48 protein-coding genes and 3 riboswitches (1 of these 51 cut by a window edge) are annotated in these 57,671 nt (G+C 31.4%); of the genes, 41 read left to right on the top strand and 7 right to left on the bottom strand.

The window, feature by feature from the left end:
- Positions 1 to 95 precede the first annotated feature (95 nt).
- Positions 96 to 671 carry a DUF1836 domain-containing protein gene (locus I6U51_RS14510; protein ID WP_211143314.1) on the top strand — a complete coding sequence of 192 codons (576 nt, stop codon included), beginning with the start codon at positions 96 to 98 and terminating at the stop codon, positions 669 to 671.
- Positions 672 to 740: 69 nt separating this feature from the next.
- On the opposite strand, the gene I6U51_RS14505 is transcribed toward I6U51_RS14510, so the two are convergent.
- Positions 741 to 1,370, bottom strand: coding sequence for a RusA family crossover junction endodeoxyribonuclease (locus I6U51_RS14505; RefSeq protein ID WP_211143313.1), 630 nt, complete (start codon positions 1,368 to 1,370; stop codon positions 741 to 743).
- A 136-nt stretch (positions 1,371 to 1,506) separates the two neighbouring features.
- Between I6U51_RS14505 and tsaD the strand changes: the two genes are divergently transcribed.
- The 8 genes from tsaD to I6U51_RS14465 all read left to right on the top strand — a co-directional run bounded on the left by tsaD (position 1,507) and on the right by I6U51_RS14465 (position 15,340).
- On the top strand, positions 1,507 to 2,532 hold the full coding sequence (gene tsaD / locus I6U51_RS14500) for a tRNA (adenosine(37)-N6)-threonylcarbamoyltransferase complex transferase subunit TsaD (RefSeq protein ID WP_211143312.1): 1,026 nt from the start codon (positions 1,507 to 1,509) through the stop codon (positions 2,530 to 2,532).
- Between the two features lie 26 nt (positions 2,533 to 2,558).
- Positions 2,559 to 2,753, top strand: a riboswitch (cobalamin riboswitch).
- A gap of 142 nt (positions 2,754 to 2,895) precedes the next feature.
- Positions 2,896 to 3,849 carry an ABC transporter substrate-binding protein gene (locus I6U51_RS14495; protein ID WP_211143311.1) on the top strand — a complete coding sequence of 318 codons (954 nt, stop codon included), beginning with the start codon at positions 2,896 to 2,898 and terminating at the stop codon, positions 3,847 to 3,849.
- Between the two features lie 20 nt (positions 3,850 to 3,869).
- Complete coding sequence (locus tag I6U51_RS14490) at positions 3,870 to 4,922, top strand: FecCD family ABC transporter permease (protein ID WP_211143310.1); 1,053 nt, start codon at positions 3,870 to 3,872, stop codon at positions 4,920 to 4,922.
- Positions 4,922 to 5,731 (top strand): heme ABC transporter ATP-binding protein, encoded by an 810-nt coding sequence (locus tag I6U51_RS14485; protein WP_211143309.1) that lies wholly within the window; start codon positions 4,922 to 4,924, stop codon positions 5,729 to 5,731. Before I6U51_RS14490 ends, I6U51_RS14485 begins: the two co-directional genes overlap by 1 nt.
- Positions 5,732 to 6,256: 525 nt before the next feature.
- Positions 6,257 to 9,694, top strand: a complete 3,438-nt coding sequence (locus I6U51_RS14480) for a pyruvate carboxylase (protein WP_211143308.1) — start codon at positions 6,257 to 6,259, stop codon at positions 9,692 to 9,694.
- A 412-nt stretch (positions 9,695 to 10,106) separates the two neighbouring features.
- Positions 10,107 to 11,231, top strand: a complete 1,125-nt coding sequence (locus I6U51_RS14475; protein WP_211143307.1) for a M20 metallopeptidase family protein — start codon at positions 10,107 to 10,109, stop codon at positions 11,229 to 11,231.
- A gap of 321 nt (positions 11,232 to 11,552) precedes the next feature.
- Entirely contained in the window at positions 11,553 to 12,365 is an 813-nt protein-coding gene (gene proC / locus I6U51_RS14470) for a pyrroline-5-carboxylate reductase (RefSeq protein ID WP_211143306.1), read from the top strand.
- A 47-nt stretch (positions 12,366 to 12,412) separates the two neighbouring features.
- Positions 12,413 to 15,340, top strand: coding sequence for an insulinase family protein (locus tag I6U51_RS14465; protein ID WP_211143305.1), 2,928 nt, complete (start codon positions 12,413 to 12,415; stop codon positions 15,338 to 15,340).
- Between the two features lie 58 nt (positions 15,341 to 15,398).
- Here I6U51_RS14465 and I6U51_RS14460 read toward each other — a convergent pair whose 3' ends face one another.
- Together I6U51_RS14460 and I6U51_RS14455 are read right to left on the bottom strand one after the other, a co-directional pair.
- Entirely contained in the window at positions 15,399 to 17,180 is a 1,782-nt protein-coding gene (locus tag I6U51_RS14460; protein WP_211143304.1) for a carbon starvation CstA family protein, read from the bottom strand.
- 222 nt (positions 17,181 to 17,402) lie between these two features.
- Complete coding sequence (locus I6U51_RS14455) at positions 17,403 to 19,193, bottom strand: carbon starvation CstA family protein (protein WP_211143303.1); 1,791 nt, start codon at positions 19,191 to 19,193, stop codon at positions 17,403 to 17,405.
- 292 nt (positions 19,194 to 19,485) lie between these two features.
- Between I6U51_RS14455 and I6U51_RS14450 the strand changes: the two genes are divergently transcribed.
- From I6U51_RS14450 to I6U51_RS14430, 5 genes are all read left to right on the top strand, one after another.
- Entirely contained in the window at positions 19,486 to 21,117 is a 1,632-nt protein-coding gene (locus I6U51_RS14450) for a LytS/YhcK type 5TM receptor domain-containing protein (protein WP_211143302.1), read from the top strand.
- Positions 21,118 to 21,124: 7 nt separating this feature from the next.
- Complete coding sequence (locus tag I6U51_RS14445) at positions 21,125 to 21,892, top strand: LytR/AlgR family response regulator transcription factor (RefSeq protein ID WP_211143301.1); 768 nt, start codon at positions 21,125 to 21,127, stop codon at positions 21,890 to 21,892.
- 60 nt (positions 21,893 to 21,952) lie between these two features.
- Positions 21,953 to 22,357 (top strand): bacteriohemerythrin, encoded by a 405-nt coding sequence (locus I6U51_RS14440; RefSeq protein WP_211143300.1) that lies wholly within the window; start codon positions 21,953 to 21,955, stop codon positions 22,355 to 22,357.
- Positions 22,358 to 22,379: 22 nt separating this feature from the next.
- On the top strand, positions 22,380 to 22,670 hold the full coding sequence (locus I6U51_RS14435) for an MTH1187 family thiamine-binding protein (RefSeq protein ID WP_211143299.1): 291 nt from the start codon (positions 22,380 to 22,382) through the stop codon (positions 22,668 to 22,670).
- A 178-nt stretch (positions 22,671 to 22,848) separates the two neighbouring features.
- Positions 22,849 to 23,418 (top strand): response regulator, encoded by a 570-nt coding sequence (locus I6U51_RS14430; protein WP_211143298.1) that lies wholly within the window; start codon positions 22,849 to 22,851, stop codon positions 23,416 to 23,418.
- A 70-nt stretch (positions 23,419 to 23,488) separates the two neighbouring features.
- Here I6U51_RS14430 and abc-f read toward each other — a convergent pair whose 3' ends face one another.
- A complete protein-coding gene (gene abc-f / locus I6U51_RS14425; RefSeq protein WP_211143297.1) occupies positions 23,489 to 25,402 on the bottom strand; it encodes a ribosomal protection-like ABC-F family protein in 1,914 nt (637 codons plus the stop codon).
- A 324-nt stretch (positions 25,403 to 25,726) separates the two neighbouring features.
- Between abc-f and I6U51_RS14420 the strand changes: the two genes are divergently transcribed.
- The 8 genes from I6U51_RS14420 to I6U51_RS14385 all read left to right on the top strand — a co-directional run bounded on the left by I6U51_RS14420 (position 25,727) and on the right by I6U51_RS14385 (position 33,810).
- Positions 25,727 to 26,359: a redox-sensing transcriptional repressor Rex gene (locus tag I6U51_RS14420; RefSeq protein ID WP_211143296.1), complete on the top strand. Its 633-nt coding sequence runs from the start codon at positions 25,727 to 25,729 to the stop codon at positions 26,357 to 26,359.
- 235 nt (positions 26,360 to 26,594) lie between these two features.
- The gene (locus I6U51_RS14415) at positions 26,595 to 27,059 is read left to right on the top strand and encodes an adenine nucleotide alpha hydrolase family protein (RefSeq protein WP_211143295.1); all 465 of its coding nucleotides are present in this window, start codon (positions 26,595 to 26,597) and stop codon (positions 27,057 to 27,059) included.
- A gap of 188 nt (positions 27,060 to 27,247) precedes the next feature.
- The gene (locus I6U51_RS14410) at positions 27,248 to 28,138 is read left to right on the top strand and encodes a sulfide/dihydroorotate dehydrogenase-like FAD/NAD-binding protein (RefSeq protein ID WP_211143294.1); all 891 of its coding nucleotides are present in this window, start codon (positions 27,248 to 27,250) and stop codon (positions 28,136 to 28,138) included.
- The gene (gene gltA, locus I6U51_RS14405) at positions 28,138 to 29,523 is read left to right on the top strand and encodes an NADPH-dependent glutamate synthase (RefSeq protein ID WP_211143293.1); all 1,386 of its coding nucleotides are present in this window, start codon (positions 28,138 to 28,140) and stop codon (positions 29,521 to 29,523) included. Before I6U51_RS14410 ends, gltA begins: the two co-directional genes overlap by 1 nt.
- 159 nt (positions 29,524 to 29,682) lie before the next feature.
- On the top strand, positions 29,683 to 30,090 hold the full coding sequence (locus I6U51_RS14400; protein WP_211143292.1) for a C-GCAxxG-C-C family (seleno)protein: 408 nt from the start codon (positions 29,683 to 29,685) through the stop codon (positions 30,088 to 30,090).
- Positions 30,091 to 30,115: 25 nt separating this feature from the next.
- Positions 30,116 to 31,024: a DNA-3-methyladenine glycosylase family protein gene (locus I6U51_RS14395; RefSeq protein WP_211143291.1), complete on the top strand. Its 909-nt coding sequence runs from the start codon at positions 30,116 to 30,118 to the stop codon at positions 31,022 to 31,024.
- Between the two features lie 443 nt (positions 31,025 to 31,467).
- Complete coding sequence (locus tag I6U51_RS14390) at positions 31,468 to 32,955, top strand: 4Fe-4S dicluster domain-containing protein (RefSeq protein WP_211143290.1); 1,488 nt, start codon at positions 31,468 to 31,470, stop codon at positions 32,953 to 32,955.
- A 132-nt stretch (positions 32,956 to 33,087) separates the two neighbouring features.
- On the top strand, positions 33,088 to 33,810 hold the full coding sequence (locus I6U51_RS14385) for a TVP38/TMEM64 family protein (protein ID WP_211143289.1): 723 nt from the start codon (positions 33,088 to 33,090) through the stop codon (positions 33,808 to 33,810).
- 7 nt (positions 33,811 to 33,817) lie between these two features.
- On the opposite strand, the gene I6U51_RS14380 is transcribed toward I6U51_RS14385, so the two are convergent.
- The gene (locus I6U51_RS14380) at positions 33,818 to 34,477 is read right to left on the bottom strand and encodes a TIGR01906 family membrane protein (protein ID WP_211143288.1); all 660 of its coding nucleotides are present in this window, start codon (positions 34,475 to 34,477) and stop codon (positions 33,818 to 33,820) included.
- Between the two features lie 327 nt (positions 34,478 to 34,804).
- Between I6U51_RS14380 and groES the strand changes: the two genes are divergently transcribed.
- From groES to I6U51_RS14285, 19 genes are all read left to right on the top strand, one after another.
- Complete coding sequence (gene groES, locus I6U51_RS14375; protein WP_178907313.1) at positions 34,805 to 35,089, top strand: co-chaperone GroES; 285 nt, start codon at positions 34,805 to 34,807, stop codon at positions 35,087 to 35,089.
- A gap of 61 nt (positions 35,090 to 35,150) precedes the next feature.
- Positions 35,151 to 36,779 (top strand): chaperonin GroEL, encoded by a 1,629-nt coding sequence (gene groL / locus I6U51_RS14370; protein WP_211143287.1) that lies wholly within the window; start codon positions 35,151 to 35,153, stop codon positions 36,777 to 36,779.
- A gap of 144 nt (positions 36,780 to 36,923) precedes the next feature.
- Positions 36,924 to 37,009: riboswitch (cyclic di-GMP riboswitch) on the top strand.
- A 152-nt stretch (positions 37,010 to 37,161) separates the two neighbouring features.
- Positions 37,162 to 37,917, top strand: coding sequence for a prepilin peptidase (locus tag I6U51_RS14365; RefSeq protein ID WP_211143286.1), 756 nt, complete (start codon positions 37,162 to 37,164; stop codon positions 37,915 to 37,917).
- 163 nt (positions 37,918 to 38,080) lie between these two features.
- Entirely contained in the window at positions 38,081 to 39,778 is a 1,698-nt protein-coding gene (locus I6U51_RS14360; protein ID WP_211143285.1) for a GspE/PulE family protein, read from the top strand.
- 34 nt (positions 39,779 to 39,812) lie between these two features.
- Entirely contained in the window at positions 39,813 to 41,018 is a 1,206-nt protein-coding gene (locus I6U51_RS14355) for a type II secretion system F family protein (RefSeq protein WP_211143284.1), read from the top strand.
- Between the two features lie 21 nt (positions 41,019 to 41,039).
- Positions 41,040 to 41,501: a prepilin-type N-terminal cleavage/methylation domain-containing protein gene (locus I6U51_RS14350; RefSeq protein WP_211143283.1), complete on the top strand. Its 462-nt coding sequence runs from the start codon at positions 41,040 to 41,042 to the stop codon at positions 41,499 to 41,501.
- Positions 41,502 to 41,655: 154 nt separating this feature from the next.
- A complete protein-coding gene (gene pilM / locus I6U51_RS25130; protein WP_211143282.1) occupies positions 41,656 to 42,246 on the top strand; it encodes a type IV pilus biogenesis protein PilM in 591 nt (196 codons plus the stop codon).
- A complete protein-coding gene (gene pilM, locus I6U51_RS25125; protein WP_343069666.1) occupies positions 42,234 to 42,788 on the top strand; it encodes a pilus assembly protein PilM in 555 nt (184 codons plus the stop codon). The genes pilM (I6U51_RS25130) and pilM (I6U51_RS25125) overlap by 13 nt, the downstream gene beginning before the upstream one ends.
- A 15-nt stretch (positions 42,789 to 42,803) precedes the next feature.
- On the top strand, positions 42,804 to 43,520 hold the full coding sequence (locus I6U51_RS14335) for a PilN domain-containing protein (protein ID WP_211143280.1): 717 nt from the start codon (positions 42,804 to 42,806) through the stop codon (positions 43,518 to 43,520).
- Complete coding sequence (locus I6U51_RS14330) at positions 43,507 to 44,742, top strand: GspMb/PilO family protein (RefSeq protein WP_211143279.1); 1,236 nt, start codon at positions 43,507 to 43,509, stop codon at positions 44,740 to 44,742. Before I6U51_RS14335 ends, I6U51_RS14330 begins: the two co-directional genes overlap by 14 nt.
- Positions 44,743 to 44,759: 17 nt before the next feature.
- Positions 44,760 to 45,635, top strand: coding sequence for a prepilin-type N-terminal cleavage/methylation domain-containing protein (locus tag I6U51_RS14325; protein ID WP_211143278.1), 876 nt, complete (start codon positions 44,760 to 44,762; stop codon positions 45,633 to 45,635).
- 13 nt (positions 45,636 to 45,648) lie between these two features.
- A complete protein-coding gene (locus I6U51_RS14320; RefSeq protein ID WP_211143277.1) occupies positions 45,649 to 47,892 on the top strand; it encodes a hypothetical protein in 2,244 nt (747 codons plus the stop codon).
- Between the two features lie 27 nt (positions 47,893 to 47,919).
- A complete protein-coding gene (locus I6U51_RS14315) occupies positions 47,920 to 48,498 on the top strand; it encodes a hypothetical protein (RefSeq protein WP_211143276.1) in 579 nt (192 codons plus the stop codon).
- Between the two features lie 20 nt (positions 48,499 to 48,518).
- On the top strand, positions 48,519 to 51,614 hold the full coding sequence (locus I6U51_RS14310; protein WP_211143275.1) for a VWA domain-containing protein: 3,096 nt from the start codon (positions 48,519 to 48,521) through the stop codon (positions 51,612 to 51,614).
- Positions 51,615 to 51,835: 221 nt separating this feature from the next.
- Positions 51,836 to 51,933, top strand: a riboswitch (purine riboswitch).
- On the top strand, positions 51,926 to 52,162 hold the full coding sequence (locus I6U51_RS14305; protein ID WP_211143274.1) for a hypothetical protein: 237 nt from the start codon (positions 51,926 to 51,928) through the stop codon (positions 52,160 to 52,162). (Overlaps the previous riboswitch by 8 nt.)
- Positions 52,163 to 53,617, top strand: coding sequence for an IMP dehydrogenase (gene guaB, locus I6U51_RS14300; RefSeq protein ID WP_211143273.1), 1,455 nt, complete (start codon positions 52,163 to 52,165; stop codon positions 53,615 to 53,617).
- 119 nt (positions 53,618 to 53,736) lie between these two features.
- Positions 53,737 to 55,269, top strand: a complete 1,533-nt coding sequence (gene guaA, locus I6U51_RS14295) for a glutamine-hydrolyzing GMP synthase (protein WP_211143272.1) — start codon at positions 53,737 to 53,739, stop codon at positions 55,267 to 55,269.
- Positions 55,270 to 55,447: 178 nt separating this feature from the next.
- A complete protein-coding gene (locus tag I6U51_RS14290) occupies positions 55,448 to 56,800 on the top strand; it encodes a glucose-6-phosphate isomerase (RefSeq protein WP_211143271.1) in 1,353 nt (450 codons plus the stop codon).
- A gap of 61 nt (positions 56,801 to 56,861) precedes the next feature.
- Entirely contained in the window at positions 56,862 to 57,311 is a 450-nt protein-coding gene (locus I6U51_RS14285; RefSeq protein ID WP_211143270.1) for a YaiI/YqxD family protein, read from the top strand.
- A 19-nt stretch (positions 57,312 to 57,330) separates the two neighbouring features.
- Here I6U51_RS14285 and I6U51_RS14280 read toward each other — a convergent pair whose 3' ends face one another.
- A complete protein-coding gene (locus tag I6U51_RS14280; RefSeq protein ID WP_178908352.1) occupies positions 57,331 to 57,501 on the bottom strand; it encodes a hypothetical protein in 171 nt (56 codons plus the stop codon).
- A 65-nt stretch (positions 57,502 to 57,566) separates the two neighbouring features.
- Positions 57,567 to 57,671: the final stretch of a type I pullulanase gene (gene pulA / locus I6U51_RS14275; RefSeq protein ID WP_211143269.1), read on the bottom strand. 2,001 nt of this gene lie beyond the right edge of the window; 105 of the gene's 2,106 nt are visible here — the last part of the coding sequence; its start codon lies beyond the right edge, outside the window — the gene reads right to left on this strand; it ends in the stop codon at positions 57,567 to 57,569.

Below are 57,671 nucleotides of genomic sequence, written 5' to 3'. Positions count from 1 at the left end.
GCATCGCATTATTTTTATATTGTATAGCCATATAATATAAGATTATAATATATAAAGATAAGTTTATACATAAATATGGAAAGAAGTGTGTTAGGATGGATGAAGAAAGAATATCGAGGCTATTAGATGAAATATGTTCCTTTGAACAGTTGAAGTATTCTAATATACCGGATATAGATTTATATATGGATCAAGTGACCACATTTATAGATGAAAAACTTTCTTATTTAAAAAGAAATGAAAAAGAAGTAACTTTAACTAAGACTATGATAAATAATTACACTAAAGCGGGTATTTTAATGCCTCCTAAAAAAAAGAAATATTCTAGACAGCATATGGTATTAATAATTCTTACATATCATCTAAAACAGATACTATCAATAAATGATATACAAACTCTTTTTTCACCATTGGTAGATATGGCAAAGTCGGGAGAAGATTGTGATGGTAATTTGGTTAGCATATATAATGAGTTTTTAGATATAGAGAAAAAGGAAATTGAAGATTTTAAAAGTACTTTTGATGACATGCTTAATGAAGAAGAAAAACTAGTAGATTGCAATGATAAGGATATAAACAGGCTAATTGTAACTGTATTATCTTTGGTTATTAAATCAACTATACAAAAAAGAATGGCAGAAAAGATAATAGATGAATTTTTTAAAGAATAGGAGTTTCTAAGTATAGATTTAACTTAGAAATCCTATTATATTTTACATATAAGATTATAATAATAGGGGCTAGAACAAATTCTTAAAACAGCTTTTACATATTAAAGTTTTACCTTTGTTAGCGGTAATGCAGTCAGATTTTTTTATAATTTTATTACATATTTCACAGTGAAATATATTATCGTCTGAATTAGATTTACAAGCCTTTGAAGATGAAGGCAATTTTAGTTTTTTGTTTGATGGAGGAGAGTACTCTATTGGATTATCCTTGTTTTCTTTAGGATTTATCTTATAATCAATAGAATAACTGCTTTCTCCAAAAAGTTCTAACTCAAATCTAGGATTTTCTCTATCATAAAATTCCTCTATTATAATTCTTCTTATTTGAGCATCATTTATAATCAGACCACTTTTTTCAATACCATCAAAAATACTTTTTGTAATATTATTAGTATCAGGGTGCCTTTTTTCGCTTTTATAATATACCTTTAATATTGCTATTAAAGATTCAGAAAGTACAACATTAGGATTCTGAGCTCTAGTAGCGTAGGCTATTTCCTCCTCATAAAGAGCATATCTATCATGATATTTTCCAGAGTTAAATGGAAGTATAGCTCTTCCGTTTACATTAAAAAGCTTGAAGTTTGACTTAGATATTGGAGAACCTTTTACTATAACCTTTGCATAATTGTGATTCATAACTTACTCCTTCTATACTGTATACAGCTTGGATTTAATAATAATTATATCATATGCATATAGCATTGATTATAATTTTTGTATAAAGTATAATAATTGTTGGAATTTGTAATAACTAAAAAGTGAGGTAAATTCAATGAGTGAAGATATAAAGATACTTGCTATAGAGACCAGCTGTGATGAAACTTCAGCAGCAGTAGTGGTTAACGGTAGAGAAGTTTTATCAAATATAATATCATCTCAGATAGATATACATACTAAATTTGGAGGAGTTGTGCCAGAAGTGGCTTCACGAAAGCATGTAGAGGCTATAGGATTTGTTGTTCAAGAGGCACTTGACAAGGCAGGAGTTACTTTAGATGAGATAGACGCTATTGGTGTAACTTATGGTCCAGGACTTGTAGGAGCGCTTTTAGTAGGATTACAATATGCTAAGGGATTAGCTTATGCATTAAAGAAACCATTAATAGGTGTTAATCATATAGAAGGGCACATAAGTGCAAACTTTATTCAATATAAAGAATTGAAGCCACCTTTTGTTTGTCTAGTAGTATCTGGAGGTCATACTTTTATAGTATATATGAAGGATTATGGTGAGTTTGAAGTACTAGGGCAAACAAGGGATGATGCTGCAGGAGAGGCTTATGATAAAGTTGCTAGAGCTATTGGACTTGGATATCCTGGAGGTCCTAAAATTGATAAACTATCTAAAGAAGGAAATCCACAGGCTATAAAGTTTCCAAGAGCTAATTTTCATGATGATAAATCTTTAGATTTTTCATTTAGTGGTGTTAAATCTGCGGTACTAAATTACTTAAATCAGATGGAAATGAAGAAAGAAGAGATAAATAAGGCAGATGTAGCTGCATCTTTTCAAAAAGCAGTAGTAGATTTTTTAGTTGATAACGCCATGAAAGCTTGTAAATTAAAAAAGGTCAATAAAATAGCAGTAGCTGGTGGTGTTGCTGCAAATAGCTGTCTTAGAGAGACCTTAATTAGTGCAGGAAGAAAAGATAACATAGATGTATTATTCCCAGAATTTGTACTTTGTACAGATAATGCAGCTATGATAGGAAGCGCTGCTTATTTTGAGTATATGAAGGGAAATGCAGCACCGCTCACTTTAAATGCAATACCAAACTTAAAGTTAGGTGAAAGATAGGCTAATAAGTGGTATACTTATATTAAAGTTAATAATAAATTTTAGGTACTTGTTATATGCTAAAAGCATTAACTAAGTTTAAAAGGGAAATGAGTGTAAATCTCATACGGTCCCGCCACTGTAATGAGGAGTGTATTGACATTTATGTCACTTGGTAACAGGGAAGGCGTCAATACATGATGAATCAGAGTCAGGAGACCTGCCTAAAACTTTTAAGCATTAATAGGCTTACGCGGATAGGCTGGTAGCAGTGGATATTTTTAATTCCAAAGCCGTTATCTGTTTGATAATGGTTTTTTATTTTGGTAAAAAATTTAGTTTTACCTAGACACTTGAATTCAATAAAAATAGGAGGGACATAAAATGTCAAATTTAAAGAAAAACTGTTTACTATTAACTCTCTTTATACTAATTTTCTCTTTAGTTGGTTGTAATAACAAAGATAACTCATTAACTTCAAAAGAAAATAAGGAACAGAATGAAATTGTAAGTAATACAACTTATCCACTTAAAATAAAAGACTCATTTAATAGAGAGGTAACTATAGAAAAAGAGCCTATAAAAATTATATCATTAGCACCTAATATTACAGAAACCATTTATGCACTTGATAAGCAAAAGCTACTTATCGGAAGAACTGACTTTTGTACATACCCAAAAGAGGTAAGTAAGATTCAATCTATAGGGAGCTTAATGGATCCCAATATAGAAAAAATTGTAGAATTAAAACCTGATCTAGTTATAGCTTCTAATCCCTTTACAAAAGAAGACTTAAAAAAACTAGAAGAGGTTAATATAAAGGTTATTGTATTATCAGGAAGCGAAAGTTTTGAAGGTACCTATGATATTATAAAAAACACTGGTAAAGTACTTAATGCAAATCAAAAGGCAGCTGATATTGTTTTAGGAATGAAACAAAAGGTAAAAGATGTACAAGAAAAAGTTAAAGGTAAAAATACCCCTTCAGTATATTATGTAGTAGGTTTTGGAAAAGGCGGAGACTTTACCGCTGGTAAAGATACTTTCATAGGAAAAATGATTGAAATGGCAGGAGGGAAAAATGCAGCAGCTGATACAAATGGTTGGAAATATAGTGTTGAAAAACTTATAGAAAAAAATCCTGAAATACTTATATGCTCAAATAAGTTTGACTCAAAAGAAGGAATTAAAAATACTGAGGGCTATAAGGAGTTAGATGCAGTAAAAAAGAATAAACTTTTTGGAATAGATGAAGATATTATTAACAGACAAGGTCCAAGATTGGCAGATGGTTTAGAAGCGTTGGCAAAAATAATCCACCCTGAAGCCTTTAAATAATGAATGGAAGGAACTTATTTATGAATTTTACTCAAAACAAAAAACATTTTAAGTTAATGTTTTGCGTTTTTATAATTATTTTATTTTTAATCATTATTACAGCAACTACTTTAGGTTCTGCTAATATACCGATTAAAGAGAGCTTATACATTATTTTAAATAAAGTGCCTATAATTAATAAGTTTATATCAATAATTGGGATACCAGAGAACCATAAATTGATTATATTAAAGATAAGATTACCTAGAATAATTTTAGCAGCTCTTGTAGGTATGGGATTATCTACAGTTGGACTATCTTTTCAAGCTATATTTAAAAATCCAATGGCAGACCCATATGTACTTGGTATATCCTCTGGAGCTGCTGTTGGAGCTGCTATTGGGTTTGTATTAGGTTTTGAATCAACTTTTTTAGGGGCATCTGCTATTACCATAACAGCATTTTTAGGATCAATTTTAACAACTGTCTTAGTATATAATATAGCAAGAGTTAAAAATAAAATCCCTACAAATACATTGCTGTTAGCTGGTATATCTGTTAATTTTTTGTTATCCTCATTGCTTTCTATAATTATGGTATTTAATAGGCAGGAAGTTGAAAGAATTGTATTTTGGACTATGGGCAGTGTTAGTTCTGCAAGCTATACTCAAATTCTAGTACTAGTACCATTTTTATTTATTGGTATACTTATAACGCTGTCCTTTTCAAAGGATTTAAATATAATTCTAACAGGTGATGAAACTGCAAAAAGTTTAGGTATAGAGGTTGAAACAATAAAGAAAATACTATTAATTAGTTCTTCCATGATTGTTGCTGCATGTGTATCTGTAAGCGGGATCATAGGATTTGTGGGATTAATTATTCCTCATATAGTAAGAATGCTTCTAGGACCAGACCACAGATCATTACTACCCTTCTCTGTCGTTGCTGGAGCTGCGTTTATGATTATATCAGATACACTCGCAAGAACACTGGCATCTCCTGCTGAAATTCCAGTAGGAGCTATAACTGCTCTGTTTGGTGCTCCTTACTTTATATATCTTTTAATTAAAAATAAAAAGAAGGTGTTATAATGAATGCTGCTAATTTTCCAGTAGTTAAGGTAAAGAATTTATGTTGTAGCTTTGGAGAAAAAGAAATATTGAATAATATTAATATAGACTTCTCTAAGGGTGGTTTTTACAGTATTATAGGCTCTAATGGTTCTGGGAAGACTACATTGTTAAAGAACATAGCTTCATCATTAGCTCCTGATAAGAATACAGTTTTTATAGAAGGTATGGATGTATTAAATTTTAAAAATAAAGCTCTAGCTAAAAAGCTTTCTGTAGTACCTCAAAATACTAGTTTGGATTTTGACTTCTCTGTTTTAGATATTGTTTTAATGGGAAGAAATCCTTACATATCCAGGTTTCAAGACGAATCAAAAGAAGATTATAACATAGCTAAAGAGGCTATGAAAATGACAAGTACTTGGGAGCTTAAAGATAAATGTATAAACCAATTAAGCGGTGGAGAGCAGCAGAGAGTTATTATAGCAAGAGCGCTAGCGCAGGATACAGATATTATATTATTGGATGAGCCAATATCTCATTTAGATATATATCACCAAGTTGAAATATTAGATACCATCAAATCCATAAATAAAAAAGTAACTGTTATTGCTGTACTTCATGATTTAAATTTAGCAGCACAATATAGTGATTATTTGGTACTTATAAACAAAGGTTCAATTGTAGCACTAGGTACCCCAGAAGAAGTGCTTACAGAAGAAAATATAAGGAAAGTTTACAACATAAACATATGTATAATAAATAATCCTGTAACTGGTAAGCCGCATATAATACCCATTACTAAGACAAGTGATAAAGTGTCACTATAAGAGACAGTTTGTTTATATTCTGTTTAATATTTTTGTAAGCTTTCTAGTCATATTCAAGTAAATAATAAGCCAGTATGATAGTCTATTTTGCGTCATACTGGCTTATTATTTATTTTCATGTAACTTAATTGAACTAGCATAATATTATACATTAAATGGCTAAAAAACACAGGTTATATAGAGTATGCTAAATAGTATATAATATACTCTATTTACAAAACAAAGAGTATGCTATATAATAATGAATATATTAATTTGCTTCCAGAAAAACGAAAAAATTTCATTCCTAATTTTACCTAAAATTTATCATTGCCTATTGAGTTTGATTTATCAACATGTTAAGATGATAAGGTGAATTTAAAAGAAAAGACATATCAAGACAAAATGCAAGTAAAAATATTTTGCAATTGCAATTGAAATAATCTTGATGCTTATATATAATATTATTATCGTGATAAATATTTATAATAAATATATTAATAAATATGCAACAATTATTATTATTATAAAAAGGGGCTGAGGTATTTGGTTAAAAAATTTAAGAGAGTTCTTGTGGCTAACAGAGGAGAAATTGCAATAAGAATCTTTAGAGCTTGTCAAGAACTTGGTATAAGAACAGTTGCTATTTATTCTGATGAGGACAAACGTTCTCTTTTCAGAACAAAGGCTGACGAAGCTTATTTAATAGGAAAGAACAGGGGGCCTGTTGAAGCCTACTTAAATATTGATGAAATAATAAACCTTGCACTAAAAAAGGGTGTTGATGCGATACATCCTGGATATGGATTCTTATCAGAAAATCCTGAGTTTGCAAGAAAATGTGAACAGGCTGGTATTGAGTTTATAGGACCAACTGCAGAAATGATGGAAAAACTTGGGGATAAAATTAAATCAAAAATTGTAGCTAAAAATGCAGGTGTTGCAACTATCCCAGGTGTAGAAAAGCCAATTCAATCTGAAGAAGAAGCTTTGGAGTTTGCAAAGGTATGTGGATATCCGGTTATGGTAAAAGCTGCTGCTGGCGGTGGCGGAAGAGGTATGAGAATTGTTGCTAAGGAAGAAGATCTTATTCAGTCATATAGAAGTGCTAAAAATGAAGCACAAAAAGCTTTTGGTATAGACGATATATTTATTGAAAAATATCTTGAAAAGCCAAAGCATATAGAGGTTCAAGTTCTTGGGGATAAGCATGGCAATATTGTTCATCTTTATGAAAGAGATTGTTCTATCCAAAGAAGACATCAAAAGGTTATAGAAATTACTCCTGCCATTTCTCTTTCAGATGAAAAAAGAAATGAAATATGTCAGGATGCATTAAAAATAGCTAAATCTGTTGGATACAGAAGTGCAGGAACACTAGAATTCCTTGTAGATAAAAAAGGAGATCATTATTTTATAGAAATGAATCCAAGAATACAGGTTGAACACACTGTAACAGAAATGACTACAGGCATAGATATTGTACAAAGTCAGATATTAGTAGCTCAAGGCTATGATTTAAGTTCGAAGGAGCTAGGAATTGGTACACAAGAAGATATAAAACCTAGAGGGTATGCTATTCAGTGTAGAATAACTACAGAAGATCCTTCAAACAGTTTTGCACCTGATACAGGAAGAATTGATGTATATAGAACTGGTTCAGGTTTTGGTATAAGATTAGACGGAGGTAATGGATTTACTGGAGCAGTTATAAGTCCTTACTATGATAGTCTTTTAGTTAAAACTACATCTTGGTCAAGAACTTTCCAAGATGCAATAAGAAAATCTATACGTTCTGTAAAGGAAACTACCATATCAGGAGTTAAAACAAATGTTGACTTCTTAATAAATGTTTTAAATCATGAAAAGTTTGCAAAGGGCGAATGTGATACTAACTTTATTGCTGATAACCCAGAGCTAGTTGATATATCACCAAAAGCAGATGAAGAGTTAAGAATTCTCAAGTTCATTGGAGAAAAAGTTGTCAATGAAACTCATGGACAGAAGACAGAATTTGATGTACCAGTAGTTCCAAAGATAACTGCTAATGAGCCATTAAGAGGTACAAAACAAATATTGGATGAGCAAGGTCCAGAAGGTCTTGTAAAATGGATTAAATCTCAAAATAAATTATTGTTAACTGATACAACAATGAGAGACGCTCATCAATCACTAATGGCTACTAGAATAAGAACAAGGGATATGGTTAAGATTGCGAAGGCTCAATCCGCTCTTGGGAAAGATTTGTTCTCCATGGAAATGTGGGGAGGAGCAACTTTTGACGTTGCATACAGATTCCTAAAAGAGTCACCGTGGGAAAGACTTCAGGAATTAAGAAACAGAGTACCTAATGTATTGTTCCAAATGCTTATAAGAGGAGCTAATGCAGTAGGATATAAAAATTATCCAGACAATGTAATAAGAGAATTTATAAAAGAATCAGCACAGTCTGGAATAGATGTATTTAGAATATTTGACTCATTAAACTGGTTAAAGGGAATGGAAGTAGCTATAGACGAAGTAATAAAACAAGGAAAAGTTGCAGAAGCTTGCATGTGCTATACAGGAGATATTTTAGATACTGACAGAGATAAATATACTTTAGAATACTATATAAATATGGCTAAAGAAATTGAAAAGACTGGTGCGCATATCCTTGGAATAAAAGATATGTCAGCTTTATTAAAGCCATATGCAGCGCTTAAGCTTATAAGAGCATTAAAGAATGAAATATCTATTCCGATACACCTTCATACTCATGATACAACAGGAAACGGTGTAGCAACAGTTCTCATGGCTGCACATGCTGGAGTAGATATTGTTGATACTGCATTCAATAGTATGTCAGGTTTAACAAGCCAACCTGCATTGAACTCTGTAGTAGCAGCTCTTGAAAATACAGAAAGAGATACAGGAATTAATGTAGATGACATACAAAAGTTATCAGATTACTGGAGTGCAGTGAGACCTGTTTATAGTGGATTTGAATCAGGATTAAAAACAGGCAGTGCAGAAATATATAAATATGAAATACCAGGTGGACAATATTCAAATCTTAAACAGCAAGTTGAAAGCTTTGGATTAGGACATAGATATGATGACATAAAAGATATGTATAGAAAGGTTAACTATATGGTTGGAGATATAGTTAAGGTTACTCCGTCTTCAAAGATGGTTGGAGACTTAGCTATATTCATGGTACAAAATGATTTAACTCCTGAAAATATATATGAAAAGGCGAAAAACATGACATTCCCAGATTCCATCGTGGCATATTTCAAAGGAATGATGGGTCAGCCTATGGGTGGATTCCCAGAAGAGCTTCAAAAATTAGTTTTAAAGGGAGAAGAACCTATTGTATGTAGACCAGGAGAATTACTTCCACCTGAAGACTTTGATAAGATAGAAAAACATTTAGTTGAGAAGTTAAAAATTACTCCTACTAAAAAGGATATAATAAGCCATGCGCTATATCCAGACGTATTTGAAGGATATTTAAAATATACTAAAGAATATGGTGACTTAAGCCGTATGGGAAGTGATATATTCTTCCATGGTCTATATGAAGGAGAAACTTGTGAAATAGAAATAGCAGATGGAAAAACATTTATTGTTCAAATGCTTGAAATAGGTAAGCTTGATTCACAAGGGTATAGAACAGTTGTATTTGAAGTTAACGGAAATAGAAGAGAAGTAAAAATAAAAGATAAGGTTAGTGCTTCTAGAGGTGCTATTTACGAAGAATCAGTAACTATGGCAGATCCTGATAATAATATGGAAATAGGAGCAAGTATCCCGGGAAATATAATAAAGGTGCTTGTAAAAGAAGGCGATACCGTAAAAGAAGGAGAAAGCCTAATCGTAATTGAAGCAATGAAGATGGAGACTAATATAGTAGCGACCGTTTCAGGAACAGTTGAAACTGTACTAGCGAAAGAAGGAAAACAGGCTAAGTCTGGAGAACTTTTAATTAAGCTAAAATAAAAAAATTTTTATTGGAAACTCTACCTTGTAATGAGGTAGAGTTTTTTAAAGTATAGGGTACTAGGCCGAAAGTTAAGTTATACTCCAGTCTATATTTCAAAGCTTCAGTCCGTTAAAAACTTTTAGTCAGTCTAAAGCTTGAGTTTTAGACGACCTAAGAACTTAGATAAACTCGCTCCGCTCAGTCGGACCAACTTATCAATTACCATTGATAAGTCGCTCGTGAAAAGCCATTTAGGCTTTTCACCAGTATCTAAGATTCTAAGGTTGTCTTAAAACCCTTCACTAAGACTGACACAAAGTTTTTAAATCTACCTTCAGCTTTTGAAACATAGCCTTTCGTATAACTTAACTTTCTAGTTAGGGTCCCTATAAGATTAAATAATTCTACTTACGATGAGGAGGATATTTTATGAAGCTAAAAGAGATTATTAGAAATAATATGGAAGATATAATAAAGCTAAGGGAAAAGCTTTCTGATAATGCTGAGTTATCATTTCAGGAGTTTAAGACTAGCAAAATAGTAAAAGATTATTTAGAAAAGTTGGATATACAGACGCAAACTGTATTCAATACTGGTGTAGTTGGAGTATTAAATAGTGGAGATAGTTGTATAGCTATAAGGGCAGATATGGATGGACTTCCAGTGAACGGAGTTAGTCACGCTTGTGGTCATGATTATCATATGGCTGTGGCATTAGGTTGTGCTTTGGTACTAAAAGAAATAGGTTTCAAAAAGTGCGTAAAATTCATATTTCAACCGGCGGAGGAGGATACTGGTGGAGCAGCACCTATGATTAAAGAAGGGGTACTCAAAAGTCCTGATGTAGCATATATTATAGGATTTCACATATGGCCTAATGTGGAAGTTGGGAAAATAGAAGTTACTTCGGGGCCATCAATGGGATCAGTAGATGATTTTTATATAACCTTTAATGGAAAAGGTGGGCATGCAGCTATGCCGAATTTGTGTAAAAATCCTATATATCCATCAATAGATTTTATTCAAAGTATGAATACAAAAATTCATACAGAAAATAACCCTTTAAATTCATGTGTCCTCACATTTTCATCAATGAATGTTGGAAATGCTCCTAATGTAATTGCAGATTGCGCTAACCTATCAGGAACCTTTAGAACCTTTGATAATGAACTAAGAGCTAAAATAAAAGAAGACATAAAAAGCCTATCATCTCTTTGCGCAAAGAAATATAATTGTGAGGTTGATGTGAGAATTAAAGATGGATACCCACCTGTAGTAAGTGATAAAGTACTTACAGATAAATTTATTAGTGCCTCTAAGTCAATACTTGGAGAAGAAAATGTTCTTGGTTTAGAAAAAACCTTTGCTGCAGAAGACTTTGCTTTCTTTGCAGAAAAAATACCTTCTGTGCACTTTAGATTAGGGATATATGATGGATGTAGAGGGAAAAGCCCTTTACATGCTACTGATTTCGATGCTTCAGATGAGGCTTTATATTATGGAATTTACACTACAGTAAACTTTATACTATCAATGGAAAATGAGCTTACTTAAATTTTATAATTAGTAATGGATAAGCAGTAAAATGTATTAATATTTTACTGCTTATTTATATTATTGAAGTAAAGAGAAGAAATCTTAATATATTAATTATCATTTTAATATATTATTAAAAGTTGGATTTTATAATTTAAGAGATATAAAGGATAAAATTTGTTATATAAATAATAATAACTATATATTAATTGAATAAATTTATGATATCTAAGTTAATAAATTCTATATTTTAAAATTAGTAATTGGATAAATATTGTACATATTGTAGAATTAATTAATAAGGAAATTGAATGCACAAATTTTTAAGGAGTGGTAAACTTGGACAAAAAAATAGGATTCATTGGTTCCGGAAATATGGCACAAGCTATAATAGGAGGAATATTAAATTCAAAATTAGTTTCTGAGAATAACATTATGGCCAGCAATACCTCAGAGGGACCTCTTCAAACAGTTAAAAATAAATATGGAATTTTAGTTACAGCTAATAATAAAGAAGTTGCGCAGTTTGCAGATATTCTTTTTCTATCTGTAAAACCAGATGCATATGAAGGGGTTATAAAGGAAATAAAAGATTATATAAAAGAAGGCGTTATTGTAGTTACAATAGCGGCAGGAATAAATTTAAAAACAGTAGAAGTAGCCTTTGATAAAAAAATAAAAATAATTAGAACAATGCCTAATACTCCTGCCTTAGTAGGTGAAGGAATGAGTGCTATATGTTATAACAGCATGGTTACAAAAGAAGAACTAGACATTGTAGTAAAAATATTTGAGAGCTTTGGAAAGGCAGAAGTTATAGAAGAAAAACTAATAGATGTAGTTTCTGCAGTAAGTGGCTCTTCACCAGCTTATGTATACATGTTTATTGAAGCATTAACTCAAGGTGCAGTTTTAAGAGGATTACCTTGGAATAAGGCATATAAATTTGCTACTCAAGCTGTTCTAGGTTCAGCTAAAATGGTTTTAGAGACTGGAGAGCATCCAGCTCTACTAAGAGATAGAGTTTGTTCACCAGGAGGAAGTACAATACAAGGAGTATATAGCTTAGAAAGAAATAATTTTGAGGGTATTATTATTGAGGCTATGGAAAAATGCACTGAAAAAGTAATACAAATGTCCAAAGGACAATAGACATTTTTTAGATGAGCTATCTATAATTGAAAGGAGAAATAAAAACTATGGAATTAGAATTAAATAAAAGCTATCATGGTTTTAAGTTGCTTGAAAAAAAAGATATTAATGAAATTAATTCAACAGGTATAATATTTGAGCATGAAAAAAGTGGTGCAAAGTTATTCTATTTAAAAAATGACGACGACAATAAGGTATTTGCAGTAAGTTTTAGAACACCACCTGAGGATAGTACAGGACTACCTCATATATTGGAACATTCAGTGCTATGTGGTTCAAGAAAGTTTCCTTTGAAGGAGCCTTTTGTAGAGTTAGTAAAAGGTTCTTTAAATACATTTTTAAATGCCTTTACTTTCCCAGATAAAACTATGTATCCAGTAGCAAGCACTAATGATAAGGATTTTTCAAATCTTATGGATGTGTATTTAGATGCAGTATTTTATCCTAACATTTATAAGTATCCAGAAATCATGATGCAAGAAGGATGGCACTATGATATGGAGAATAAAGATTCAGAAATCACATACAAGGGTGTCGTTTATAATGAAATGAAGGGAGTTTTTTCTTCCCCTGAATCTATACTTTTACGTAAAATTTCAGAATCTCTTTTTCCAGATACACAATATGGTGTTGAATCCGGTGGAGATCCAGATGTTATACCAAACTTAACCCAGGAACAGTTTTTAGCTTTTCATAAGAAGTATTATCATCCAACAAACAGCTACATTTGTTTGTATGGTGATATAGACATAAATGAAAAATTAAAGTTTATTGATGAAGAATACTTAAAAGATTTTGATAGAATAGATGTAGATTCTCGATTAGCTATGCAAAAGCCTTTTGATAAACAAAAGGAAATGTCCATTAATTATCCTATATCAGTGAATGAAAAAGAAGAAGATAAGACATTTCTAAGTATGAACTTTGCTGTAGGAAAGGCTACAGAAGATGAAATATACCTAGCATTTGATATCCTTGAGCATTTATTGTTAGAGACACCATCGTCGCCGCTTAAAAAGGCACTTATAGATGCTAATATAGGAAAAGATGTTTTCGGTGTATTTGAAGCTAGCATGCTTCAACCTATGTTTAGTATAGTTGTTAAGAACTCTAATGAAAGTGAGAAAGAAAGATTTAAAGATATAGTTATAAAAACGTTAAGTGACTTAGTTAAAAACGGAATCGATAAAAAGCTTATTGAAGCTTCAATTAATATAAAGGAATTTCAGTTGAGGGAGGCAGACTATCATGGATATCCTAAAGGATTAATATATGGTATGAAAGCTATGGATAGTTGGCTATATGATGAGAAACCTTGGGTTCACCTAACTTATGAAGATACTTTAAAAAAGATAAAAACAGCTTTAGAAACTAACTATTTCGAAAAGATAATAGATACTTACATTCTTAAAAATAGCCATAGTTCCATTCTTATAGTAAAGCCAGCTAAAGGATTAGCAGAGGAAAAGGAACTGGAAGTTAAGAAGAAACTTCAGGAATTTAAAGCAAAGCTTTCAGAAAGTGAGATAGAAAAGCTTGTAAAAGATACCGCTAAATTAAAGGAAAGACAAGTAACTGCCGATTCGCCAGAGGATCTAATGAAGATTCCTTTAATATCAATAAGTGATATTGACCCTAAAGCTAAAGATATTGCTTTAGAAGAAAAAGAAGAACAAGGAATTAAGGTATTATATCACCCTGAGTTTACAAATGGCATTTCATATGTAAATATGTATTTTGCTACAGAGGGAGTAAAGGAAGAACTTGTACCTTATATATCTCTTTTGACAACTATAATGGGTAAAGTAAGCACTAAGAACTTCAGTCATGAAGATTTGGCAAAAGAAATAAATATAAATACAGGTGGCATAAGAAATGGAGCACAGGCATATTCAGAGAAATGGAATGCTGAAAAGATTTACCCTAAGTTTGTAATAAAATCTAAAGTTATTGTGAGCAATATGACAAAGCTTATGGAACTATTAGGGGAAATAATAGGTTATACCAAATTTGATGATCATAAACGTTTAAAAGAAATAATACAAGAAACTAAATCACGTTTAGAAATGATTATTTTCGATAGAGGTCATGTCTTTGCTGCAAACCATCTTCTTTCATATTTCTCCCAAGTAGGAAAATATGAGGATATGTTAGGTGGATTATCATTCTACAAGTTTATAGTTGATTTGGAGAAAAATTTTGATAGCAAGGCGCAGGAAATTAGCGATAACTTGAAACGTGTATCTGAAGCTATTTTTAATACTAACAATTTATTAGTTAGTGTTACATTGGAAGAGAAGGACTACGATGAATTTAAAAAGAACTTTAATTTAGTTTATACAAAATTAAATAGTAATAGAATTAGTGCTGAAGAATATAGCTTTAAAGTTGAACAAAAGAATGAGGGGCTAATGACATCTGGTAAGGTACAATATGTTGCTAAGGCATATAATTTCATTAAGCTTGGATATTCATATAGTGGAAGTATGCAGGTACTAAAGACTATAGCAAATTATGATTACCTATGGAATAGAGTAAGAGTTCAGGGTGGAGCTTATGGAAGTTTCTCTTCCTTCCAAAGAAACGGAAACATGTTTTTTACGTCCTACCGTGATCCGAATTTAGCTGAGACACTAAAGGTTTATGATGGTGCAGGAGAATTCTTTAAGAACTTTAATACTGATGACAGGCAGATGACTAAATATATCATTGGAACTGTCTCAGATTTAGATTTTCCACTTACACCTTCAATGAAGGGCGATAGAGCTGCTGAAAATTATATTAAAAAGCTCACATATGAAGATATTCAAAAGGAAAGAGACGAAATTTTAAAAACAACAGTAGAAGATATAAGAAGCTTTGGTGACTTAATTTCCGATACTATGAAAGAGAACTTCATATGTGTATTAGGAAATGAAGAAAAGATAAAAGAAAATAAAAATATATTCAATGATACTATGAACGTATTTGAATAAAATAATCCACACTGTGAATATTCTAAGAATTCACAGTGTGGATTTAATATTTACTTTATTATGCTGTTTCGTTAGGAGATTGTTTTATATTATGCAAGTCTTTTATCCATACGCGCACGCTTTCAACTAATATTATTAATACAAGTATAACAAGGAGTAATGACATAGCTGCTAATAAAATTTTTCCTTGAGGTAAGTAGTTACCAAAAATATTTTGAAGAGCAGCATCTAAAGTTATAACTGCTATAATTACCATTGGTATAGCTGTAATTAGAGCGTATTTTGCTTTGCCCTTTTTAATTATTATTGTAGTACCTATTGCAAAGGCTATAGCGGCTAACATCTGATTTGCAGTACCAAATAAAGGCCATATTGTAGATACATTACCTGTGTATAATAGATAGCCCCAGCTAAATGATATTACAGCACTAAAGAATATCATATTGAACCAAGAATCCTTATCTTCAAAAGGTTTGTGGAATTTTCCACATAGGTCTTGAAGTAGATATCTGCCTATTCTTGTACCAGCATCTATTGTAGTTAAGATAAATAATGCTTCGAACATTATGCAGAAGTGATACCAGTAAGACATTAAATGTTCAAGTCCAGGTATTTTATAAAATACGTAAGACATACCTACCGCAAGTGATACAGAACCACCAGGTCTTCCCGCCAAGTTTTCGCCCACCATTTGTGAAAGCATTGGAAGTTCTTTTGGAATCATATGAAGTTTAGCAAATACTGCGGGAGCTGAGTTTATAGCAAAGTAATCTGCAGTTGGAAGGCAAGTAGCAGCTATTAATGCCATTATAGCAACAAAGCACTCTAAAAGCATAGCACCGAAGCCTATAGGAAGTATGTCTTTTTCACTAGCTATAAGTTTAGGGGTCGTACCTGAGCTTACAAGTGCGTGGAATCCGGATAGAGCACCACAAGCTATGGTGATAAATAGGAATGGGAATACTTTACCTGGAATTATAGGGCCACCACCGTGTATAAATTGGGTGATAGCTGGCATTTGTACAGTTGGTCTAACTATTATTATACCAACTGCAAGGGCACCTATGACACCAAGCTTCATGTACGTACTTAAGTAGTCTCTTGGAAGTAATAAAAGCCATACTGGAAGCGCAGCTGCACAGAATCCATAAATAGCAAGTATAAGTGACATTTGTTTTGCATTAAATGTTAAATAAGGAGCTAATGCTGTATGCTGGATAGTTGGTCCGAGCACAACACCTACTATTATAAGAGCCATACCAATTACAGTAGCTTCACCTATCTTACCAGGTCTTAAGAATTTTAAATATAAACCAATTAATATAGCAACTGGTATAGTAAATCCAACTGTAAAAGTTCCCCATGGACTGTTATAAAGTGAACTAACAACTGGCAATCCAAGTCCAGCCATAGCGATTATTAATATAAATAACACAGCTATAGAAGTAACGAATCCCATTCTAGTTCCAAGATTTGTTCTAGCAATTTCGGCAATAGATTGTCCGTCATGTCTAACAGAAGCAAAGAGCAATACCATGTCATGTACGGCGCCTGCAAATACCCCTCCGATTAGAATCCAAAGAGTACCAGGTAAATAGCCGTATTGAGCTGCAAGAACAGGTCCTATAAGTGGTCCAGCACCTGCAATGGCTGCAAAGTGATGTCCCATTAATACCCACTTGTTAGTAGGCACATAGTCATGTCCATCTTCATGGACTTTTGATGGAACTTCTCTAGTTTCATCAATGACTAAAACTTTTGCTGCTATAAAAGCGCCATAAAATCTGTAAGCTAAAATTAATACAAGTGCAGCAATGATAACAAGTACTATTGAGTTCATTAAAAAACCCCCTTATAAATTTATATTATTGCTTTTTATATTAAGTAAAGCTTTACTTAATATATTTTAATAATATTATGCGAATTGCGACAATTCTATATTTATCAACTGAATGGTAAAAATATAAGGGTGATAAGTAATTTATAGGGGGTGAATAACAAAATAAAAGGACAAGTGTAGTTATTATAACTACACTTGTCTAATATCATAAATTATTATTTTTTAAATGGCTTTTTTTGTTGCATAGTCTTTGTTGCTTGAATCATTCCAATATTTTTTCCAAACTTTAACGCTTTCAAATACTATAACCACAAGCATGATGATGAGAAGGGATGAAAGTGCTGCTAATAATATCTGATGGTGTGGTAAGTAGTTTGAGAATATATTAATTAGTATAGCGGTTAAAGTCGTTATAGCTACAAAAATCATTGGGATTATAGTTATAAGAGCATATTTTTGTTTACCCATTCTAATTATAACTGTTGTACCAATTGCAAAGGCTATAGTTGCAAGAGTTTGGTTTGCAGTACCAAATAGTGGCCATATTGTTGATATATTTCCTGTATATAGTAGGTACCCCCAAGTACAAGACATAAGTGCACTAAAGAATATTATATTAAACCAAGAATCTTTTTTTGCAAATGGTTTATAAGCTTGTCCAAACAAATCTTGAAGTAAGTATCTTCCTATTCTTGTACCAGCATCTATTGTAGTTAAAATAAAGAGTGCTTCGAACATTATACAGAAATGATACCAATAAGCCATTAAGCCTTTAAATCCTGGAATTTTATAAAATACATAGGACATACCTACAGCTAATGATACGGATCCACCTGGTCTTCCAGCAAGTTCTTCTCCAACCATTTGTGAAAGCATTGGAAGTTCTTTTGGAATCATATGAAGTTTAGCGAATACTGCAGGAGCTGAATTTATAGCAAAGTAGTCAGCTGTTGGTAGACAAGTAGCAGCTATTAATGCCATTAAAGCTATAAATGATTCTAATACCATTGAGCCATAGCCTATTGGTAGAATATCTTTTTCATTAGCTATAAGTTTAGGTGTTGTACCTGAACTTATTAATGCATGAAAACCTGATAAAGCACCGCAGGCAATTGTTATGAATAAGAACGGAAACACCTTACCTGGGATTATTGGTCCGCCACCATGGACAAATTGAGTTATAGCAGGCATTTGAACAACTGGTCTAACAATTATTATTCCTACTGCGAGACCACCAATTACTCCTAATTTCATATAGGTACTTAAATAATCTCTTGGTAATAATAATAGCCAAACCGGTAAAGCCGCTGCGCAAAAACCATAAATAGCAAGTATAAGTGACATCTGTTTAGCGCTAAAAGTTAAATAAGGAGCTAAAGCTGTATGTTGAATATATGGTCCAGCTATTACACCTACTAAAATAAGAGACATCCCTATTATAGTAGCTTCACCAATTTTTCCTGGTCTTATAAATTTAAGATATAAACCTATAAGCATAGCAACGGGGATAGTGAATCCAACAGTGAAAGTACCCCAAGGACTGTTATAAAGTGAGTTAACAACTGGTATTCCAAGACCAGCCATCGTTATAATTAGTATAAATATAACGGCTATAGAAGTAACAAGCCCCATTCTACCGCCTAAATTTGCCTTTGCAATTTCAGCAATAGATTGTCCGTCATGTCTGACAGAAGCAAATAGCAGTATCATATCATGTACAGCACCGGCAACTACACCACCAATTAAAATCCAAAGAGTGCCTGGCAGATAACCAAATTGTGCTGCAAGAACAGGCCCTATAAGTGGTCCTGCACCTGCAATTGCTGCAAAGTGATGACCCAATAGCACCCACTTGTTAGTAGGAACGTAGTCTCGTCCATCTTCGTGAACTTTTGAAGGAACCTCCTTACTTTCATCAAGAGCTAAAACTTTTGCTGCTATGAATGCACCGTAAATTCTATAACCTAAAGTTAATACAAGGGCAGCAATAATAACTAAAACGATAGAGTTCATGTTTATAAATCCTCCTTCTAAGTTATGCTAACTTTTTAACATAAATAAATTGTTAATAAATAATAAGTTGATTGGTAGTTTTAAATTTTATTAAATCGATTACATACATAATAATAATATTTACCATGAAATTAAAATATATAAATGCGCTGAAAGGATAAAAAACGACAATGAACAGCAAGAATTAAACCCTAACTGACAAAATATTGACACCAAATTCACATTATTATGATAAAAATATACAAATATTTTTATTTTGATATATAATATATATGTTAGGAGGAGGGGTAAAATGATATATATACAACTATTAGAACGTATGGCTTTGATTGCACTGGCGGCGTATATATACAACCAATCCCATATTTTTAAAAATTTAATTAAGGATGAGTTAAAAGTCAGAGACAAAATTGGAATGATTATATTTTTTAGTGTTCTATCTATCATAGGAACTTATACAGGTGTAAACTTGGAGCCCTATGCCATAGCTAATACGAGGCCTATTGGAGCTATAGTAGGGGGATATGTAGGTGGACCTGTAGTTGGTGTTGCTGTAGGATTAATTGCAGGAACTCATCGATTTTTACTGGGTGGTTTTACTGGACTAGCTTGTGGTATTGCAACAGTAGTAGAAGGAATTGTGGGGGCTTTAGCCAGAAAATATTCTAAAGATGGAGCATTTAGTGCTAAAAGTGCTTTTTTAGGAGCTGTAGTAGCAGAAAGCCTTCAGATGCTAATACTATTAATTTTTTCAAGGCCTTTAGAAGATGTGGTAGAATTGGTAAAGTTCATAGCACTGCCTATGATACTTATTAATTCCTTTGGAGTAATTATATTCATAAATATAATACAGAATGCTAGAAATGAATATAACAGGATTGGTGCAATAAAAGCTCAGGAAGTATTAAATATAGCTAAGAGAACAATGGGACACATGAGAAAAGGACTAAGTGAAGAAACTGCTAAAAGTGTAGCTGAAATTATATATGAAATATCTAATATAAAAGGTGTTTTTATAGGTGATAAAAAAGGTCTTTTAACTTATTGTGGTGAAAAAATAAGTAAAGATGAATTGAAACACAACTTAGAAGCCTATTATGAATGCCCAGACTATTCAGTTGTTAAATTTATAAGTAATAATAAGCAAGTATTTTTTGTGTGTGCACCTTTTTTAGTATCCAACGTAGGGTTTGAAGGAGTACTTGGGTTAAAGGTAAAGTCGGAAAAAAGTATTGATTCATACTTTTGGGAATTCGTAAAAGAGCTAAGTGACTTGCTGTCTACGCAGATAGAATTGCATAAGTTAAATAAGTTAGCTGAGGAAGCATCTGTAGCAGAATTTAAGGCTCTGAGAGCACAAATTGAGCCACACTTCCTATTTAATGCTTTAAATACTATTGCATCATTTTGTAGAACAAACCCTGTAAGAGCTAGAGAGCTTATTATTGATCTTTCAAATTATTTTAGACAAACTCTTAAGAGGGCAGAAGATTTTGTTCTTTTAAAAGACGAAATTGAGTTTTTGCAATCATATTTATCTATTGAAAAGGCAAGGTTTGGAGAAAGATTGAAACTTATAATTGATATACCAGAAGATATGATGAATATAAAGATGCCAGTATTTATACTCCAGCCTATTATAGAAAACTCAATAAAACATGGAATATTGCCTAAACCAGAAGGTGGGAGTGTGCTCGTTAAAGCATCTTATATTAAAGGTGAAGTAATATTCTCAATAGAGGATACGGGACTGGGAATGGAAAAGGAAAAGCTTGCAGAAGTTACTACTATGTGGCCTGGTATAGGATTAAAAAATGTAAATGAAAGATTAAAGTTATTGTATGGGGAAGGTCATGAGTTAAATATAAATACTAAATTGAATTATGGTACGAAAGTTAGTTTTTTGATACCAAAGGAGGTATAGACTTTTAATGGATAAATTAATATGCATTATTGTAGAGGATGAAATACCAGCAGCAGAAGAATTAAAATATTTACTATCTCAATATAAATATATACATGTTAAAAAAGTAGCTTATGATGGTAAAGATGGCTTGGAAGCGATAAAAGATGTACATCCTGATGTAGTATTTATGGACATAAATATGCCTCTTCAAAATGGCATTGAGTTAGCTAAGCAGGTAAAGAACTTTGACAATTCTATAGATATAATATTTGTCACTGCCTATGAGGATCATGCTATAGAGGCATTTGAAGTAAATGCATTAGATTACATATTAAAACCTTTTGATGAAAAAAGAATTAATAATACTATTGAGAGACTAGTTAGCAAACGAAAAATCATAAGCACAGAAGAGAGACTTCCTGATATTATAAATGAAATAATAAATAAGATTGATAAAGGTGAAAAGCTAGTAAAAAAGATACCCTGTGAAAGAAGAGGGAAAATTATATTAGTTGATTTGAAGGATGTTTATTTTTGTTATATAGAAGGTGAGAAAACCTATGTTAAAACTAAAGATGAAAGTTTTTTAGTGGGGTGTACCTTACATCAAATAGAAGAAAAGACAAACTTTTTTAGAGCTCATAGAAGTTATCTTGTTAATATAGATAATATTAAAGAATTATATTCATGGTTTAATGGTACCTATAAACTTGTGATGAATGACATGGAAGAATCAGAAGTGCCGATAAGTCGAAATAATGTGAAAAAGTTGAAAGAATTACTTGGAATTTAGTTATTTTTCTGTAAAATATTTTATATAAGGAGCTTTTCAAGTAGGAGGAAGAATACAGTTATGGTGCATTTGTTTACGGATAGATTATTAGTAAGCATTGATAGAATTGATGAACAACATAGAATGATTTTTGAGACAGTTGGAAAATTTCAAGATGCCTGCAATGAAGGAAAATCTGTTGAAGAGATTAATGAATTATTTAATTTGTTGAGGGTATATCTTGAGGAGAATTTTAAACAAGAAGAAGAATATATGCTCCAATATGTTTATCCAGATTATGAAACACATAAAGAAAAACATAATATATTTATACGTAAGCTTCATTTATTAGATAGTACGATTAGGTCTAATCACATTTCAATTACTAAATTAGTGGAAATTAATGAATTTTTATCAGAAGGATTTGTTACGCATCTTTCGGAAATAGACAGTAAGCTTGGAGAGTTCTTAAGAGATAAAATATAAAAAAATAAGGAGGATTTAGAATATGGCAATTGCAAATGTTAGTTTACAGGTTTTACCTGTGGTTCCTGAAAAAAATTTATATCACGTAGTGGATAGGGTTATAGAATATATAGATTCTTGTGGGATAAAATATGAAGTTGGGCCAATGGAAACAACAATGGAAGGCGAATTAGATGAACTTTTGGAAATAGTAAAAAAGGCTCAAGAAATATGTATAAATAATGGAGCTGAAAGAGTTGCCTCAGTTGTAAAAATAGATTACAAAGCACAGGGAATAACAATGGAAGAAAAAATAAATAAATATAGAAAATAGATTTAAAAATATTTAACTTTAGAATTTGCTTTGTATTTGTAATCAGGCTATCAAAAATTAGTTAATAATATCTCTGATAATGTGCTCATATTAACTAAATATACTCAAAATTGGTTGAAAAACAGGAATTTATAGGGTAAAATCATATTGAAGTAGATTGTTAAATGGTGGTGAAACCATGAAAAAAATACTCGTTATTAATGATTGTAAATTTGAGAGTATAGTTATGAAAGATTGCTTAAGTGACATTGGGTATAGCGTTAAAATTGCCAGTGAATATGATGCTATAATTGAAACAAGAAAGTTTCAGCCAGATATACTTATAGCTAATTTAATTATGAAAAACACAACAGGAGATAAACTCATAAGTAAAATTAAATCTGAGAACTCCCAAATAATATGTTTACTTTCATCATGTGATTCAATAAAATTGGAGGATTTTATTGAAAATAAAGTAGATGAAGTTATTAATACTCCAGTAAATAAAGACAGGCTATCTGAAACTTTAGATAAGGTCACTAAAAATTGTGATAATATTAAAGTCAGAAGAAATAGTGTAGATACAATAATCAAAAGATTAGTTAATAAAAGCAATAGGAAACAAGAAGATGTTTCGCTAGATAAGAAATCGAGCCTATCAGTAATTAGATTTTTATTTTGCCCATTTTGTGGGCAGAAATTTGATGAAATTTCTCAGGGGTTCTCGTTTTGTCCTTATTGTGGTAAGACATTGCAAACTAGTAAATAAGTGCATTACGTTGACTAGATCAAACAGCTTTAAAATAAAAAACAGCTGACGATATCAGCTGTTTTTTGATTTATAATAAGCCTTCCCACTCTTCATATAAATCATCTAGATCATTTTGAGAGTCTAATAGTTGTTTATTTATATTTTCGCTTTTTTCCGGATTTGAATAGACATCTTCAAGACAAAGTTGATTTTGTAACTCTACTATATATTTTTCTAGGTTTGAAATCTCAGTCTCTATATTTTTAACTCTTAATTTTTTTTCTTTTTCTGCTTTTTCCGCTTCTCTTTTTTTCTTTTTTTCATTTTGTATTTGTGTTTTTGTTTTCCCAATACTCTCTTCTTCCAATTGAAACCTTAATGGATTCTTCTTTTTCTCTATATAGTAACTATAGTTACCTAAATATTCTCTAACTCCATCTTCATTTAATTCATATATTTTGCCTATAACCTTATTTAAAAAATATCTATCGTGGGATATTACGAGAACAGTACCATCGTATCCCATAATGGCATCCTCTAAGGCTTCGCGAGAGACTATATCAAGATGGTTTGTTGGTTCATCTAATAATAGAAAGTTGGATTTAGAAAGCATAAGCTTTAATATATTGATTCTACATTTCTCTCCTCCACTTAAGGAAGATACACTTTTAAAAACGTCATCGCCTCTAAAAAGAAAAGCTGCTAAAGCATTTCTGATTTCAGTTGTAGTTAGTTCAGGGAAATCATTCCATACCTCATCTATAACAGTATTCTCAGGATTTATATTAGCTTGCTCTTGCTCATAATAACCTATAAAAACATTTTTACCAAGGTATGACACACCTTTATCTGGAGAAATTTCATCCATGATTATTTTAAATAGCGTGGTTTTACCTCTGCCATTTTCTCCTATAAGAGCTACTTTTTCACCCTTTTTAATATCAAAGTTGAGATCATAGAATAAAGTTTTATCTCCGAAGCTTTTATTTAAATTTTCCACATGCAACACATCGTTACCGCTTTTAATTTGAGTTTCAAAGGTTACATTGCCTAATTTTTCTTCTTTATCGGGGGCTTTTATTCTTTCAATTTTATCTAGAGCTTTTTGTCTGCTCTCTGCAGCTTTTACACTTTTTTCACGGTTGAAAGACCTATATCTTTCAATTATCTCTTCTTGCCTTTTAATATCTGCTTGCTGAACAGTATATGCTTTTAATTGTACTTCATAATTTTTCTGTTTTAAATCAATATAAGAAGTATAATTACCATTATAACAGTTGACATGTCCGTGTATTAATTCGAAAGTTTTATTTGTTATGGCATCTAAAAAGTATCTATCATGAGATATTATGATTATAGTTCCTTTGTATGCATTTAAGTATTCCTCTAACCATTCAATAGCATCTAAATCAAGGTGATTTGTAGGCTCATCTAATAATAAGATATCAGGTTTTATTAAAAGAAGTTTACAAAGAGCAACTCTAGTTTTTTGTCCTCCGCTTAAGACTTCTATAGACTTGTTATAGTCCTGTTCTGTAAATCCGAGACCTTTTAATACTCTACTTATTTCGGCTTTGTAAGTATATCCACCTCTGTTTTGATAAAGCTCTGAGGAGGTGGTATAATCTTTAATTATCTTATTATGATACTCTTCTTTGCTAGAGTCATAAGGTTCATTCATTAATAACTCAAGCTTCTCTAATTTATTTTCTAAATTTATTAAATCTTCGAAAACAGTAAGAAGCTCATCATATATAGTGTTTGAAAAATCTAATGAAAGGTGTTGAGATAAATATCCTAAAGTTTTATTTTTATCTATAAATAATTCTCCATTATCGTAATCAATTTGATTAGTGATAATTTTGAAAAGTGTAGACTTTCCTGCACCGTTTGGGCCTATTAATCCAACTCTTTCACCCTCATTTATGTTGAAAGTAACATTTTCAAGTATAACATCTACTCCAAATCCTTTGTTAATATCTTTACAACTTAAAACTACCATAAGTTCACCTTCCTTAACCATTAATATTTTACTATGGTTGAAGATTTTTTTGTAGATTAATTTTGATAATTTAACATAATAATTAAATATAATAGCTTTGCGTAAGAATTACTTACTAATTTAAAATTTATATTAAAGGATTTGGTAGCAAAAAAAATGAGAAAAAGACAATAATAGATAGTAATAAATAAAAAATATACTATTGACATATTATATAATTAAATAATACTATAAAAAGTGGGATGAAGTAATAGTTAAATGATAAAATATAAACAATGTGTTTAGGGATTATATTAATTTGTGGTATACAAGTGGAGGTGCAGAATGGATAAGAAAAAAAATATATCAATGGCTGTAATAAAAAGATTACCTAAGTATCATAGATATCTAGCAGAATTAATGAGAAATGATGTAGATAGAATATCTTCAAAAGAGTTAAGTGAAAAAATAGGCTTTACAGCATCGCAAATAAGACAGGACTTAAATTGTTTTGGAGATTTCGGACAACAAGGTTATGGCTATAATGTTGGTGAATTATATAACCAAATAAGTGGAATATTGGGACTTACTAAAGAATATAAAACAGTAATAGTAGGAGCTGGAAATATAGGTCAAGCAATAGCAAACTATTCGCAATTTGAAAAATTAGGTTTTACGCTAGACGGGATTTTTGATATAAATCCTAAGCTTATGGGACTAAAAATAAGAGATATAGAAATACAGGATATAGATTATCTAGGTGATTATTTAAAAGAAAATCCAACAGATATAGGAATAATATGTGTTCCAAATAATAATGCTCAAAAAATTTGTGAAACTTTTGTTAAAAATGGCGTTAAAGGAATATGGAACTTTGCCCCGATTGACTTAGTTGTTCCAGAAACCGTTAAGGTTGAAAACGTACACCTAAGTGATAGTTTACTTACACTTAGTTGTTTACTAAATGACATAGAATAAATAAAAAAAATATAAAATTTTAATTTATAAATATCAGAAATTAGCATAAGTATACGCTAATTTTCTGCATATTTGTAAATTCGATATTGAAATATATAACATTGGGAGTATATAATGGTAATTGAGGTCTATGCTTCAATTATTTTTTGTAAACGTTTGTTATAATATTAACAAAAATTTATTTTAAATTAAAATAGATTCGAAGACAGTTAAATCATGGGGGAGGATTATATAAGTGAATATAGTAGTTTGTTTGAAGCAGTTGTCAGACGCAATGGAAGTAAAAATAGATTCAAAAACTGGAATTGCCATAAGGAGATGTGGGTTACCTATAATTAATTCACAGAGTGAAAGCATACTAGAGAAGGCATTAGAATTGAAAAGAGATAGAGGCGCTAAAGTTACAGTAATATGTATGGAAACTCTCCATGCGGAAACGGTATTAGAGGAAGCAATAGCTATGGGTGCAGATGAAGGTATACTCATATCAGATAAAAGTTTAGCTGGAGCAGGAGAAGTATCTATATTAAGTATATTAGCTGCAAAAATAAAAAAATCAAATTATGATATAGTATTTATTTCAAAACAAGTTATAGAAGATAGTGGTGAAGAAATTGCCACGGAAATAGCTAGGTATTTAGGGACTCCAAGAATTATTTTTAGAGAAACAATAGACTTTAAAGATGCAGAATGGGCTTAGATTTTTTCTTGAAAAAATTATAAATTTAATACATTATATTCCCTCAATTTTAGATTTTTATATAGATTTTTATATAAATTTATACAAATTATCGATTAGTTATACAAAAATAAATTTAATATGTTATAATGAAGTGGGGATGAGAGTGCGATTAATATATTAAACTTATTTTACGGAGGGGAATAGAAATGTACAAAATTGTAGACAAAAGATTACTGGCGCCAAACATTTATCTAATGGATGTAGAAGCTCCAAGAGTTGCGAAATCATGTTATCCTGGACAATTTGTTATAGTAAAGATGGATGAAAGAGGAGAGAGAGTACCTTTAACAATCTGCGACTATGATGCAGAAAAGGGAACTGTAACTATAGTATTCCAAACACTTGGTGATTCTACTAAGAGAATGGCTGAATATGAAAAAGGTCAAGATTTTGCAGATTTTGTAGGACCATTAGGACAAGCGTCAGACCTTGTTCATGAAGATATAGAAGAATTAAAGAAAAAGAATATAATTTTTATAGCTGGCGGTGTAGGTACAGCACCAGTGTATCCACAAGTTAAATGGCTGCATGAAAATGGAATCGATGTAGACGTTATCGTTGGATCTAAATCAAAAGAATATTTATTACTTGAAAAAGAAATGATGGCTGTATGTAAACATTTATATGTTGCTACAGATGATGGAAGCTATGGATATAAGGGACTTGTTACAAACCTATTAAAAGAACTTATAGATAATGAGGGTAAGAAATACGATCACGTGGTAGCTATAGGACCAATGATCATGATGAAATTTGTTGCTAAGCTTACAAAAGAGTATGGAATTAAGACTGTAGTAAGCTTAAATCCAATAATGGTTGATGGAACAGGAATGTGTGGTGCTTGTAGAGTAACAATTGGCGACGAAGTAAAATTTGCTTGTGTTGATGGCCCAGAATTTGACGGACATCTAGTAAATTTTGATGAAGCAATGAGAAGACAAGCTATGTATAAGAGTGAAGAAGGAAGAAAAATTTTAAGAGAAGTAGAAGGCGACACTCATCATGGAAAAGGCTGTGGATGCGGAGGTGACAAATAATGGACAGAATGAAAAGGATACCAATAAGAGAACAAGATGCAAAAGAAAGAAGTACTAATTTTGCTGAAGTTTGTTTAGGATACACCAACGAAGAGGCAATGGAAGAAGCATCAAGATGCTTAAATTGTAAAAATCCTAAATGTGTAGGAGACTGTCCTGTATCAATAAGCATCCCAGAGTTTATATCAAAGGTTAAGGAAGGAAACTTCGAAGAAGCTGCTAAAATTATAGCTAAATCAAGTGCACTTCCAGCAGTGTGCGGAAGAGTATGTCCACAGGAATCTCAATGTGAAGGAAAATGTGTACTTGGTATAAAGGGAGATGCTGTAGCTATAGGTAAACTTGAAAGATTTGTTGCTGATTGGTCAAGAGAAAACAATATAGATCTTTCAGATAGAAAGCCTAATAACGGCAAAAAAGTTGCTGTAATAGGAAGTGGTCCTGCAGGACTTACTTGTGCAGGAGACCTTGCTAAGTTAGGATATGAAGTAACTATATTTGAAGCATTACATGAAGCAGGTGGAGTTTTAGTTTATGGAATTCCAGAATTCAGACTTCCTAAAGAAACAGTTGTTAAACACGAAGTTGAGAATGTTAAGAAGTTAGGCGTTAAGATAGAGACTAACGTTATAGTTGGCAGAACTGTTACAATAGATCAACTTGTAGAGGAAGAAGGCTTTGATGCAGTATTTATTGGATCAGGTGCAGGACTTCCTAAGTTTATGGGAATACCAGGAGAAAACTTAAATGGAGTATTCTCAGCTAATGAATTCCTAACAAGAAACAATCTAATGAAAGCATTCAAAGAAGATTATGATACACCTATAAGAGTAGGTCAAAAGGTAGCTGTAGTTGGTGGCGGAAACGTTGCTATGGATGCTGCTAGAACTGCATTAAGACTTGGAGCAGAAGTTCATATAGTTTATAGAAGATCAGAAGCAGAACTTCCAGCTAGAGTAGAAGAAGTACATCATGCAAAGGAAGAAGGAGTAATACTAGACATCCTTACAAACCCTACAGAAATCATAGGTGATGAAAATGGATGGGTTAAAGGTATGAAGTGCGTAAAAATGGAATTAGGTGAACCAGATGCATCAGGAAGAAGAAAGCCTGTTGTTGTAGAAGGCTCAGAGTTCATATTAGATGTTGACACTGTGATAATGTCACTTGGAACATCACCAAATCCATTGATATCTTCAACTACAAAGGGCTTAGAAATAAATAAACATAAGTGTATAGTGGCAGAAGAAGAAACTGGACTTACATCAAGATCAGGAGTATATGCTGGAGGAGATGCTGTAACAGGAGCTGCTACAGTTATACTTGCAATGGGAGCAGGTAAAAAAGCTGCTAATGCTATTGATGAATTCTTAAATAAAAAATAAATTGTGTTAATATGAAATTTATATGCTGTATTAGTTTTAAAGCTAATACAGCGTTTTTTTATATGATTTGTGTAATGATTATTAAGTAATGTTTATTTCATAATAGGAAAAATTGTTGTAAAATGTATAATATAGAATAAAAAATTTGGAGGTAGAGATATGTTAGTAGAAAAGGTAAAAAAATACTACGGAGAGGAATATGATTTGAATTGTGCGGAAACCATAATATATGCAGCTAATGAGGAATACAACTTGGAATTAGACAAAAAGGCTTTAAAGACAATGGCTGCTTTTGGTGGCGGCATGGCAATTGAAAGCGTATGTGGTGTAATTACTGGCTCTTTAGCTGTATTAGGTATAATCTTTACTAAAGAAAGAGCTCATGAAAGTGATAGAATTAAAGAGCTTACAAAAGAATTTTTTAATAAATTCGAAAAGAAGTTCGGAACAAACAATTGTAATAAACTGAAAGAAGGATACAGAACTGAGGAAAGTAGATGCAGCGTGATGTTATATTCAGCAGCAGAAATATTAGACGAAATAATTATAAGAGAGAGAGCAGAATAACTCTCCATCTGTGGGAGGCAATAGTATGGATTTTAACTACATAGAAACTTTTGAAAATAGTATAGTAATAAAAGGTGTTAGAAATTTTGAGCTGGATCATATATTTGAATGTGGGCAGTGCTTTAGATGGAATAGGCAAGGGAATGGCAACTATATAGGAGTGGCTTTCGGTAGAGTGATAGAAGTAGAAAAAAAAGGCGAAGATGTTATAATATTTAATACAACTGAAGATGAATTTAATAGTATATGGAGTAATTATTTTGATTTATACAGAGATTATTCAGAGATAAAGAATGTATTAAGTAAGGATTCTATCCTAGAAAAGTCAGTAGAGTTCGGGCATGGAATTAGAATACTTAGGCAGGACCCCTTTGAACTGACAGTTTCATTTATTATATCGGCAAATAATAGAATACCTATGATTAAGAGAGCAATAGAGAAGATAAGTCAAAAGTGGGGCAATGAATTAGAATACAAAGGGGAAAAATACTTTGCATTTCCTACGATAGAGCAGCTTAATAAAGCAACAGAAGAAGAGTTAGAGAAATGCGGCACAGGTTTTAGAGCGAAGTATATAAAGAATACAGTAGATAATGTTTATGCTAACACAATAAAGAAAGATCAATACGATGAAAAGTATGATATTGATTGGATAAAATCCCAGGAAGATGATATATGTCACAAGGAACTGCAAAAATTTATGGGAATTGGACCTAAAGTTGCTGATTGTATAATGCTGTTTTCGATGCAGAAATACTCAGCATTTCCTGTGGACGTATGGGTAAAAAGGGCAATGCATTATTTCTATTTAGCCCCAGATGTGTCCCTAAAAAAGATAAGGGAATTTGGCATTAATAAGTTTGGAGAGTTATCAGGATTTGCGCAACAATATTTATTTTATTATGCTAGAGAAAACCACATAAATATTGAATAGTTGATTGTAGGATTTTATGAACCGAAAATTAGCGTATACACTAGAATGTACTGTTAATGCTTAAATTTAAAGTGCATGATTTTTAGTTGAGAGTTGAGAATTGAAAATTCCCAACTCTCAACTATTTATTTGCTCTCTTCCTCTATAAAAATTACTAACTTAGAGTATAGAGTAAACTATTAGATTATAGAGTAAATTAAATACTAAGTTATTTTCTCTATAATTTTAAACAGTTTATATTTAAGTATTTTAAGTGTATAAATATTTTATAAAAATTTTTAATGTTTTGCCATTAAAAAACTGTTACATATTTTGAAATAATCTGTTATAATGTATAAGGGCTTGAATAAAGCTGATAAAACTAGCTGTATTATAAAATTAATTTTATAATTTAAATTCGTCATTGTAATATATTGATATATTTTTACAGGAGGGATATAGAAATGATAGCGTTTGAAACTCAATTAAAAAAACTTAAATACTTAGTATTAAAAGAAGTAGCTTGTATGGCTAAAGAAAATAGAATAAATAAAGTAGAGTTAGAAAAGGTTCCTTTTGCTATTGTACCAGGAGAAAAGGCTCAATACAGATGCTGCGTTTATAAAGAGAGAGCAATTGTTTATGAAAGGGCAACCTTAGCTTCAGGATTTATACCAAATAGAGGTGTTGAATCAGAATTAACTGAAATTGAAGAGGATGGACAAATGTTATATGTATTATCAGCAGCTTGTGATAAGTGTCCTATTGATAAGTATACTATAACAGAAGCATGCAGAGGATGCATTGAGCATAAATGCATGGAAGTATGTCCAGCTGATGCTGTAACTAGAGTTGCTGGAAGAGCTTATATAAACCAAGAACTTTGTAAAGAATGTGGAATGTGTAAAAAAGTATGTCCATATAATGCTGTTGCGGAAGTAATGAGACCATGTAAGAGATCTTGTCCTACTGGTGCACTGGATATTAATCCATCAAATAAAATAGCTGTTATAGAAAAAGAGGAATGTATAAATTGTGGTGCATGTATGGGAGCATGTCCTTTTGGAGCTATATCTGATAGAAGTTACATTACTAACGTAGTCGAATTGTTATCAGAAAAAAAGAAGGTATATGCAGTAGTAGCACCAGCTATAACAGGACAATTTGGACCTAAGATAACAGTTGGACAAATAAAACAAGCTTTTAAACAAGTAGGCTTTTTTGATATGGTTGAAGCAGCTTGTGGAGCAGATGCTGTAACTGTTCATGAGTCAAATGAATTTGCGCATAGAATGGAAAAAGGCGATAAATATATGACTAACTCATGCTGTCCAGGATTCATGAGTTATATAGAAAAGAAATTTCCAGATCAAGTAGCCAATATATCTAGTGCAGTGTCACCTATGATTGCAACAGGAAGAATGATAAAAGAGATGGACAAGGATGCTGTTGTAGTGTTTGTAGGTCCATGTACTGCTAAAAAAACTGAAGCAAGTAGAGAATCAGTAAAAGATGCTGTAGATTATGTTTTAACATTTGAAGAAATAGCAGCTTTAATGGGAGCTTTTGATGTAGATCCTGAGAATTGTGAAGATACAATTGTTGATGATGCTTCTATATTTGGAAGAGGTTTTGCACAAGGCGGAGGTCTTACTGCTGCAATAGAGAATTATGTAAAAGAAAAGGGAATTGAATCGGAATTTATTCCTGTTAAAGCAAGTGGAATGGATGAAATTAAGAGAACTATGACTATGGCCAAGACTGGAAGATTGCAAGGAAACTTTATAGAAGGTATGATGTGTGAAGGTGGATGTATAGGAGGCCCTGCAGCTATGGTTTCTATTATGAAGTCCAGACCTCAGTTAACTAAGTTTAGTGGACAATCTACTAAAAAGTCCGTACTTTCAAATGAAAATTTAAATAAGTTTGATGAAACAAATTTAGATAGATAATTATTTAACTTTGAGTAAAGCTAGGCTTTATTCAAAGTTTTTTTTATTTTGTAAAAAATTAAGTTTACTTTGATAAAATTGTAAGATAATATATAAATAAATTAAATTTTACCTATACTAGGAGAAATCAAAATGAAGGAAATTTTGCAAGATTTTTATAATAAACTGTCTAAATACAAATCTCATATAATGCTTGTGTTAGTTATGATTTTTTTTATCTTTACGGCACATGAATATTATGTAAAATACTCTCATATTCTAAGGGATCCAAATAAAGTTAAGAATATAATTATGTCATATGGGAACTATAGTATTCTAGCATATATTCTATTACAAATACTTCAGGTAGTAGCATTTTTTATTCCAGGCGAAATAATACAAATTGCTGGCGGTTACATATATGGAACGCTTTGGGGAAGTGTTTTATCTATTGTGGGAATAACGATAGGTAGTGCTCTAGCCTATGGATTTTCATCCTACTATGGCAAACCTTTAGTAAATAAAATAATATCAAAAAAAGACCTTAAGTTTTTTAATAGAATACTTAATATAGGAAGTATAAATACTATCGTTTTTCTATTATATTTAATTCCAGGTATACCTAAGGATGCATTGGCATATATTTGTGGTATTTCAAGTATAAACTTTAAAGACTTCATAAAGTACTCAACAATAGCAAGGCTTCCGGGAATCTTAGTATCCGCTTATTTTGGAGCCAAAATTAACAGTGGAAATAAGTTATTGTTGATTATAATAGCTGCTATATCTATATGTTTATTCATAGTAGGAGTTTTTAAAGGAGAAAAGATAGTAAAAGGACTAATGAAGAAAAGTTATGCAAGAGATGATAAGTAAATTATGTTCACTTATCATCTCTTATTTTTCTGTATAGCAGTCTAAGTAAGATACTGCAGCCTATTACTAGTAAAAGTATAAGCAGAGCACAGTGTAGAAAATAAGTTTCTGGCAAGATATTAATAACAGGATCAGTTTTAGGATCAAGAAGCCAATAGTCATTATTGAAAAATAGTTTGTGAAAAAAAGTAAAGCATTTATCAAAATTCCAAAGGAAACCGCTTAAAAGAAGAAAACAAGTAGAAAAAATAATGTTAGAGCACCACTTTAAAAATAGATAATCTTTATACTTAATAGCAAAGTATATTGCAAATATAGTTATCAAAGTACAAATAGTTAAAATGAAATTAAATTTTAAAAAAAGTTTTTTTACCTCAATAAAATGAATTATTCCTTCTTGTGATGATGGAAGAAGAGGAATATTAAAATCCATAGACTTATTTGAGTTTAAGTAGTTTATAAGGTAGTCATAGGTTGATTTTATTTGAAGATTATTTAAGCTTGTATACTTTTCTAAATTTAAATATTTTATATCAAAATAATATAAAGGTCTAAAATTAAGAGTGATTTTAACTGATGAAATTATAACAAACAAAAATAGCGAGATAGAAAATATTAATCTAAGCAAACCTTTTAGCAATTTATCTATGATAATCATTCCTTTCATAAGCTAAAAATATAGAAAATTTTGTTATAATGGTATTATAACCGTAAAATAGGGAAAATAATATAGATGTATGTTTTTGAGGTGAAAAAATTTTGATCAAATAGTATAATAATGAAATTAGTAGAAATGGGGAGAAATACCTATTTAATTTAACGCTGTTTGCTTATTTCGCCATTAACAATAGATTAAGTTGAAAATTAGAATTTGAAAATGTAAATACAATTATTTATTATAATAATTGTATTAGCACTCAAGAGTGATGAGTGCTAACAACAAAGTTAACAAAATAATTTTAAATATAACATATAATTTTAAGGAGGGGTTTAAATGAGCATTAGACCACTTGGTGACAGAGTCGTTATTAAAAGAATTGAAGCAGAGGAAACTACAAAAAGCGGTATAGTATTACCGGGAACAGCAAAGGAAAAACCACAAGAAGCTGAAGTTGTAGCAGTAGGACCTGGCGGATTAGTTAATGGAAAAGAAGTTAAGATGGAAGTAAAAGTTGGAGATAAAGTTTTATTCTCTAAATATGCTGGAAATGAAATTAAGATGGATAACATCGAGTATATCATTTTAAAGCAAGATGACATATTAGCTGTAATAGAATAATACACTAAAAATGGTTTATAACGTACATTAAATATAATGAAATTGCAGGGAGGGTTTATTTATGGCAAAAAGCATTTTATTTGGCGAAGAAGCTAGAAGATCAATGCAAGCAGGTGTTGATAAGCTTGCTAATACTGTTAAAATAACATTAGGACCAAAAGGAAGAAATGTTGTACTTGACAAGAAATTTGGTTCACCACTTATAACTAATGATGGTGTTACTATAGCAAGAGAAATAGAGTTAGAAGATCCATATGAAAACATGGGAGCTCAACTTGTTAAAGAAGTTGCTACAAAAACAAATGATGTAGCAGGTGATGGAACAACTACAGCTACTTTACTTGCACAAGCTATAATAAGAGAAGGATTAAAAAATGTTACAGCTGGTGCTAATCCAATGCTTATAAGACAAGGTATAAGAATGGCTGTTGATAAAGCTGTTGAAGAAATAAAGAAGGTTTCAAGACCAGTTGAAGGAAAAGAAGACATAGCAAGAGTTGCTGCAATATCAGCTGCTGATGAAGAAATAGGTAAGCTAATTGCAGATGCTATGGAAAAGGTAGGTAACGAAGGAGTTATAACTGTAGAAGAATCCAAATCCATGGGAACTGAACTAGATGTTGTTGAAGGTATGCAATTTGACAGAGGATATGTTAGTCCATACATGGTAACTGATACAGAAAAAATGGAAGCTTCAGTAGATGATGCTTATATTTTAATAACAGATAAGAAGATATCAAACATACAAGAGATATTACCAGTACTTGAGCAAATAGTACAACAAGGAAAGAAACTATTAATAATAGCTGAAGATGTAGAAGGTGAGGCATTAGCTACTTTAGTTGTTAACAAATTAAGAGGAACATTTACTTGCGTAGCTGTAAAAGCTCCAGGATTTGGTGATAGAAGAAAAGAAATGCTTGCTGATATAGCTACACTTACTGGTGGTCAAGTGATATCAGAAGAATTAGGAAGAGACTTAAAAGAAACTACAATAGAAATGCTTGGAAGAGCTGACTCAGTTAAAATCAGCAAAGAGAATACTACAATAGTAAATGGAAAAGGCGATAAGAATGCTATCCATGATAGAGTAGCTCAAATAAAGAGACAAATAGAAGAAACTACATCAGATTTTGATAGAGAAAAATTACAAGAAAGACTTGCTAAGCTTGCTGGCGGAGTAGCTGTAATTAAGGTTGGTGCTGCTACGGAAACAGAATTAAAAGAGAGAAAGCTTAGAATAGAAGATGCTTTAGCAGCTACTAAAGCAGCTGTTGAAGAAGGTATAGTTCCAGGAGGCGGAACAGCTTATGTTAATGCAATGCCAGAAGTAGAGAAGTTAACTTCAGATGTTGCTGATATTAAGATCGGTATAGACATAATAAGAAAATCATTAGAAGAGCCAGTAAGACAAATAGCATTTAATGCTGGAGTTGAAGGTTCTGTAATAATTGAAAAAGTTAAAACTAGTGAAGTTGGAGTAGGATACGATGCTTTAAAAGATCAATATGTAAATATGATCAAAGCTGGTATCGTTGATCCAACTAAGGTTACAAGATCAGCTCTACAAAATGCTGCATCAGTAGCTTCAACATTCTTAACAACAGAATCAGCAGTAGCTGATATTCCAGAAAAAAATCCTGCTCCAATGCCAGGTGGCCCAGGAATGGGAATGGACGGAATGTACTAAAATAAAAAATAAGAGCGTTATGGTTTTGGCCATAACGCTTTTTTATGTAGTAATTTATACAAAAATTATATTGAAAAATAAGTCATAATATGTAAAAGGCGTTGAGAATAATTTTCCAATATGTTAAAATAATACTATATAATATAATATTAGGGATACTATGAAGCACATTGCCAAACTGGGCATCTGTGGTATGTGTGGAGTTAATGATGCAACCGGCCCTCTATTTATAAAGTCATAAAATGTTTTATGACTTTATAAATATAGGGCTTTATTTTATATATTATTTTAAAAATTTAATTATATTTAATGACACTTTAGAATTAATTTATAGTTTATAGTAAAGTGTTAATTATTATAAAAATAGCAATGAGGAATTGAGATGATTATTTATTATATAATTTTCATTTTTGGAGCAGTAATTGGCAGTTTTTTGAATGTATGTATATATAGAATACCAAGAGGAGAATCTATCGCTTTTCCTCCATCACATTGTACAAACTGTAAAAAGGAAATTAAGTGGTATGATTTGATTCCTATAATAAGTTATATACTTTTAAAAGGAAAATGTAGGTATTGCACAGAAAAAATATCAATAAGATATCCGATGGTAGAGTTTATAACAGCGTTATTATTTTTAGCAAACTATAGCGTATATGGCTTAACATTTGATTTTGTAAAATATACTACCTTTATAAGCTTTCTGATTGTCATTGGAATGATTGATTATGATACTACAGACGTATATTTTTCTACCACATTATCAGGTATAGTTTCTGGAGTAATATTCATAGGGGTATTGACTTACAATATGCTTCCAGTAAAAAGCTATATTTACGGTGGAATTTTAGGTGGAGGATTTTTAGCATTAATAATTCTAATAACTAAAGGTGGCATGGGCTGGGGTGACGCTGAAATATGCCTAATGAGTGGATTATTTCTTGGATTTAAACTTACTATATTAATGTTGTTTTTATCATTTATTATTGGATCAATATCAGCACTAACTCTTATTCTGCTAGGAAAAAAGTCAAGAAAAGATTACATACCTTTTGGGCCATATATAGCCTTATCATCTATACTATGTGTACTAGCAGGAGAGAAAATTTTTTCTTTTTACATGTCATTAATATTCTAATTTTCTTAAAATATCTAGAATATATATTAATAAGAGAATATTCACCTACCTATTAAATAATTTGAGATAAGAATATATTCGACAACGACTTAAGTTTTAACATTTAATTTTATATGCAAGAAATTATAATGAATAATTTATTATATTTTATAGAGGGATAAACATGAGTATTAGGATAAAAAAGCGACTAGGAGATATGCTTGTAGAAGAAGGAAAGATATCGATGCAGCAACTTGAACAAGCTCTAAGAAGACAAAGGGCTCAAGGGAAAAGATTAGGAGAACTACTAATAGATGAAGGCTTAGTTGCTGAAGAAGAGATTATAGCTGTTTTAGAAAAGCAGTTAGGTATTAAGAGAATTAAACTAGATGATATAAATATTGATAGAAAAGCTATAAAAAGTATTCCAGAGACCTTAGCGGTAAAGCATAATTTGATTCCTATAGGTTTTAGTGCAAATAAAATATTAATAGCCATGTGGGATCCATTAAACATTTTTGCTATAGATGATATAAGAATAGCATCAGGTTTTGAGGTACAATCCTATATAGCTACTAAGAAGGAGATTATTAGTACAATTGAGAGATATTATTCTGATCAACAGGTCCAAAAAGCTGCTGAGGAATTATCAAAAGAAAAGTTAGAGGATGCAAAGCAAAATGAACTAGAAGATGATCAAATTGAATTTAATGATGTAAAGAATGCTCCAGTAGTAAAGATGGTGGATTACCTAATAAAAAATGCAGTAGAAGCCAGAGCAAGTGATATACATATAGAGCCTTTCGAGAAATACGTAAAAATAAGATATAGAATAGATGGAGAGCTTCAAGAGATATCAAGATTATCTAAAGAAACTCTTGCTGCTTTAGTAACTAGAATTAAAATTCTTTCAAATCTTAATATAGCAGAAAGAAGAATACCTCAGGATGGTAGAATACTGACAAAAGTAGGAGAAAAAGATATAGACCTTAGAGTGTCTATACTTCCTACGGTATATGGTGAAAAGGCTGTTATAAGAGTACTAAATAGAGATAGTTATTTAGTTGGCAGAGAAAATCTAGGAATGATAGATAGTGAATTAAACCAATTAGATAATATAATTAAGAATCCATATGGAATTATTTTGGTTACAGGACCAACAGGAAGTGGTAAATCTACGACACTATATTCTTTACTTAATGATTTAAACTCTGGTAATAAGAACATTGTTACCGTAGAAGATCCTGTGGAATATATGATAGATGGGATAAATCAAGTAAATGTAAACATAAAAGCAGGGATGACCTTTGCTTCAGGACTTAGGTCTATATTAAGACAAGACCCGGATATCATAATGATAGGTGAGATAAGAGATAATGAAACAGCTCAAATTGCCATAAGAGCAGCTATCACAGGGCATTTAGTTCTAAGTACCATTCATACTAATGATGCCTCATCCTCTATAGTTAGACTCATTGATATGGGAATAGAGCCTTATTTAGCAGCAACATCAATATCCGGAGTTATAGCCCAAAGACTTATTAGAAAAGTATGTTCACGCTGTAAGGTTTCATATACGGCTAATGAATATGAAAAGAGACTATTAGGAGTAAATGAAAGTGAAAATCTGATTCTTAGTAGGGGTAATGGCTGTGGTCATTGCAATAATACTGGATATGAAGGTAGAACCGGTGTATATGAGATTATGGAAATTACAAGAGATCATAGAGAGACTATTATGATGGGCAGCAATAGTGATGTAATCAGAGATTTATCTATAAAAAAAGGTATGAGGACAATAAATATGGCTTGTAAGGATCTTGTACTTAGAGGAATTACTACAGTTGAAGAACTTGTAAAAATAGCTTACTTAAAAGAGTAGTAATAGGTAAGAGTAAAAGAGGTGATTTTACATTATGCCAAATTACAGGTATAAAGTAATGAATCAAAATGGAGAAAGATTAGAGGGAACATATACAGCAAATACAAAAGAAGATGTTATGGCTATGATAAGAACTAATAATTATTATCCTTTAAAAATTGAGGAAATTGTTGAAGGTACTAAAATTGAACTAAATTCCTTTACTAAAGTTAAGGTTAAGGATATTGCTATATTTTGCAGGCAGTTTTATACGATGTTAAATGCAGGGGCTACAATAACTAGATGCCTAAATGTGCTTGGACAGCAAGTTCCAAATAAAAAACTAAGAGAAAGTATAGTTCAGATTGATGAGAGTGTAAGAAAGGGATTAACCCTATCTCAGGCCATGAAAAAGGAAGAAAGAGTCTTTCCAGAGCTCCTTACTAATATGGTAGAAGCGGGAGAAGTTAGTGGTAACTTAGATTTAATAATGCTTAGAATGGCTACTCACTATGAGAAGGAAAATAAATTAAACAATAAGATAAGGGGAGCCATGAATTATCCAATAATACTAGCCTTTTTATCTATAACCATTGTTACATTTATTCTAACCTTTGTAATGCCTACCTTTGTTGGAATGTTTCAAAGCAGCGGAGTAGAACTTCCGTTGCCGACTAAAATTCTCCTCAGTATAAGCAGCACAATCAGAACAAAGTGGCCAATAATAATCTTAATAATACTGGGAATTGTTTTTGGATTAAAATATTACTTTAAAACAGAAAGTGGACAATTATTTACAAGTAAAATGAAATTGAAGATTCCCATTGTTAAGGGAATGAATGAAAAAATAATTGTAACAAGATTTACAAGAACACTGTCCACGGTACTTTATAGCGGAATAACTCTAATTCAAGGAATACAGGTTGTTTCAAAAGTAATAGGAAATAAAGTAGCGGAGCACAAATTACTTGAGGTTAAGGATCAGTTAATTAAGGGAATTGGCTTATCTGAGCCATTAAAAGATACAGGGATTTTTCCACCAATGTTGTATTCGATGGTTAAGATTGGAGAAGAATCCGGTTCTCTTGATGATATATTAGATAAGACCGCAGACTTCTATGATGAAGAATTAGATGCAGCGGTACAGCAGTTAACATCCATTCTTGAACCAGTTATGATTTTAATAATGGGGGTGATTATAGGATTTATTATAATATCAATTGCTTTACCTATGTTTGATATGGCTAATACAGTCAAGTAAATTATAAGGGAGGAAATTTTAGTGACAGAAAATTTATTAAAGAAAAAGAAAAAAGGTTTTACATTGATTGAACTTATTGTTGTTATAGCAATTATAGCGATTATATCACTTATTGCTATTCCAAAGGTTATGGGCTATCAGGATGATGCTAAGAAGAAGGCTGATATAGCAAACGCAAAAACAATAGCAAATGTAGCGGCAACAGAGATAACTAATGGGCACATAGCGCCTCCAGATGGGGGACTAAATATTGAGATTAAAAGTGGCTATACTAGACCAGCTAATGACGCTGTAGCTTCAACTGATGTTACAGCGGGGGGATATATAACTAGTAGCTTACAATCAATACCTACTATGCAATTTAGCACGAACGCAAAAAAAGATTTTTGGATAAGTATTACAAAGGATGGGACTGTTACAGTATACGATTCATCGGCTCATACAAATGAACTTTTCCCAGCGCCTAATGGGATATATAACTAAAATTTAAGTAATATATTTTGCATATAATTAAAAATTAAATAGTGTAAAGTTAAATAAACTTAACTTTACACTATTTTACCACCATAAAGTATATTCTGTGAGGTTGTTTCTAGTTTATTCAAAATTTTATTGTCTACAGTTAGGAGGAATTAATTTGTTTCAAAGAAATATTTTTTCTTTAGATATAGGAAGCCAAAATACAAAAATAGTAATAGGAAAACACCAAAAAAATAAACTATACATAGATCGAGCTATAATAGTAGACACCCCTTTACACTGTATTGAAGATGGAAACATAGTAGACAAACTGAGACTTAGCCAGGAAATAAAAAATACATTAGGAATTAACAGCATCAAAACTAGAGATGCTACTTGTACAACCAATAGCACAACAATCATAAACAGAGAAATAACCATACCAAAAGCAGAAGACAGTGAACTAGAAACTATGGTTAATTTTGAAATACAGCAGTACCTTCCTATAATTATGGAGGACTACTTAATACAATACAAAGTATTAGAAACAATTCAAGATGACAACTTTGAAAACTCACTTAATAAACTTAAAGTATTAGTTGTTGTATATCCAAAACATATGGCTGAAGGTTACTTTGAGACACTTAAAGCCGCAGATCTTAAGCCAAGCGTGTTAGATGTAAATTTCAATTCAATAAATAAGTTGCTAAAAAATGATATAGAGATAAATGGTGAAAAACACACTATAAATAAGCAATTACCCCTATAGATATTTCAGGACATAGTATAGGCCCCATTAATAAAGATTCCATCAATGAAACAGTGGCATTTATTGATATGGGGGCTGAAAATTTAAGTGTTAATATATACTCTAATGGACAAATGAATTTTAGTAGAATGACAACAAGTGGAGGAAACATAATAGATAAAAATATTGCCAGGGAGTATGATACTACCTTAGAAGATGCTGAGAAGATGAAGAAGCAGTATTGTGACCTGCTGGAAGAAAATAATTTTAAAAAAATGGAACAACTTAATGGCATTATAAAAGAAGATGTGAATAATTGGATAGAAGAAATAAACAGAATTCTACAGTTCTATAAAAACAAACAAGTGGGCAATAAAGTTGATAAAATATTTATTCATGGTGGAAGCTCTAGACTAAAGGGTATTGAAGCATATATGTCAAGAGCATTAAATGTACCAGTTGTTAGAGTAAAATCAATGAGCAATATAATTTTAGGGAAAGATGTGGACAAGGAACAATTAGATCTCTATTTAAATGCAATAGGAGCCATAATACGACTTTAGGTTGGTGATATATTAATGAAAGAGTCTAAACTTTTTAAAGAACTTAAGAAACTTAAAGACTACAAAATTACATTACCTTTAACTAATGAAAAAAATAGCAATAAAAACTTGGATTTTAATTTTTTTGAATCATACATAGGAACTCGTAAGAAGAAAAAATTCAAACATTTACATATTACTTTAATTGCATCAACTTTAACTTTAGTATTCTTAACAAGCTTTATATGGAATTATATTAAAATTAGTAATACTAAACAAGAAATTGACCAAATAAAGCAAACTATAGATTCACCTCAAACTAAAGTAAAACTAGATGGAGCAGTTAAGCTCAAAAAGAAGTATGATGTTTTAAATAAATATTATGCTCAAGCTTACAGTATAACTTCAGCAATTGAAAATAGGGCAATAATTAGCAGTAAGCTAATAGAGAAAATATGTCTTAACATTCCACAAAAACTGTCCTTTAAATCTTTTAACATTACTGTAGGTGATAAAGGAAGTGGATCAAGTATTGAGATACAAGGCACTGCAGAAAGTAGAGTTAGCATTGCTGAATTTGAACATAATTTAAAAGGATTAAATGAAGTTAAAGAAGTGCAGATTTCAAATATAACAGAACTTACGGCTGATGGAAAAGGGACTAGTATAAATACAGATAATAATTCGGATTTATCATATAGTTTTATAATAAAGTGTACTTTAAAGGATGTTGATGAACATGAAGCTGAGTAAAAGAGAAAAAATACTCCTAGTTGTGGCAGCTCTGGTTTTGCTGATAGGAGGTTACTATAAATTCGTATTTTCTCCTCAAAGAGAGAAATTTAATAGTCTTATGCAACAAAAAGAAGAATATGATAAAAAGCTTCAGGATATAAATAGGCAAATTGCTTTGAAAAATAAGACAGAGACAGATATAAAAGACATAAATTCCAAGATAATTAATATGACAAAAATACTTTTCCCAAGTATCAATCAGGAAAATTTCATAGTGGATATGGATAAGCTTTTGCATGATGCTAATTTAAAAGGAATGTCTTTCACATTTTCTGATATAAAGGCCATACCGGTAGAGGAAAAAAAGAAGGATGAAAAAGATGATAAGACAAGCAGCTTAAAAGGAGTTATAGATGAATATAACGGTTTACCAAGCAAAAACAATAACGATAAAAAGGCTGATAACAATAACAAAAATAACAGCAATAGCAAAGACAAGCCATCTGCAGAGAATATTTCGTTGGTTATAAATTTTAAGGGAAGCTATAAAAATTTGACGGAATTTATAAAGTCTTTAGAATCATATAGCAAAAAAATAATAGTTTCAAATCTACAAATAAGTCAAAGTAAAACTGATGAGGTAACTGGCAGTATGCAGTTAGAGTTTTATGCTATACCTAAAATTTCAGATGAAGATAAGGAATTTTTTAAATGGAATTATAATAATAAGTACGGTAAGGATAATCCTTTTGACAGTAAAATGGATGACAATCAAGCTAGTGGAACTATTGAAGATACAGGAAAAGCAAAAGATAAAAGTTATGACTTTGTAATGTCTGTAAGGCCTGTAAATTCAGACTTGCCGACAATGATGCTTGGAAGATCAAAGGATTATTCAAAACAGTCATATATTACTGCTGATAACCCAGGAATAACAAATGTAGAAGTATATTTAACGCAAAAAGATGGAAAGTATTATTACAAATATAAGGCTGGAAAGCTTACGTTTCCACCAGATACTGGCGGTGATGGTGAACAATTTTCTATAACAGGCGGCAGTATAAGTTTTATGATATATTCTAATAAAAGAATTGATAAATCAGACATTTCTGGTGTTAACTTAAAAATTTACAATAAAACAGACAAAACTGTTAATGTCACTATAGAGGGTGATGATACTGCTAATCCAAGAGTAAGTATTTCTGGAGAAGGTGGAGGCGTAGATATAAAGAGAAATTAACATAGGGGAGATGAAATGTGTTTAGCTTTAAAAATAAAAAAAAGGGTTTTACACTTGTAGAAGTAGTTGTAAGTGTTACTATCTTAGCAATTATTATATCCCCTGTTTTGTCAATGGTATTTACAAATGTAAAGATAAATAAGGATGCGGAAGATAAGCAGAAAGCTTTATATATTGCTCAGCAAACAATAGAAAGGCAGAAATCGGATTCAAACATTAAAGTTGGCACTACTACATCAGAAGCAATTGATTTTAAAGTTCAAAAGACTGTAACAGAGCTAGATAATTATAAATTTCCTGATGTAAGTCAAAATAGTGAAAATAACAATAAGCCTAAAACTTTTGCTGATATCAAATATGATGTAAAAATAGATATTAACCCTGCTACTGAAGAAAACCCAATAAAAGTAACCTATTATAATGAGCACGGTGAAAAATGTAATAGTGAATTTAAGTTAATAGAATCCTCAAATGTTTTAAATATAACTAACTATGATGGCTACATAATTGTTAATGTTAATAAAGATAGTAATGCTGACGTAGATAAGGATCCAAATAAAGTAATATGTCAAAAAATAAATTCAACTGAGGATAAAAAAACAGGTAGTGTTATTATTCAATCTAATATAGATATACAGCCTAAAATAGAAATACATGGTTTTAATAATTGCGAAAAAGACTTGATTTTTTACGTTGTCACTTCCAAAGAACAAAAACCTAGTTATTCTTTAATTAACGATGGAGGCAAGATTAAAAGTTATTATAATATTTTTTTCGCTGATTCAGAACACAAATATAAAAACAACAGTAGAGTATATAGAGTAGATGTTGAAGTAAGTAAAAGTGGAAAATCTCTTCAAAAAATAACTGCTTTTAAAACTGTACTAGAATGAGGAGGTAGAGAGAATGAATATTAGAAAAAGAAAACAAAAAGGTTCATCCTTGGTTTTAGTATTAATGGCATTTTCTGTACTGACCATAGTAGGACTATCTATACTTGCGGTAACTCTTTCTGCTTTTAAGAGCCGCATAGTAGAAAGCTCAGAAAGAAGAAATCAGTATTTTGCAGAATCCGGAATAGACATAGCCTATGGGGAAATAGGAAAAGTTGTAGATAATGGTGTAAAAGACGGAAATAAGACAGCAGAGGATTTCATGAAGGAGTTAGAAGAGAGTATTTTACCGGAAGAAAGAATAAAAGTTGATAAAGGAGAAAGTAGCCAATATATAAATTTAGATGGATCGGTAAATGAGAATTATGTAAAGCAAGTGCAAAATGAAAAGTTCCAAAATTCATATAAAGGATCAATAGTAAACTCCATAAAAAAATGGTTTGATAGTTATGAAGAAAAGTATATTATACCAATTGCAGATAGCAATTACGATTCGCCGGAAATTTCAAAGGATTTAAAAGTAATTATCGACGCTAAAGAAGATGATATTAAGTTCAAGGAAATAGAAATTAAGGGTAAAAAACAGATTGCATTAAACTTAAAACTAAACTCTGATTTTAAAGAAAAAAGTATGTTAAAGACAATATCAGTGAATTATAATATATTACTTCCAAATTATAAAGATGTATATTATGTGGAAACTAAAAAGTTTAAGCTTCCTATTAATGCAGTTTGGAATAAAGCATTCTGTATTGATGGAAACTTAAATATATCAGGAGACTTTGAAGTTAAAGGTGGAGATGCCTATGTTAAAGGAAAGGATGGAAATGACAGTGGTATTAATATAATTGGCAACGGAGCTAATGTGAAATTTGGCAAAAATGTATCTTCTTTTGGTGGTGTACAAGTTTCAAATAAGGGCAATACATTAACCGTTGATGGAAATGTTTATGTCGGCAACATGTTAATAAATGACGAAGCAGATATAGCGAAGTTGCCTAAAAGAGGGGCAGCATTAACTGTAAAAGGTGCAGTTTATACCAATAATGATCTCGCAGTAAATGGATCAGGATCAAAGGTGGAAATAGAACAAGGATTCTATGGAATTAATGATGTAAACAAATCAGAAGGTATTAATGAAAATCAAAAGCCGAAAGTATCTAGTTGTCTACTAGTTAATTCTGATGATATAGGCAATGGTACCTCAATTGAAATAAAGAACGAAGCTATATTAATGGGAACTGCCTACATCAAAACAAATCCCTCTTCCTATCAGACTGGCGAATCTATAGCTATTAAGGGAAATTATAGAGCATATACTAATCCTCTAAACAGTTCAGCAGCGGAAAGAAAAGACACAAATAAACAAAGCTTAAAAGAGAGTAATGTAATTTTTGAATATTTAGATCCTCTCCAATTAGCAACAAAGTTCAAAGATGGGACGACCTTATCTTGGCAAGATAAAAGTGATTACTTCCACTTTTATGCACAAGAACATAAAAGTGATGGTGAATTAAATCTAGGTAATGGTATAACACTGCCTGCTAATATTACTCATATCGGTGCAATAGTTGCTAATGGTGATACTGCTAACGGTAATTTTATTAGTGATAATGATGGTAAAGTTAAAGATAAACAAATACAATATTCTACTAAAGTATATGCAATGGATGACCCAGAAGGCATAGATGTAGAAACGGCATTTGCAAGAAATGAGGCAAAAAGAAGGGTTTATTTACTAGACAAAAATGATGAAGTTGATAGAACGCTTTCTCAAGTTGATTTCACAAAATTGAAGGCAGATATATTAGATAAGACCGCATCTGGTGATATTCTTTATTTAAATAATGATAATACAAAAGATTGCATTTTAGTTGGCACAAATGCTGTAATAGATGAACAAAATAAAAATATTAGAAAGATAGAGCTGCAAAATGGAGTAGGAAGAGGGATTATTTTAACAAGAGGAAATGTATATTTAGCAGGAGATGTTGACTTTAAAGGAACTATAATATCTACTGAAAATATGGAAACTTTAGATAGTAAAAAAAAGACTTTGAATTACGATATAAACTATATTGAAAGGCTAATTGCCTATAATTATGATAAGTACTTTAAGGATGTGTTCATAAGAAACTCTAGCAAAAACTCACAAAACATTGAAGTTAATTCAAATGTAGATAAGGACAACAATGCAGGGACAGATGTTTTTAGAGATAAGTTGATTGTTATGGAGAAGTGGAAAATTGTTAAGTAATTTAAATAAGTAACAGAGGTGTTCTGCTTGAATGTAAATACTAGAACTAAAAAAGGAGTTACGCTCATAGAGTTATGCGTAATATTGGCGATAATTTTAATTGTAATTGCTGTGATTTATCCATTTTTTATTTCAAATATGAAGACTTTGTATGAGACAGAAACTAGAAGTGATTTACAGAAGGAAGGTCAATATGCAATTAAATGTTTTACAGATAAGACAATGGAAGCACAAAAGATAACAGAGCTAAAAGCTTTAGATGGCAAAGTTGTCTTATCGGAAAGTGATAATACAAAGCTAGATGATAGCAGCGCATACCTTGGAGAGATTGAATTTATAGCTCCTAGTATAGATAGCACAACTAATTCGGCAATAAGCTATTGTTTTATGCTTAAGGACAACAACTTATATTATAAACAAAAACCTTTTAATAATAATATAAAGGTAGCGGACAATATTCAATCAATTGAAATACAAACTATTGATGGAAAAAATTTTAGTGAGTGCAAAGGGTTAAATGTTAAGTTTACATTAAGAAAAAATCAAGTGAAAAGTTACACAATAGAAAGTCAAGTATATTTTAGAAACAACCCAAATAATAATTAAAGAATAAAGGGGGGGCTGAAATGAAGTTTTATAAGTTAAAATCAATAACTTTTTTTGCTATCTTATGTATGATATTAAGTATCTTTGTTTATACTCCTGTCCAGGCAAAGAATAATGGAATAATTAGTGGATACGTATGGCTTGATTCTAATGGAAATGGCATAAGAGAATACGGAGAGCCGGGGATAGAGGGAATTACCATTTACTCATACTTTGGCAATGGCAACCAATATTATGATGACACTAGTTCTTCAAGCAGTGGTGCATATACTATTTATACTAAAAATATTGGTAATGATAATGTAATAAAAGTCAATTTAAATGAACTAAAAAGAATGGGATATGAAATAACAACAAAAGGAATAGATAACCAAATTATAGGTGTTGATGGCGATTATGCTATAACAAGTAAAATGAAGCCACAAGGCAATGTTGGAATAGGACTGAAAAAAATAGGACAAAGTGGAACAAGTTATGATCTTGTGAGCGTAGAAAGGACCATGAGCTCACAGCCAGCAAAAGTAGGTGATACCTTTGACGTTAAATATAAGATAACACCTAAGGCTATTCCTGTAGAACAAAGTAGTACGGAAAAAGACATTATTTTAGTTATGGATACGTCAGGAAGTATGAATGATAATTCAAAACTAAGTACAATTAAAAGTGTTGCACAAAAGTTTGTTAGTAAATTTAATAATAATGCAAAAATCAATATATCATTAGTAGAGTTTGGAGATTATGCTGTAAGACAGGCAGCTCTTACAAATATGAAAAATGGCGATACGTATAACCTATATAATAAAATTTCATGGCTATCTGCAGAAGGAAGCACAAATATAGGAGATGGATTAAGACTTGCATACAATGAACTAAATAATAATAATGGACATGATAAATATATTATTCTTATGACGGATGGTATTGCAGAAGCTTATTGTTCTAATAATAATGGATATATAATGGGGACAGAAGAACTTACGTGGGACAATATACATTGCACAAGTTGGTACGGAAACAAGGCAAAACCTGATTATAGAATACAATCATTAGATTATGCTAAAAAAATCAGTAGTGAAAAAATTGCTAAATCTAATATTAGAACTTTTATTGTTGGATTTGGAAGTGGAGCGGGATCTAATAACCAACAAATAGCGGATGCAGCGAAGGGTGTTTATAAACAAGCCTTAGATGAGAGTACAGTAGGTAATGTATATGATGAAATTCAGAAGAAGATTGATACACAAGTCCAAGGCAGTGTAAATTTTCAAGAAACCTTTAATACAAATTTAGAAGTTGCAGATATAAATGAAATTCCTGCTGGATTAAAAGTAGATGGCAACAAAATAGCAGGTAATTTCAATGTTGATTATGTTTTAAATGATAGCAAAACTCAGTATGTAACTAATCCTATTGAATTTACAGTAAAGTACAAAGTAAAAGCAGCTGGTTCTTGTGTTTTAGGAGAAGGAGGTAAATCTTCCTTTGCTCAACTTATACTATCTCAAAAAACTGATACAAAATATTTAGGAGAGTTAAAGTTAACTGCAGCTGAAGTGAATCAACCGACAGGACCGTTGATCGATGCTGCTAGAACTATAGATGTGAAGCAGGTAAAAGAAGATGGAACATTTGTTGCTAAATATACCATAACCCCTAAAGATATCGTAGCGAAACAAGATTCTAAAGAAAAAGATATTGTTTTAGTTATTGATATTTCAGGAAGTATGGATTATATTCCAAGTGCAGATAGAACTCCATACTATTGGGGCGAAAAATCAAGACTTGATATAATTAAAAATGTTGCATATAGTTTTATTAATAAATTTGATGGAAATGAAAAAGTAAATATATCTGTTATAACCTTCAGCAGTAAAGCTAATAAAGTTGTACCTCTTACAAATATGAAAAATGATGATATAGGATGCATTTATGACAAAATTTCAGCTCTAGATGCAAATGGAAGTACAAATATAGGGGATGGATTAAGAGTAGCTTATAATGAGTTAAATGTTGATAACGGACATGATAAATACATGGTATTTATGACAGATGGAGTAGCTGAAGCTTATAGCGTTAATAACAATGAGTATGTAATGGGAACGGAAGTTATTGGAGATTCAAATATATATTGGACTCAATGGAATTACAGTCATACCTGGGCAAATCCAGATTACAGGACTAAAGCGTTAGAATATGCTAAAAAAGTAGCTAGTGAAAAGATTGCCAAATCTAACATTAAATCTTTTATTATTGGATTTGGAAGTGGAGCCGGCTCTAATAATCAGCAAATAGCGGAGGCTGCAAGTGGAGTTTATAAACAAGCTCTAGATGAGAATACAGTGAGTAGTGTATACGAGGAAATTCAGAAGAAAATTGAACAGAGCATATATGGAGATGTTCATTTTGAGGAAACATTTTCTGATAAATTAAGTACTCAAAATATACCTGATGGACTCAAGGATAAATTTCAAGTTTCAGGTAATAAGCTTATAGGTAATTTTAAGAATATAGAATATACTAACGATGGAAACGGCAATTACAAAGCTAGTCCTATAGATGTTAATATAGTATATAAGGCAAGGGAAAACACCGAAGGCCCATATGTTTTAGGGAGTGGAGGCAGTAGTTCTTTTGCTGAAGTTTTAGTTATGGATAAAAAGGACAGAAAAAACTTAAATGAAGTATCTATAGAAGGTGCAAGTAATAAGGAAGCAAATATTAAAACAGGAATATTTACGGGAAATATATTTGAGGAAAAATCTGAACTTAGCATGGTAAAAGGATTTAGCGTCAATTTAGCTGTAAAAGTTCAAAATATAAAAAATGGTGACATTTCAGTAGCTATAGATAATGCAGTAAAAATCTCAGACATAAAAGTATATAGAGATACAGATTTGAATAATTCAATTGAAGGTTTGAGGATGACTCAGGATCAGAGTGGATTTAAAATAACTCTATCTAACAATGAGGTTTATGGTAACTATGTAATTGTTTATAAATCAATGGTAAATAAAAATTCAAATGTAAGATCCGTAAGTGATATAATAACAGTTAACAGTAAAACAAAAGTAGAAAAGCATAATATTACTTTAGTAGATTTACCACCAGTACAATAACATTGTGAAAGCATAAAAACCAAGAGAAACTGTTCAGGTTCTTTTGGTTTTAAAGTTTTTTTCTTTATAAATATGTAAGAAAACGTATGTATCTAAAAAAGCTCTAAATATATAAATAAAATAATTGACAAAGAACGAAAAATTGAATAAAATAATGTAAATAGTTCGAATAAAAAAGACATATAAGTTGCAAATTTGATCTTATATGATTCTTTAACAATCAAAAATAATACATTTTAACTCGTATATCCCCTGAATATGGCAGGGAGTCTCTACCGGAAACCGAGAATTTCCGACTATGGGTGGAATTTATGGCTATAGTGTATAACCATATTAATTTCACACATAGGAAATTAATATGGTTTTTTGTTTTCGACAAATTAAATATGCTTAGAAGTATTGTTTGTGAGTTAGATGTAAAAAATACGAAAGAAACAAATTTTCATTATGAAACTCCTCTTCATAAATTCAGAGGAGTAAGCGATTCACACAAAATCAAAGATTTTGGTTATCTGCTTAAGAATATAAATTTAAAGGAGTGGGTTTAAATGGCAAGAATTTTAAAACAGGCATACACATTTGATGACGTTCTTTTAGTTCCAAATAAATCAGAGATACTACCTAGAGATGTTTCATTAGCTACTAATTTAACTAAAAAGATAAAGTTAAATTTGCCTTTAATGAGTGCTGGAATGGATACTGTTACTGAAGCTAAGATGGCTATAGCTATGGCAAGAGAAGGCGGCATAGGAATAGTACACAAGAATATGACAATAGAACAGCAAGCAGCAGAAGTGGACAGAGTTAAGAGACAAGAAAACGGAGTAATAACTAACCCATTCTTTCTTTCACCAGACAATACTATAAATGATGCATTAGCGGTTATGAGTAAGTATAGAATTTCTGGTGTACCAATAACTGTAAATGGAAAATTAGTTGGAATAATAACTAATAGAGACATAGTTTTTGAAACAAACTATGATAGAAAAATATCTGAAGTTATGACAAGTGAAAACTTAATAACTGCTCCAGAAAATACTACAATAGAAGAAGCGAAGGATATACTTAAGCATCATAAGATAGAAAAGCTTCCATTAGTGGATAATGACAATAACTTAAGAGGACTTATAACTATAAAAGATATTGAGAAAGTAAAAATATTTCCTAATAGTGCTAAAGATGAAAGAGGAAGACTTTTATGCGGAGCTGCAGTAGGGGTAACTGGTGATATGCTAGAGCGTGTGGCAGCCCTAGTTGAAGTTGGAGTAGATGTAATAACTGTTGATACAGCTCATGGACACTCAAAAGGAGTTATAGATGCAGTTAAAAATATTAAGGAAAGCTATCCTGAACTTCAGGTTATTGCAGGAAATGTTGCAACTGCAGAGGCTACAAAAGATTTAATTCTTGCAGGTGCAGATTGTATAAAAGTTGGTATAGGTCCAGGATCAATTTGTACAACTAGAGTTGTAGCAGGTGTTGGAGTGCCACAGCTTACAGCTGTAATGGATTGTGTAGAGGAAGCTAATAAATATGGAGTTCCAGTTATAGCTGATGGTGGTATAAAATATTCAGGAGATATAGTAAAGGCTTTGGCAGCAGGTGCAAAAGTAGTTATGATGGGATCAATGCTAGCAGGATGTGAAGAAGCACCTGGAGAAAAAGAAATATATCAAGGAAGAAGCTATAAAGTATACAGAGGAATGGGATCATTAGCAGCTATGGCTTGTGGAAGTAAAGATAGATATTTCCAAGAAGGAAATAAAAAATTAGTTCCAGAAGGCGTCGAAGGAAGAGTGCCATACAAAGGAATTGTAGCAGATACATTATTCCAACTTGCAGGAGGACTTCGCTCAGGTATGGGATATTTAGGATCTGAAAATCTAAATAGATTATATGAAAGTGCAACATTTGTAGTTCAAACAGCATCAGGACTTAGAGAAAGTCATCCACATGATATATCAATGACTAAGGAAGCACCGAATTATAGTGTTAATCTATAATTTTATAACTTGTTTTACAGGGCAGTTGGCAGGAAAGTTTTATATTTACCCTTCTAAAAAATTTAAAACCTCTCTAGCTGCCAACTGTCAATTTTTAATTTATGATTTGGAGGTAACTTATGGATAGAGAATTAGTTCTTATTGTAGACTTTGGTGGTCAATACAATCAATTAATTGCAAGAAGAGTTAGAGAAAACAATGTATACTGTGAAATAATTCCATATACTCATTCTATAGATAAGATAAAAGAAAAAAATCCTAAAGGTATAATATTTACAGGTGGACCTAATAGTGTATATGGAGAAGGCGCTCCTAGAATAGATAAAGAAATATTTGAATTAGGCGTACCTGTTCTTGGTATATGCTATGGAGAGCAGCTTATCGCTCATACTCTTGGAGGAAATGTTAAAAGTCCTGATAAAAGAGAATATGGTAAAACAGATGTAAAATTAGATAAAACATGTCTACTATTTGATGGAGTAGAAGAGAGTGAAAGCTGTTGGATGAGCCATACAGATTATGTAGAAGTGGCTCCAGAAGGATTTAGAATAGTTGGAACTACAACTCAAACTCCTGTTGCAGCTATGGAACATGTTGAAAGAAAAATATATGGAGTTCAATTCCACCCAGAAGTTGAACATACACCATTTGGTAAGAAAATGCTTTCAAATTTCCTTTTTAAAGTTTGCGGATTAAAGGGTGATTGGTCAATGGCATCCTTTGCTGAAGAAAAAATAAGAGAGATTCGCGAAAAAGTTGGAGACAAAAAAGTAATATGTGCACTATCTGGAGGAGTTGATTCATCAGTAGCAGCAGTATTAGTTCACAAAGCAATCGGAAAGCAGCTGACTTGTATATTTGTTGATCATGGTCTACTTAGAAAGGATGAAGGAGACCAGGTTGAAAAGATATTTAAAGAAGGCTTTGATATGAATCTAATAAGAGCAAATGCTCAGGATAGATTCTTAGGAAAACTTAAGGGTGTAAGTGACCCAGAGAAAAAGAGAAAAATTATAGGTGAAGAATTTATAAGAGTATTTGAAGAAGAGTCAAATAAGCTTGGAGAAATAAGTTTCCTTGTTCAAGGAACTATATATCCAGACGTAGTTGAAAGTGGAACAAATACATCTGCTACTATAAAAAGTCACCACAACGTAGGTGGACTTCCAGAAGACATTAAATTCTCACTAATAGAACCATTAAGAGAATTATTCAAGGATGAAGTAAGAGCTGTAGGTGAAGAACTTGGAATTCCTCACCACTTAGTATGGAGACAGCCGTTCCCAGGACCAGGACTTGCAATAAGAGTTCTTGGAGATGTTACAGAAGAAAAGCTTGCTATAGTTAGAGAAGCAGATGCTATATTCAGAGAAGAAATAGCTAATGCAGGGCTAGAAGGAGATGTATGGCAATACTTTGCTTGCCTTCCAAATATTCAATCAGTAGGAGTAATGGGAGACGAAAGAACTTACTGCCACACAATAGCTTTAAGAGCAGTAACTTCATCAGATGGAATGACTTCAGATTGGGCTAAAATACCATATGAGGTATTAGATAAAGTTTCAAGAAGAATTGTTAATGAAGTTCAAGGAGTAAACAGAATTGTTTATGATGTAACTTCAAAACCACCTTCAACTATTGAGTGGGAATAGGGTATAATAAATGACAAGTGGTTATTTAATCCACTTGTCATTTTATTTTAAATACTTAAAATGTAAATGATTACATTAATTTTAAAATATAAAAATAATTTGTAATAGTTGATTTATATAGATAAATAGAATAAAATTTCAATTGTAACTAATTTTACGTAAAGGTGGAGGATAAAAAATGACTAAGAAAAGTTTAACGTTAGATCTAAGCAAGGCTATGCCGTATTTACAAGAGCATGAAATAACTAGTCTTCAACCGTTTATTAATGAAGCTCATAAAATGATTCACGAAGGAACAGGAGCAGGAAACGACTTTTTAGGATGGGTAGACTTACCTGTTAATTATGATAAAGAAGAATTTGAAAGAATAAAGAAGGCAGCTGAAAAAATCAGAAGCAACTCAGATGCACTTATAGTTATAGGAATAGGTGGTTCATATTTAGGGGCTAGAGCTGCAATAGAAATGCTTTCACATACTTTCTCAGCAAGCTTACCAAAAGATAAGAGAAAAGGTCCTGCTATATTCTACGTAGGAAATAATATAAGCTCAACTTACATGTCAGATCTTCTAGAAGCCATAGAAGGTATGGATATTTCAGTTAATGTTATATCAAAATCCGGTACTACAACTGAGCCAGCTATAGCTTTTAGAATATTTAAGGATTTAATGGAAAAGAAATATGGAAAAGATGGGGCTAAAGAAAGAATATTTGCTACAACAGATGCAGCAAAAGGAGCATTAAAAACTTTAGCTGATGCAGAAGGATATGAAACTTTTGTTATTCCTGACAATGTAGGTGGAAGATTTTCAGTTTTAACAGCAGTAGGACTTCTACCAATTGCAGCAGCAGGAATAAGCATAGATGAAATGATAAAGGGAGCAGCTGATGCAAGAGAAGAGTATAGCAGCACAGATTTAAACATAAATACTGCTTACAGATATGCAGCAGCAAGAAATGCACTATATGCAAAAGGCAAAACTACTGAAATGATGGTTAACTTTGAACCTTGCCTACACTACTTTGGAGAATGGTGGAAACAGTTATTTGGAGAAAGTGAAGGCAAAGACAATAAAGGAATATTCCCAGCGGCGGCAGACTTCTCAACAGACTTACACTCAATGGGACAGTATATTCAAGAAGGTTTAAGAGTTTTAACAGAAACATTTATAAATATTAAGAAGCCAAGAAAAAACATAACTATAGAAGCAGTAGAAGATAACTTGGATGGACTAAACTTCTTGGCTGGAGAAACTATGGACTTTGTTAACAAACAAGCTTTTAGAGGAACTGTTTTAGCTCATAGTGATGGAAATGTTCCAGCTATGATTATAAATGTACCAGAATTGACTCCGTATTATTTTGGATACATGGTATACTTCTTTGAAAAAGCTTGCGGATTAAGCGGATATTTACTAGGAGTAAATCCATTTAATCAACCAGGAGTTGAAGCATATAAAAAGAACATGTTTGCTCTTCTTGGAAAACCTGGATTTGAAGAGATGAAAGCACAATTAGAAGAAAGATTATAGAATCATAAGCCCTGTATATGACTATGTACAGGGCTTTGTATGTAAAAGAATGGAGAGTTTAATGAAAATTATAGTAGATGCGGATGCATGTCCTGGGAAACAAATAATTGAGAAAGCTGCTAAAGAAAATAATATACAGGTTATTATGTATTGTGATATAAGTCATACTATAACAAGCAGTTATAGTGAAGTAAGATATGTTGATAAAGGCTTTCAAAGTGTAGATATGGCACTGATTAATGTAACTGAAAAAAATGATATAGTAATCACTCAAGACTATGGAGTAGCAGCTATGGCACTTGGAAGAAAAGCCTATGCTATAAGCCCTAAGGGATATATTTATGACAATGATAATATGGATAGGCTGCTCTTTGAAAGACATATATCAGCTAAAGTGAGGAGAAGTGGAGGAAGAACTTCAAATCCTAAAAAGAGAATAAAAGAAGATGACGAAAGGTTATATTATAATTTATTGAATCTAATAAAGATGAATTTAAGTAAAGAAATATAGGGATTCCAAAGAGGAACCCTTATGTTTCTTCATAATCTATAAAGTCTACATGATCTTTTGGACCTTCAGGAAAAAGTAATCCATTATTTATTCTTTCCATAATAGCGTATCCTTCTGGTGATTGCTTTATATCTATATTTTCTTTTTTATAAGTAAAATTTGGATTATGCCTATCTAAAGACTCTTTCATAAATATCAACCTCCTATAGAGTAGCTTATCCAAGAAAACATTTTTTATCCGATATAAGGTTTGATTTATAACTTAAACAGTATGCAGGTAGATATTCTTTCAATGGTTATGTTTCCACCTGTGACGGTCTTATTTTCTGCTTTCGAATCACAATCTAAAGCTATATTCCA

This window comes from Clostridium aciditolerans, from assembly GCF_016316925.1.
Lineage (GTDB): Bacteria > Bacillota > Clostridia > Clostridiales > Clostridiaceae > Clostridium_AM > Clostridium_AM aciditolerans.
Note: the sequence above shows the minus strand (reverse complement) of the source record. Positions and strands in the feature narration are given on the sequence as shown.

Bases quoted from the DNA above. Each gene is read 5' to 3' on its own strand.
- I6U51_RS14505 (WP_211143313.1), bottom strand. From the start codon at position 1,370: ATGAATCACAATTATGCAAAGGTTATAGTAAAAGGTTCTCCAATATCT.
- abc-f (WP_211143297.1), bottom strand. From the start codon at position 25,402: ATGGTAGTTTTAAGTTGTAAAGATATTAACAAAGGATTTGGAGTAGAT.
- I6U51_RS14445 (WP_211143301.1), top strand. From the start codon at position 21,125: ATGGATAAATTAATATGCATTATTGTAGAGGATGAAATACCAGCAGCA.
- I6U51_RS14310 (WP_211143275.1), top strand. From the start codon at position 48,519: ATGAAGTTTTATAAGTTAAAATCAATAACTTTTTTTGCTATCTTATGT.
- I6U51_RS14320 (WP_211143277.1), top strand. From the start codon at position 45,649: ATGAATATTAGAAAAAGAAAACAAAAAGGTTCATCCTTGGTTTTAGTA.
- I6U51_RS14400 (WP_211143292.1), top strand. From the start codon at position 29,683: ATGTTAGTAGAAAAGGTAAAAAAATACTACGGAGAGGAATATGATTTG.
- tsaD (WP_211143312.1), top strand. From the start codon at position 1,507: ATGAGTGAAGATATAAAGATACTTGCTATAGAGACCAGCTGTGATGAA.
- I6U51_RS14440 (WP_211143300.1), top strand. From the start codon at position 21,953: ATGGTGCATTTGTTTACGGATAGATTATTAGTAAGCATTGATAGAATT.
- I6U51_RS14450 (WP_211143302.1), top strand. From the start codon at position 19,486: ATGATATATATACAACTATTAGAACGTATGGCTTTGATTGCACTGGCG.
- I6U51_RS14420 (WP_211143296.1), top strand. From the start codon at position 25,727: ATGGATAAGAAAAAAAATATATCAATGGCTGTAATAAAAAGATTACCT.
- I6U51_RS14430 (WP_211143298.1), top strand. From the start codon at position 22,849: ATGAAAAAAATACTCGTTATTAATGATTGTAAATTTGAGAGTATAGTT.
- I6U51_RS14355 (WP_211143284.1), top strand. From the start codon at position 39,813: ATGCCAAATTACAGGTATAAAGTAATGAATCAAAATGGAGAAAGATTA.
- I6U51_RS14380 (WP_211143288.1), bottom strand. From the start codon at position 34,477: ATGAAAGGAATGATTATCATAGATAAATTGCTAAAAGGTTTGCTTAGA.
- I6U51_RS14360 (WP_211143285.1), top strand. From the start codon at position 38,081: ATGAGTATTAGGATAAAAAAGCGACTAGGAGATATGCTTGTAGAAGAA.
- I6U51_RS14435 (WP_211143299.1), top strand. From the start codon at position 22,380: ATGGCAATTGCAAATGTTAGTTTACAGGTTTTACCTGTGGTTCCTGAA.
- I6U51_RS14330 (WP_211143279.1), top strand. From the start codon at position 43,507: ATGAAGCTGAGTAAAAGAGAAAAAATACTCCTAGTTGTGGCAGCTCTG.
- I6U51_RS14285 (WP_211143270.1), top strand. From the start codon at position 56,862: ATGAAAATTATAGTAGATGCGGATGCATGTCCTGGGAAACAAATAATT.
- I6U51_RS14475 (WP_211143307.1), top strand. From the start codon at position 10,107: ATGAAGCTAAAAGAGATTATTAGAAATAATATGGAAGATATAATAAAG.
- I6U51_RS14510 (WP_211143314.1), top strand. From the start codon at position 96: ATGGATGAAGAAAGAATATCGAGGCTATTAGATGAAATATGTTCCTTT.
- groL (WP_211143287.1), top strand. From the start codon at position 35,151: ATGGCAAAAAGCATTTTATTTGGCGAAGAAGCTAGAAGATCAATGCAA.
- gltA (WP_211143293.1), top strand. From the start codon at position 28,138: ATGGACAGAATGAAAAGGATACCAATAAGAGAACAAGATGCAAAAGAA.
- I6U51_RS14465 (WP_211143305.1), top strand. From the start codon at position 12,413: ATGGAATTAGAATTAAATAAAAGCTATCATGGTTTTAAGTTGCTTGAA.
- guaA (WP_211143272.1), top strand. From the start codon at position 53,737: ATGGATAGAGAATTAGTTCTTATTGTAGACTTTGGTGGTCAATACAAT.
- I6U51_RS14280 (WP_178908352.1), bottom strand. From the start codon at position 57,501: ATGAAAGAGTCTTTAGATAGGCATAATCCAAATTTTACTTATAAAAAA.
- I6U51_RS14395 (WP_211143291.1), top strand. From the start codon at position 30,116: ATGGATTTTAACTACATAGAAACTTTTGAAAATAGTATAGTAATAAAA.
- I6U51_RS14460 (WP_211143304.1), bottom strand. From the start codon at position 17,180: ATGAACTCAATAGTACTTGTTATCATTGCTGCACTTGTATTAATTTTA.
- I6U51_RS14485 (WP_211143309.1), top strand. From the start codon at position 4,922: ATGAATGCTGCTAATTTTCCAGTAGTTAAGGTAAAGAATTTATGTTGT.
- I6U51_RS14495 (WP_211143311.1), top strand. From the start codon at position 2,896: ATGTCAAATTTAAAGAAAAACTGTTTACTATTAACTCTCTTTATACTA.
- I6U51_RS14290 (WP_211143271.1), top strand. From the start codon at position 55,448: ATGACTAAGAAAAGTTTAACGTTAGATCTAAGCAAGGCTATGCCGTAT.
- I6U51_RS14365 (WP_211143286.1), top strand. From the start codon at position 37,162: ATGATTATTTATTATATAATTTTCATTTTTGGAGCAGTAATTGGCAGT.
- I6U51_RS14410 (WP_211143294.1), top strand. From the start codon at position 27,248: ATGTACAAAATTGTAGACAAAAGATTACTGGCGCCAAACATTTATCTA.
- I6U51_RS14305 (WP_211143274.1), top strand. From the start codon at position 51,926: ATGGCTATAGTGTATAACCATATTAATTTCACACATAGGAAATTAATA.
- I6U51_RS14455 (WP_211143303.1), bottom strand. From the start codon at position 19,193: ATGAACTCTATCGTTTTAGTTATTATTGCTGCCCTTGTATTAACTTTA.
- I6U51_RS14385 (WP_211143289.1), top strand. From the start codon at position 33,088: ATGAAGGAAATTTTGCAAGATTTTTATAATAAACTGTCTAAATACAAA.
- I6U51_RS14490 (WP_211143310.1), top strand. From the start codon at position 3,870: ATGAATTTTACTCAAAACAAAAAACATTTTAAGTTAATGTTTTGCGTT.
- groES (WP_178907313.1), top strand. From the start codon at position 34,805: ATGAGCATTAGACCACTTGGTGACAGAGTCGTTATTAAAAGAATTGAA.
- guaB (WP_211143273.1), top strand. From the start codon at position 52,163: ATGGCAAGAATTTTAAAACAGGCATACACATTTGATGACGTTCTTTTA.
- I6U51_RS14390 (WP_211143290.1), top strand. From the start codon at position 31,468: ATGATAGCGTTTGAAACTCAATTAAAAAAACTTAAATACTTAGTATTA.
- I6U51_RS14335 (WP_211143280.1), top strand. From the start codon at position 42,804: ATGAAAGAGTCTAAACTTTTTAAAGAACTTAAGAAACTTAAAGACTAC.